42 protein-coding genes (1 of these 42 only partly in view) are annotated in these 41,606 nt (G+C 62.2%); 28 read left to right on the forward strand and 14 right to left on the reverse strand.

Annotated features, from left to right (window positions below; translation table 11 throughout):
• Both secA2 and AB0P14_RS12965 read left to right on the forward strand, forming a co-directional pair.
• On the forward strand, positions 1-900 hold the 3' end of the coding sequence (gene secA2 / locus AB0P14_RS12960; protein WP_363842771.1) for an accessory Sec system translocase SecA2. Its footprint begins 1,446 nt before the window's first position; only the last 900 of its 2,346 coding nucleotides appear in the window; its start codon lies off the left edge, out of view; the stop codon is at positions 898-900.
• Positions 901-987: 87 nt separating this feature from the next.
• The gene (locus AB0P14_RS12965; protein WP_363842774.1) at positions 988-1,554 is read left to right on the forward strand and encodes a dihydrofolate reductase family protein; all 567 of its coding nucleotides are present in this window, start codon (positions 988-990) and stop codon (positions 1,552-1,554) included.
• On the opposite strand, the gene AB0P14_RS12970 is transcribed toward AB0P14_RS12965, so the two are convergent.
• Together AB0P14_RS12970 and AB0P14_RS12975 are read right to left on the reverse strand one after the other, a co-directional pair.
• Positions 1,551-2,159, reverse strand: a complete 609-nt coding sequence (locus AB0P14_RS12970; protein WP_363842777.1) for a hypothetical protein — start codon at positions 2,157-2,159, stop codon at positions 1,551-1,553. The genes AB0P14_RS12965 and AB0P14_RS12970 overlap by 4 nt on opposite strands.
• A 139-nt stretch (positions 2,160-2,298) precedes the next feature.
• Positions 2,299-3,057 (reverse strand): M50 family metallopeptidase, encoded by a 759-nt coding sequence (locus tag AB0P14_RS12975; RefSeq protein WP_363842780.1) that lies wholly within the window; start codon positions 3,055-3,057, stop codon positions 2,299-2,301.
• A 167-nt stretch (positions 3,058-3,224) separates the two neighbouring features.
• On the opposite strand from AB0P14_RS12975, the gene AB0P14_RS12980 reads away from it, so the two are divergent.
• The 3 genes from AB0P14_RS12980 to AB0P14_RS12990 are packed head-to-tail and all read left to right on the forward strand — an operon-like array spanning position 3,225 to position 4,150.
• Positions 3,225-3,515, forward strand: coding sequence for a hypothetical protein (locus AB0P14_RS12980; RefSeq protein ID WP_363842783.1), 291 nt, complete (start codon positions 3,225-3,227; stop codon positions 3,513-3,515).
• A gap of 10 nt (positions 3,516-3,525) precedes the next feature.
• On the forward strand, positions 3,526-3,822 hold the full coding sequence (locus AB0P14_RS12985) for a GDSL-type esterase/lipase family protein (protein WP_363842786.1): 297 nt from the start codon (positions 3,526-3,528) through the stop codon (positions 3,820-3,822).
• On the forward strand, positions 3,773-4,150 hold the full coding sequence (locus AB0P14_RS12990; protein ID WP_363842789.1) for a GDSL-type esterase/lipase family protein: 378 nt from the start codon (positions 3,773-3,775) through the stop codon (positions 4,148-4,150). The genes AB0P14_RS12985 and AB0P14_RS12990 overlap by 50 nt, the downstream gene beginning before the upstream one ends.
• Here AB0P14_RS12990 and AB0P14_RS12995 read toward each other — a convergent pair.
• The 3 genes from AB0P14_RS12995 to AB0P14_RS13005 all read right to left on the reverse strand — a co-directional run bounded on the left by AB0P14_RS12995 (position 4,121) and on the right by AB0P14_RS13005 (position 6,734).
• Entirely contained in the window at positions 4,121-5,029 is a 909-nt protein-coding gene (locus AB0P14_RS12995; RefSeq protein WP_363842792.1) for an RIO1 family regulatory kinase/ATPase, read from the reverse strand. The two genes, AB0P14_RS12990 and AB0P14_RS12995, sit on opposite strands and share 30 nt — an antisense overlap.
• Positions 5,030-5,205: 176 nt before the next feature.
• Positions 5,206-5,928 (reverse strand): hypothetical protein, encoded by a 723-nt coding sequence (locus AB0P14_RS13000; RefSeq protein WP_363842795.1) that lies wholly within the window; start codon positions 5,926-5,928, stop codon positions 5,206-5,208.
• Positions 5,929-5,954: 26 nt separating this feature from the next.
• Complete coding sequence (locus tag AB0P14_RS13005) at positions 5,955-6,734, reverse strand: IclR family transcriptional regulator (RefSeq protein ID WP_363842798.1); 780 nt, start codon at positions 6,732-6,734, stop codon at positions 5,955-5,957.
• Between the two features lie 194 nt (positions 6,735-6,928).
• Between AB0P14_RS13005 and AB0P14_RS13010 the strand changes: the two genes are divergently transcribed.
• From AB0P14_RS13010 to AB0P14_RS13035, 6 genes are all read left to right on the forward strand, one after another.
• Complete coding sequence (locus AB0P14_RS13010) at positions 6,929-7,651, forward strand: CoA transferase subunit A (protein WP_363842801.1); 723 nt, start codon at positions 6,929-6,931, stop codon at positions 7,649-7,651.
• Positions 7,652-7,746: 95 nt separating this feature from the next.
• Complete coding sequence (locus AB0P14_RS13015; RefSeq protein WP_363842804.1) at positions 7,747-8,460, forward strand: CoA transferase subunit B; 714 nt, start codon at positions 7,747-7,749, stop codon at positions 8,458-8,460.
• A complete protein-coding gene (locus tag AB0P14_RS13020; RefSeq protein ID WP_363842807.1) occupies positions 8,457-9,641 on the forward strand; it encodes an acetyl-CoA acetyltransferase in 1,185 nt (394 codons plus the stop codon). Before AB0P14_RS13015 ends, AB0P14_RS13020 begins: the two co-directional genes overlap by 4 nt.
• 293 nt (positions 9,642-9,934) lie before the next feature.
• Positions 9,935-12,052, forward strand: coding sequence for a phosphate acetyltransferase (pta, locus tag AB0P14_RS13025; protein ID WP_363842808.1), 2,118 nt, complete (start codon positions 9,935-9,937; stop codon positions 12,050-12,052).
• On the forward strand, positions 12,052-13,191 hold the full coding sequence (locus AB0P14_RS13030) for an acetate kinase (protein ID WP_363842811.1): 1,140 nt from the start codon (positions 12,052-12,054) through the stop codon (positions 13,189-13,191). The genes pta and AB0P14_RS13030 overlap by 1 nt, the downstream gene beginning before the upstream one ends.
• A gap of 9 nt (positions 13,192-13,200) precedes the next feature.
• Positions 13,201-13,764: a GNAT family N-acetyltransferase gene (locus AB0P14_RS13035; protein ID WP_363842814.1), complete on the forward strand. Its 564-nt coding sequence runs from the start codon at positions 13,201-13,203 to the stop codon at positions 13,762-13,764.
• 122 nt (positions 13,765-13,886) lie between these two features.
• Here AB0P14_RS13035 and AB0P14_RS13040 read toward each other — a convergent pair whose 3' ends face one another.
• The 3 genes from AB0P14_RS13040 to AB0P14_RS13050 form a co-directional block, all read right to left on the reverse strand.
• Complete coding sequence (locus AB0P14_RS13040) at positions 13,887-16,109, reverse strand: S9 family peptidase (protein ID WP_363842817.1); 2,223 nt, start codon at positions 16,107-16,109, stop codon at positions 13,887-13,889.
• 287 nt (positions 16,110-16,396) lie between these two features.
• Positions 16,397-17,140 carry a hypothetical protein gene (locus AB0P14_RS13045; protein WP_363842820.1) on the reverse strand — a complete coding sequence of 248 codons (744 nt, stop codon included), beginning with the start codon at positions 17,138-17,140 and terminating at the stop codon, positions 16,397-16,399.
• Positions 17,137-17,484 (reverse strand): PadR family transcriptional regulator, encoded by a 348-nt coding sequence (locus AB0P14_RS13050; protein ID WP_363842823.1) that lies wholly within the window; start codon positions 17,482-17,484, stop codon positions 17,137-17,139. The genes AB0P14_RS13045 and AB0P14_RS13050 overlap by 4 nt, the downstream gene beginning before the upstream one ends.
• A 151-nt stretch (positions 17,485-17,635) precedes the next feature.
• Between AB0P14_RS13050 and AB0P14_RS13055 the strand changes: the two genes are divergently transcribed.
• The 3 genes from AB0P14_RS13055 to paaZ are packed head-to-tail and all read left to right on the forward strand — an operon-like array spanning position 17,636 to position 21,653.
• Positions 17,636-18,436, forward strand: a complete 801-nt coding sequence (locus tag AB0P14_RS13055; RefSeq protein ID WP_363842826.1) for an enoyl-CoA hydratase/isomerase family protein — start codon at positions 17,636-17,638, stop codon at positions 18,434-18,436.
• On the forward strand, positions 18,433-19,458 hold the full coding sequence (locus AB0P14_RS13060) for a 3-hydroxyacyl-CoA dehydrogenase family protein (protein WP_363842829.1): 1,026 nt from the start codon (positions 18,433-18,435) through the stop codon (positions 19,456-19,458). Before AB0P14_RS13055 ends, AB0P14_RS13060 begins: the two co-directional genes overlap by 4 nt.
• 29 nt (positions 19,459-19,487) lie before the next feature.
• Positions 19,488-21,653 (forward strand): phenylacetic acid degradation bifunctional protein PaaZ, encoded by a 2,166-nt coding sequence (gene paaZ / locus AB0P14_RS13065; protein ID WP_363842831.1) that lies wholly within the window; start codon positions 19,488-19,490, stop codon positions 21,651-21,653.
• Between the two features lie 17 nt (positions 21,654-21,670).
• On the opposite strand, the gene AB0P14_RS13070 is transcribed toward paaZ, so the two are convergent.
• Positions 21,671-22,291: a TetR/AcrR family transcriptional regulator gene (locus AB0P14_RS13070; protein ID WP_363842834.1), complete on the reverse strand. Its 621-nt coding sequence runs from the start codon at positions 22,289-22,291 to the stop codon at positions 21,671-21,673.
• Positions 22,292-22,403: 112 nt separating this feature from the next.
• On the opposite strand from AB0P14_RS13070, the gene paaA reads away from it, so the two are divergent.
• From paaA to AB0P14_RS13100, 6 genes are read left to right on the forward strand one after another with little or no spacing between them, the layout of a single operon-like run.
• The gene (paaA, locus tag AB0P14_RS13075) at positions 22,404-23,450 is read left to right on the forward strand and encodes a 1,2-phenylacetyl-CoA epoxidase subunit PaaA (protein WP_363842836.1); all 1,047 of its coding nucleotides are present in this window, start codon (positions 22,404-22,406) and stop codon (positions 23,448-23,450) included.
• Between the two features lie 2 nt (positions 23,451-23,452).
• Positions 23,453-23,812, forward strand: coding sequence for a 1,2-phenylacetyl-CoA epoxidase subunit PaaB (gene paaB, locus AB0P14_RS13080; protein WP_363842839.1), 360 nt, complete (start codon positions 23,453-23,455; stop codon positions 23,810-23,812).
• A complete protein-coding gene (gene paaC / locus AB0P14_RS13085) occupies positions 23,809-24,708 on the forward strand; it encodes a 1,2-phenylacetyl-CoA epoxidase subunit PaaC (RefSeq protein WP_363842842.1) in 900 nt (299 codons plus the stop codon). Before paaB ends, paaC begins: the two co-directional genes overlap by 4 nt.
• Before the next feature lie 5 nt (positions 24,709-24,713).
• Positions 24,714-25,310 carry a 1,2-phenylacetyl-CoA epoxidase subunit PaaD gene (gene paaD / locus AB0P14_RS13090; protein WP_363842845.1) on the forward strand — a complete coding sequence of 199 codons (597 nt, stop codon included), beginning with the start codon at positions 24,714-24,716 and terminating at the stop codon, positions 25,308-25,310.
• Entirely contained in the window at positions 25,310-26,563 is a 1,254-nt protein-coding gene (gene paaE / locus AB0P14_RS13095; RefSeq protein ID WP_363842848.1) for a 1,2-phenylacetyl-CoA epoxidase subunit PaaE, read from the forward strand. Before paaD ends, paaE begins: the two co-directional genes overlap by 1 nt.
• A gap of 29 nt (positions 26,564-26,592) precedes the next feature.
• Positions 26,593-27,375 (forward strand): enoyl-CoA hydratase-related protein, encoded by a 783-nt coding sequence (locus tag AB0P14_RS13100; protein ID WP_363842851.1) that lies wholly within the window; start codon positions 26,593-26,595, stop codon positions 27,373-27,375.
• 6 nt (positions 27,376-27,381) lie between these two features.
• On the opposite strand, the gene AB0P14_RS13105 is transcribed toward AB0P14_RS13100, so the two are convergent.
• Both AB0P14_RS13105 and AB0P14_RS13110 read right to left on the reverse strand, forming a co-directional pair.
• A complete protein-coding gene (locus tag AB0P14_RS13105) occupies positions 27,382-28,215 on the reverse strand; it encodes an SDR family oxidoreductase (protein WP_363842853.1) in 834 nt (277 codons plus the stop codon).
• Entirely contained in the window at positions 28,212-29,927 is a 1,716-nt protein-coding gene (locus AB0P14_RS13110) for an FAD-binding oxidoreductase (RefSeq protein WP_363842856.1), read from the reverse strand. The genes AB0P14_RS13105 and AB0P14_RS13110 overlap by 4 nt, the downstream gene beginning before the upstream one ends.
• Positions 29,928-29,944: 17 nt before the next feature.
• Here AB0P14_RS13110 and AB0P14_RS13115 point away from each other — a divergent pair, with 17 nt between their 5' ends.
• Both AB0P14_RS13115 and AB0P14_RS13120 read left to right on the forward strand, forming a co-directional pair.
• Complete coding sequence (locus AB0P14_RS13115) at positions 29,945-30,553, forward strand: TetR/AcrR family transcriptional regulator (protein ID WP_363842859.1); 609 nt, start codon at positions 29,945-29,947, stop codon at positions 30,551-30,553.
• Positions 30,550-32,166, forward strand: a complete 1,617-nt coding sequence (locus tag AB0P14_RS13120; protein WP_363842862.1) for a glycerol-3-phosphate dehydrogenase/oxidase — start codon at positions 30,550-30,552, stop codon at positions 32,164-32,166. Before AB0P14_RS13115 ends, AB0P14_RS13120 begins: the two co-directional genes overlap by 4 nt.
• 92 nt (positions 32,167-32,258) lie before the next feature.
• Here AB0P14_RS13120 and AB0P14_RS13125 read toward each other — a convergent pair whose 3' ends face one another.
• Both AB0P14_RS13125 and AB0P14_RS13130 read right to left on the reverse strand, forming a co-directional pair.
• Entirely contained in the window at positions 32,259-32,846 is a 588-nt protein-coding gene (locus AB0P14_RS13125) for a hypothetical protein (protein ID WP_363842865.1), read from the reverse strand.
• Between the two features lie 60 nt (positions 32,847-32,906).
• Positions 32,907-33,419 (reverse strand): Lrp/AsnC family transcriptional regulator, encoded by a 513-nt coding sequence (locus AB0P14_RS13130; protein WP_363842868.1) that lies wholly within the window; start codon positions 33,417-33,419, stop codon positions 32,907-32,909.
• A gap of 269 nt (positions 33,420-33,688) precedes the next feature.
• Here AB0P14_RS13130 and AB0P14_RS13135 point away from each other — a divergent pair, with 269 nt between their 5' ends.
• The 5 genes from AB0P14_RS13135 to AB0P14_RS13155 all read left to right on the forward strand — a co-directional run bounded on the left by AB0P14_RS13135 (position 33,689) and on the right by AB0P14_RS13155 (position 39,471).
• Positions 33,689-34,885 carry a thiamine pyrophosphate-dependent dehydrogenase E1 component subunit alpha gene (locus tag AB0P14_RS13135; protein ID WP_363842929.1) on the forward strand — a complete coding sequence of 399 codons (1,197 nt, stop codon included), beginning with the start codon at positions 33,689-33,691 and terminating at the stop codon, positions 34,883-34,885.
• Positions 34,882-35,952 carry a transketolase C-terminal domain-containing protein gene (locus AB0P14_RS13140; RefSeq protein WP_363842871.1) on the forward strand — a complete coding sequence of 357 codons (1,071 nt, stop codon included), beginning with the start codon at positions 34,882-34,884 and terminating at the stop codon, positions 35,950-35,952. The genes AB0P14_RS13135 and AB0P14_RS13140 overlap by 4 nt, the downstream gene beginning before the upstream one ends.
• Positions 35,949-37,349 carry a dihydrolipoamide acetyltransferase family protein gene (locus tag AB0P14_RS13145; RefSeq protein ID WP_363842874.1) on the forward strand — a complete coding sequence of 467 codons (1,401 nt, stop codon included), beginning with the start codon at positions 35,949-35,951 and terminating at the stop codon, positions 37,347-37,349. Before AB0P14_RS13140 ends, AB0P14_RS13145 begins: the two co-directional genes overlap by 4 nt.
• Before the next feature lie 54 nt (positions 37,350-37,403).
• Positions 37,404-38,147, forward strand: coding sequence for an MBL fold metallo-hydrolase (locus tag AB0P14_RS13150; RefSeq protein WP_363842877.1), 744 nt, complete (start codon positions 37,404-37,406; stop codon positions 38,145-38,147).
• Between the two features lie 127 nt (positions 38,148-38,274).
• Positions 38,275-39,471, forward strand: coding sequence for an MFS transporter (locus tag AB0P14_RS13155; protein ID WP_363842880.1), 1,197 nt, complete (start codon positions 38,275-38,277; stop codon positions 39,469-39,471).
• Positions 39,472-39,521: 50 nt separating this feature from the next.
• Here the strand turns inward: AB0P14_RS13155 and AB0P14_RS13160 are convergent, their stop codons facing one another.
• Positions 39,522-40,412 carry a phosphatase PAP2 family protein gene (locus AB0P14_RS13160; protein ID WP_363842883.1) on the reverse strand — a complete coding sequence of 297 codons (891 nt, stop codon included), beginning with the start codon at positions 40,410-40,412 and terminating at the stop codon, positions 39,522-39,524.
• A 59-nt stretch (positions 40,413-40,471) separates the two neighbouring features.
• On the opposite strand from AB0P14_RS13160, the gene AB0P14_RS13165 reads away from it, so the two are divergent.
• Positions 40,472-41,446 (forward strand): o-succinylbenzoate synthase, encoded by a 975-nt coding sequence (locus AB0P14_RS13165; RefSeq protein WP_363842885.1) that lies wholly within the window; start codon positions 40,472-40,474, stop codon positions 41,444-41,446.
• The last annotated feature ends 160 nt before the right edge of the window (positions 41,447-41,606 follow it).

The raw sequence follows: 41,606 nt of genomic DNA on the forward strand, positions 1-41,606 counted from the left end.
ACCGTTTCGACGCAGATGGCTGGCCGTGGCACCGACATTCTTTTGGGTGGGACCCCGGCAGATCCCACCGCGCACGCCGAAGTGGCCGCCCTGGGTGGGCTGCTGGTCATCATCGTGGGCCGCTTTTATTCGCCTCGACTGGACGCGCAGCTGCGGGGCCGGGCCGGGCGGCAGGGTGATCCCGGAGCCAGCCTCATTTTCTCCAGCATGGAGGACCCTGCCTCCAACGGGCAGGAAGCACATGGTCTGGAACTCACCGACTCGGTGGCCCATGAAGCGGACGACGCCGGACTGGTCACCAGGGCGGGTGTGTCCTCGCTCTTGGACAAGGCGCAGCGGCTCGCCGAGGCCGAACGCTTCACCACGCAGCAGAACTCGTGGAAGTACAACGAGCTAATCGCCTACCAGCGAAACGTGGTGCTGGCCGACCGCCAGACGTTCCTCCATGAGAGGGATGCGGCGCTGTACGCGTTGGCGGAACGTGCCGACGGAGAAGTCGGCGACCGTTTGGAACACTTGCGCAGTGCCCTTGGTGAAGAAGAACTGGCCCGCGTATGCCGTGCCGTGATGCTCTTTGAACTTGACGCACTTTGGAGTGACCACCTGGCCCAGCTTTCGGAGCAGCGGGCCGCAATCCACTTGCGCGCGCTAGGCCGGCAAAACCCGTTGGATGAATTCCGGAGGGAGACCATCAGGACCTTTGAAGGCTTCCTCGAAGACGCCCGCACCAATGCACTGGAAACCGTGGAGTCCTTAGAAGTCGTTGACGGGCATATTGATCTTGACGCTGCAGGCATCCGCAGCGGATCCACCACATGGACTTACGTTGTTGATGAAAACCCGTTCGGAAACCAAACGGACCAAATCGTGAAATGGCTCCTGAAAAAGATGGGCAAATAGCTTTCCAGCTCCGCCCAATGCGCGAATACTGGTGAACAACCGGACCAGATTGAACACCGGGCCAGATTCTGCAGGGAGACGCGCACCATGGGCAAGCTCATTTACGCAGCCATCACGTCGCTGGACGGCTACATCGAGGACAAGGATGGCGGCTTTGGGTGGGCTATGCCGGACGATGAAGTCCACAGCTGCATCAACAATCTGCAAGAGGACATTGGCACGTTCCTGTTGGGGCGCCGCATGTACCAGACACTGCAAGTCTGGGAAGAGTTCTACGGGAAAACAGATCTCATCAAGGTGATGCGGGACTACGCCACCTTGTGGCACGGCACGGACAAGGTGGTGTTCTCCAAAACCCTGGAGGAGGTGTCAACATCACGGACCAGGATCGAACGCGTTTTTGATCCCGAGACCATCCGCCGCATGAAGGCCGACGCCGATCATGACCTCTCCGTGGGAGGGGCCGAACTGGGCGGCCAAGCATTGCGCGCCGGATTGGTGGATGAAATTCACCTCTTCATCTCACCCGTGCTGGTCGGGGGAGGGAAACCAGCACTTCCCGAGATCAAGGAAACCCGGCTGGAACTGCTGGGACAGCAACGCTTTGGCAACGGCGTCGTACATCTCCACTACGCAGTGAAGACCACCGTCTAGCTTCCGGCCAAGGGGGCGCACTCGGGTAATGCAGCGGGGTCTTTGGTGATGGTGAACGAGCCGAGGAAGTTTGACCAGCTCTCCTCGCTCGGGTTGTTGGCTGACAAAGTGTAGAAGCGCGGGCCGTTGATCACAACGGCCGACATGACATGGAGCGTGTCTGAGCCCTCGGTTAGGGTGAAATCGGTCTGCAAGCCAGGGCTCCCGGCAACGGTGAAGGGTGTCTGTGAATTCACCGTGGGAGAGAAGCCAGTTGACTTTGCGGCGCCCTGGATAGCGCCAGCGGCGGAGGCCTGCAAACGGGCGTCGAGGTCCTTGCCTACGGGTGTGCACTGGGCCAACGTGGTGGACAATCCGAAGCCGGAGTCCAGTTCCCCCGCGCTGAAAGTGGTGACGGTCAGATCTTGCCCGCCGGAGTTGAGGGCCTGGTCCTGGCGCTCCGGTACTGCCGGAAACTTGACCGAAAACCCGAACTCGTCCGCCACAAAGAGGGGCGATGCGGACGTCAGCGGAACGGTGTTTGAATCCTCAGAAGCAAAGAAATTATCGGCCACCAGCCATCCCATTGAGAGGGTCACGATTGCGGCGATGGCAGCGATGACCATCGGCCTTTTCGAACGCTTTGTAGACTTTTCCGGATGCTCAATCATGTACTTCCCCAAGTGCGTTTGTAGGTGTCCCCACCAGCGGTTTTGCGCGGCAGGGCCACCTCGCACTGAGCAAGAGTATCAGCACGATTGAGCGCTATATGGCCAGTATTCCCCACACGAAGTAGGCCGAGCAGGCTGCCGAGCCGCCAATGACGAGGGCAAAGCCGGTGAGCCAGAGGAAGGACGGCACGCCGGTCGCCTGGGCGAGTAGGTACGCGTCGGAGCTGGTGAGCTGGTTGCGGCGGCGGGTATGCACGGCTGCGACCTTGAAAAAGTCGCGCACCGAGCCGACTCCCAACGCGATTCCTAAGGCCAAGATCGCCCAGCTGACAGTCTGCGCATCGGCGAACATGACAAGGGTTTGGGCGATGGCCGCGCTCAGTAGGGCAACGATGATCCCGGTAAAATTCCGCAAGAATATCAGGGCGAGCAGAAGGATCAGCGCACCGATGGAGGCCGCCGCACCGGCCCAGCCTGCCGACACTGACCACACAAGCGACAGCCCTACAACGGCAGGTGCCGGATAGCCCCAAAAACCAGACCAGGTAGCGCTAAAACCGCGGCGGCCACTGCTGACCAGCTGGCCGGAATGATCTAGTCCGATCTTCAGTCCATGCACCACTCGCCCGGTCATGAGAGCAGCAAAGGCGTGGCCAAGTTCGTGCACAAAGGTTACGTACAAGCCGAACCAGCGCCACGTGACTCGCGGAATGCTCAGCACGATGGCAACTGCCAGGATGCCCAAAAGGATGCCAGCGGGAACGCTGAGTGGCTCGGTCCGAGTAAAGCCAGCTAGGACTGCGCTCCACCACGTGGTGGCTGCGTTTCCGAGCTGTTGCGCTGCATTATCCATTCCTGAAGGCTAGAGCATGTTGCTGGGGGTTGTTGACGAAACTGCCTAGGTGCCGGCGGCGGAACAGACTACGGAATGCTTCGAAACTGCAGCTAATGCGATGAATCACGAGCTTTTATCGCATCAGCTGCGATTTGGAATTAGACCAGCGAGGATAAGCTTTCAGCGTGACTGATACCCCACAAGCACTTCATCGTTTTGAGCTAACCCTTCGCAAGCCGTGGCTGGGGTTCTTTCCCAAGCCCACCGTGGTGATTGATGGCGTGGCCCAACCTACGCAGTGGGGCACGCGCAACTGGAAAATCCGGGGTGAGGTTGAGGTCAGCGTTTTCCTGCACAACAGGTTCTGGACGTTTGGCCGGGCCAAGTTCACCGTTGAGTCGGGTGCCACCGCGCCGCTGATCTACTCGGCCCCGTGGCTTCCTTTCCTTCCGGGCCGGATCGAAGCATCCGCGTGAGCGCCTCCACATGAGTCCGGCCGAGCAGCAGATCTGTTTTGTTGGGGATTCCTTCGTGGCTGGGATTGGTGATGAAACGGCCTTGGGTTGGACTGGCTGGTTGGCAACTCGGCAGGCTACCGCGGGGCACCCGGTCACCGCCTACAATTTGGGCATTCGCGGCAATACCTCCGCTCAAATCCTTGACAGGATCGGCGCGGAAATTGACCAGCGACGGTCCCCTCTGCGCCCCACCCGTGTGGTCCTCTCCATGGGGGGTGAACGACACCACCTACGTGGATGGGGTACCCCGGATTCTGCCGGCTGATTCCTGCGCCAATCTAGAGCGCATCTTAGAAACAATCTCCGGAGATTCCGTCTTGGTAGTGGGGCCGCCAGCCGTATCTGAGGATGCGCAGAACGCCAGGATCGCCGAACTCTCCAACCGTTTCCTGGCGCTATGCCGTGCACGGGGCGTTCCCTACGTGGAAGTCTTCTCCGTGCTGGAACGCCACCCCGTATGGCGGCAACAGGTCCTTGAAGGCGACGGCGCACATCCGCGGTCCCAGGGATACCAAGCTATGTATGAGCTAGTGGCACCAGCCTGGGACCGCTGGATGGGTCTCTCACCAAGCGGTGGCGAGAAGTTCGCTTAGGAGGTGTCCGTCGTCGACCTCCAAACCGCGGGAGGTAAACCAGGCGCACATGTTCCGGCAGTCCCTAGCCAAAAGCTCTGCAGCTTGGAAGTTACCAGCCAAATCCACCAGTTGCGGCAGGTCAATGATGACCAGACGGTCTCCGGCGGCCAGCACGTTATAGGGCGAGAGGTCCCCGTGTGCGAAGCCCATCCGAGCGAAGCTGCTCATGGCCTCAACGAGCTGATCCCAATAACCCTGTAACTGTTCAGGGCTCGGATGGGTGGCTTGCAGCCGCGGGGCCGCAACGCCCGGGTTCTCGGGGTCAGCAATGAATTCCATCAGAATTTCATTGCCGCAAATTTGCACCGGATAGGGCACGGCGATGCCATTCTCGTATGCCATGCGCAGATACGTCCATTCAGCGTTGGCCCAGCTGGTGGCCTCCACTTCCCGGCCGTAGCTGCTGCCCTTCGCAAGGGCACGGGCATCGCGTGAACGGCGCACCGAACGGCCCTCGGTGTAGGCGGTTGATCTGTGAAACAGCCGCTGATCGGCGGACCTGTAGCGTTTGGCGGCCAACAGTGCACTGCGGGAATCGGTGGCCCGCTCAATTAAGAACACGTCCGCTTCCTTGCCGGTTTTCAGCACGCCAAGTTCAGTGTCAATAGCGGCAGCATCCTCGATGACCAATTCAGGATAGGGCGTGGGACCACGCATGAGTTTTTCCAGATCTGGCCACGTGGACCAGCGCTGATTCTCGCCCAGAGAATCGTCAAGGACGTTCCAGTCGGCGGGGCGCAGCTGTGCCCCAAAGTAATTGGTCTCAGGGCGGGGAAGGTGATGCTTGGAAGACTTACGGGTTTTTTCGAATGGCTGTTGCTCAGCAGAATACTTCATGGGTGAATCGACTCCTGGGGAGGGCAAAGCGAATGTTGTGGGCGCGAGGTGCTGCGGAAACAATCATTGGGTCCTCCTTCGGGTCGGTTCAGGCATGGCGAAAAGACACTTCATATCACCACGGGTGTGTGGGAAGTGTCAACGATTGATTTCGTGGTGCATGCCCAGCGAGGCGACTATTTTGGGGCGGTAGCATTGTTGGTGCTGCTGGCGAGAGTGCCCCAGCGCTGCCAACCGGCAATCGCCAAGCCGGCTTGCACTACGTACAGGAAGATCAATACCGAGCCCTGCGCCGTCATCACGGTGCTGTAAATGGCAACTATCGCGGCGACGACGAACAATAGCCATGCCCATCGAGACCGATTCGCCAAGCCCACAAGTGCAGCTGGGGCCAGCCCGGCAAGGAACCCATTGAGTAACACGGTGAGCCACGGGACACTGCTGAGCGGGGCGTGTATGCCAGTAAAAATTGCGGCAACCACCACTAATGAAGCCAGCGAATACACAATAGCAACGGCCGCCGGCCCTACAACGTCCGGCCCACGGAAAGGTCGTGGCAGCACGGTGCGTGTCAAGGGGGCAGCCAACGGTAGCTTCCGGAATAAAAATAGGGCGTATACAGCGGCGCCGCCGGCAACTGCCAGGGTCAGGGCGGCCCCGGCCGCGAACAGCAGCAATGTCAGAGGCGAATCCAACATTAGGGGCGGGAACTTAAGCGCTGAGGCGAGTACGGGCAAGAGCATGGCAGCTACGGCCAGCATCCAGCCAACATCATTGCGCCGACTAATCAGTACCAACGCTGCACAGAGCAGGAGCGCGCCCAGAACCGTGGCGGCAGTCGCGGCCATGTCGAGAGGACCATTCATTCGCCCGAAGAGCAGTTCGCCAATTTCATACATGCCGCCAACTCTAACGGGCGGTGCGCCTAGCTCATGCCGTTTTGTAGTCTTCCGGTGATCTGGTGCGCCTCTTCCAAGAGGAGCCGGCCGAGGAACTCTTGGCGTTCTTCACGAAAGCGCGGCTCAATTCCCGTTAGTGACAGCGCCCAGGCAGGCTTGCCGTGCGTGTCGAAGACAGCGGCGCCCATGCCCCAGCTGCCTTCCAGCACGAGTCCGGGATTCACCGAATAGCCCACCGCGTTAGTTTGGGCTAACTTTTCCCGGACCAGAGCAGGGCTTTGCGTGCTGGCAAATGCTCCGGCGTGCTCATCCCAGCGGGCCAGGAGCTGTTCTTGCTCAGCGACGGGGAGGAAGGACATGATCGCGATGCCGGCCGATGCAATGCCGAGGGGGAAACGCACACCTTCGTGGAGTACGAACGAGCGGATGGGGAAGGCGCCTTCCTCTCGCATGAGGCACACGGTCTCGGCGCCGCGGCGGACGGAGAAGAAGGCACTCTCACCCGTCTCTTCGGCTAAGCGGCGCAGACTGGGCCGGGCAATGTCCTCCACGGGGAATCGGGCCGCCGCAACGGAGCCCAAGAGTAACGCTTCCGGTCCCAGCACCCAGTTACCGGTGGCGCTGTCGTGGTCCAAGAGCCCCTCGGCAGCGAGGGAGGTCAACAGGCGGTGAACAGTAGGGCGGGTCAGCCCAGATTCTTTGACCACTTCCATGAGGGGTGATCCTTCCGGCTTCCTGCTGACAATTCGCAGCAGCGCCGCGATCCGGCCCACCACCTGCGCACCCTGAATTGGTTGTTGATTCATCGAATGGCCTCTACCGTCAGCTTATTGTCCATATTGTGGATACTTGAAAGGATATCATCCACACTGTAAATACGCACGAATTCATGGAAATGTAACGCCTTGACAGCCCAATGTGAAGCTCTCTAGGCTCGGGGTAATAGCAAGCAGTCCATAACGTGGACGATGCTTGGAATGAGCTCAACGAGGAGATTCAGATGACCAAGATTCATAGCAGCGCCGCCCAAGCGCTGGCCGGGGTGATGCACGACGGCATGACGTTGGCTGTGGGCGGTTTTGGCCTGAGCGGGATCCCTGCAGATCTGATTGAGGCCGTCCGGGATTCCGGTGTTACGGGACTGACGGTGGTTTCTAACAACATGGGCGTGGATGGCAAGGGCCTGGGTGTATTGCTTGAGGCCGGTCAGGTGACTAAGGTCATTGCTTCTTATGTTGGTGAAAACAAGCTCTTCGCCGAGCAGTATTTGGCGGGAAAGTTGGACGTCGAGTTCACGCCTCAAGGCACTCTGGCCGAGCGTCTGCGCGCTGGCGGTTCCGGGATCCCTGCGTTCTACACCAAAACAGGCGTGGGTACCTTGGTTGCCGAGGGCAAGGTACATGCAGAATTCGACGGCGAACTCTACGTTCAGGAGCGGGCCATCATCGCCGATGTCTCCCTAGTCCACGCCCACACAGCCGATACTGATGGCAATCTGATTTACCGGTACACCGCAAGGAACTTCAACCCCGTCATTGCTACGGCGGGGCGGATGACGATTGCTGAAGCTGAAGTCATTGTGGAGCCCGGTTCGCTGGACGCGAATAATGTCGTCACCCCGGGCGTCTACGTCCAGCGCCTAGTTCAGGCCACCGCCCGGGTGAAGGACATTGAACAGCGCACCGTCCGGCCCCGAAACGAAGCCGTTACTGTCCCCGCCTGACCGTCTCTACTTAACCCGCTCCTCTGGCACCGACCTCTGCCTCAAACTGCCCTCCCCGAAAAACTTCCCTCCCCAAAACTTAAGGAGCCTGCATCATGGCTTGGACCCGTAACGACATGGCCGCCATCGCGGCCGAAGAACTCAACGACGGCGACTACGTCAACTTAGGGATTGGTATCCCCACCTTGGTCGCCAACAACCTGCCCGACGGCGTCCGCGTCACACTCCAGAGTGAGAACGGCATCCTGGGCATGGGCCCCTTCCCTTACGAGGGAGAGGAAGACGCAGATTTGATCAACGCGGGCAAGCAAACAGTGACCCTGCTTCCCGGGGCCAGCATCTTCGACTCCGCCACCTCCTTCGGCATGATCCGCGGCGGCCACGTGAAGGTCGCCATCCTCGGCGCCATGGAAGTTTCCGCAACGGGCGACCTCGCCAACTGGACCATCCCCGGCAAAATGGTCAAGGGCATGGGCGGCGCCATGGACCTCGTCGCCGGCACCCCGCGCGTCGTCGTCCTGACCGATCACACCGCCAAGGACGGCACCCCGAAAATCGTCAACGAATGCTCCCTTCCACTGACCGGGCGCCGCGTGGTCAACCGCATCATCACCAACCTGGCCGTCTTTGACATTGAAACCAACGACGCCGGCAACTCGGCTGATGGGGGCACCCCCTCCTTAGTCCTTACTCGCCTTGCGCCCGGAGTCACGGTGGAAGATATCCAAGCCGCTACTGAACCCACATTTACTACCCGGCTCGATGCCGCCAGTGCCGGCACCTCAAACCTTGAAGGAGCCACGGCATGAGCCTGCGCGAACAATTTGGCAAAGACATCCTGCTGACTGGCTGGGGTCACAGCAAGTTCGGAAAGCTGACTGAGGAGACGCTGGAGTCCCTCATCGTTCAGGTCGCCACGGACGCCATCAACAATTCCGGCCTTGAGCCCGGACAGATCGATGAAATCTACCTGGGCCAGTTCAACTCCGGCATGATGCCACTGGCCTTCCCCTCATCGCTGGCCTTGCAGGTCTCCGAGGACCTTGCCGGGGTGCCGGCAACGCGCGTTGAAAACGCCTGCGCCTCTGGATCGGCCGCGATGCAGCAGGGAGCTAAAGCATTGTTGGCTGGTACCGCTAAAACGGTGTTGGTCATTGGGGCAGAGAAGATGACGCACGCTGGTGCCGATGTAGTCGGTGCAGCGTTGCTCGGTGCCGACTATGACATGGCCGGCAAGCCGTCCACGACTGGCTTCACGGGACTCTTTGCCGAGGTCGCCAAGCACTACGAGAATCGCTACGGATCTGTGGGTGATGTGCTCGGTTCCATCGCCGCAAAGAACCACCGCAACGGCGTGGACAACCCCTACGCTCAGCTGCGTAAGGACCTCGGTGAGGAATTCTGCCGCACCGTTTCTGACAAAAACCCGATGGTTGCCGACCCCCTGCGCCGCACCGACTGTTCCCCCGTGTCCGACGGTGCTGCCGCCGTCATCCTCTCGCTTTCCCCCACGGGAGGAGTCACTGCTCCGGTCCGGCTTGCAGGCTTCGGCCAGGCCAACGATTTCCTGCCCACCGATCGCCGTGATCCCACAGCCTTCGCCGGTGTTCGGACCTCCTTTGAGCGTGCTTTTGCCATGGCGGGTGTTGGCCTGGAGGATCTGGATTTCGCCGAGGTCCATGACTGTTTCACCATCGCGGAACTACTCATGTACGAGACCATGGGCCTCGCTGAACCCGGTCAGGGACGCCGCGCCATTGAGGAGGGCTGGGTCTACAAGGACGGCAAACTCCCCATCAACGTCTCCGGCGGACTCAAGGCCAAGGGCCACCCCGTCGGCGCAACAGGTGTATCCCAGCACGTCATTGCCGCCATGCAACTCACTGGCACGGCCGGTGTCATGCAACTGTCCAACCCGCGGCGGGCCGCCGTGCAAAACATGGGTGGCGTAGGCATCGCCAACTACGTCAGCATCCTCGAAGCCATCTAGCTTCCAAACTTTGAGAATTTGCTAAGGGGCATCGCCTGTCCATTCAATGTCCCAGGACCTGCCAAATGGGCAGCTCTTTCTCGAAAACACCTCAGAACGTGAGGCAGTGTCCGAAGGGCGGCGAGCAGTTCAGGACTGGGCAGAGATCTCCGTGGGCATCAGCAATCAGGCCCCACGCCGGGGTGAGCCTGTGACTTCTTAGCGAATGACACGTGATTCACGCCGCCATTTGCTCCGGAACTGGCCGCGACATGCTTGGATTGAGGTATCCGTGCGAAAGGCGAAAAATGACCATGTCCAGTGGAGTTTATGTCAGTGCAACTACCCCCGGTTCGGGTAAAACGTTGGTGTCCTTGGGACTGGCCGACGCCCTGCACCGGCGCGCGGATCGGATTGGCTTCTTCCGGCCCATCACCTCTGCTGCGGATCCGGAAAAAGATCCCACGGTGGCCATGTTGCGCCGCATGTACAACATGGACGAGCAGGTGTGCCGTGCCGGTATGACCAGCGCCGAGGCGCGCATGCTCATGGCGGCCGGACGGCGTGAAGAAATTGATGCCCGCGCCGTGGAGATCTTCAGTGAAATCTCCAAACACGCCGATGTCATCATTGTTGAAGGCACCGATCTCACCGGCCAGGACGCGGCCGTGGAATTTGATCTCAATGCCCGTCTGGCCAACAATCTGGGGCTGCCCATGCTGGCCGTTGTCGGCGCCCGCGGACTGAGCCCACAGGAGATCGCCGACGCCGTCGATGTCGCCCGCAAGGAGCTGGCCTCGGAGAACTGCTCGCTGCTGGCCATGATGGTCAATCGTGCCGATCCGAAGGATATGGACGCCATCACCGCGGCTATCCGACCCGGCCACAGCCACCGCCCGGTCTATGTGCTTCCCGAAATCGCGGAGATTTCCCGGCCCACGGTGGGGGAGGTCGCCGCCGCCTTGAAGCTGCGTCAGATGGCTGGTAGTTCTGAGCTGGAGCGCGATGTCCACGCCATCAAGGTCGCCGCCATGACCGTGGGCAACTTCCTGAGCCAGCTCGAGGCCCACGATCTGGTGATCGTTCCCGGTGACCGCGCCGATGTCATGGTGGCCACGCTGGCCTCCGCGTTCTCGCCTGAATTCCCGGTCCCCAGCGGCATGGTCCTGACCGGGGGCCTCGCCCCGGATCCGCATGTGCTCCCCTTCCTGGCGCATGCTCCCTTCCCTGTTTTTGCGTACGACGCCGACACCTTCAGTGCCGCTCAAGCGATCAGTGAGGTGCGCAGCGAGATCCATACGGGGCAGCGGCGGAAGATTGCTGCTGCCATGGGTGGCTGGGCCCGCAACGTGGATGAGGCGGAGCTGTTGGAACGGCTCACGCTGCCCCGCCCAGCCACCATGACCCCGTTGCGGTTCCTGCATGAGTTGATTGAGCGGGCCCGCAGCGAACGCAAACACATTGTGCTGCCCGAGGGGAGCGACTCCCGGGTGCTGGCGGCAGCTGAGATCCTGCACCGCCGCGATGTGTGTGAGCTGACAGTTCTTGGTTCGGTAGCCGCCGTCGAGGAACTGGCCGCATCCCACGGCATCGATTTGAGCGGTATCAGCATTGTTGATCCGGCTTCCTCTGAACTGCGGGAGTCCTTTGCTGTGGAGTACCAGCGGCTGCGCGCTCACAAGGGCATTGACCTGGCAAAGGCCCGCGAGATCATGCTGGACGGTTCCTACTTTGGCACCATGATGGTTCAGCTGGGTCATGTGGACGGTATGGTCTCCGGAGCTGCCCACACCACGGCCAACACCATCCGCCCGGCCTTGGAATTTGTGAAGACCCGGCCCGGCGTGAACATTGTGTCCTCGGTGTTCTTGATGCTGCTGGCGGACAGGGTGCTGGTGTACGGCGACTGCGCTGTTAACCCGGAGCCCAACGAGGAGCAACTGGCCGATATTGCGATTGCCTCCGCCGAAACGGCTGCCCAATTTGGGGTGGAGCCGCGCATCGCTATGCTGTCTTACTCCACAGGTGGTTCCGGTTCCGGTGAAGCTGTGGACGAGGTTCGCCGTGCCACTGAACTGGCCCGAGCCGCCCGTCCTGATTTGGCCATCGAAGGTCCCATTCAGTACGACGCCGCCGTGGACGCCTCCATTGCCGCTTCCAAATTGCCGGCCTCGGCCGTGGCAGGGCAGGCCACGGTATTCATCTTCCCCGACCTCAATACCGGCAACAACACCTATAAAGCGGTGCAGCAGTCTTCAGGTGCTGTTGCCGTGGGGCCTGTTTTGCAGGGATTGAACAAGCCCATCAATGATCTCTCCCGCGGCTGCACCGTGGAAGACATTGTGAACACCGTGGCCATCACCGCGATCCAGGCCCAGGTTTCGGCAAGCTCAACCACCGGGGCATCAACCACTGACTCCAAGGATTCCTAATGCGCGTGCTCGTCATCAACTCCGGCTCATCCTCGTTGAAGTACCAGGTGCGCGACACCGACACTAATGAGGTTGCCGCCAACGGGCTCATTGATCGCATTGGTGAGGGGGCTGGCGGACCGGCCGATCATGGTGAGGCCATGAATCAGGTGGCGGCCGCGCTGGACAGCGAGTTGGCGCAGAAGCCGCTGGACGCCGTCGGACATCGAGTGGTCCATGGCGGGGAACGATTCAGCGAGCCGGTCCTGATCAACAATGAAATCACGCGCGCCATCGAGCGGCTCAACCCCCTCGCCCCGCTACACAATCCGGCCAATGTGCTGGGCATCCGGGCCATCACGGCCAAATGGCCCACCATGCCGCAGGTGGCAGTTTTCGATACCGCATTCCACCGCACCCTGCCCGAACACGCCTGGCGTTACGCTGTGCCGGATGAGCTGTACCGCCAGTACGGGATCCGCCGCTACGGCTTCCATGGCACTTCGCACCAGTTCGTGACTGGACGGGCGGCGGAACTGCTGGAGATCCCGGTGGAGAACTTCAACGCCGTGGTGGCGCACTTGGGCAACGGCGTGTCCCTGACAGCCATCCAGGGTGGCGCCAGCATTGACACGTCCATGGGATTCACGCCGTTGGAGGGCCTGGTCATGGGCACCCGCAGCGGAGACGTTGATCCGTCCATCCTGGTCTTCTTGCAGCGCCAGGGCCTTTCCGCGGACGATATCGACACCATGTTGAACAAGGAATCCGGGCTCAAGGCGCTCGCCGGCAACAACGATATGCGCGCCATTGTTGAGGCCGCTGCCGCCGGGGATGCCCGTGCCCGCGTGGCCCTGGACATCACCTCTTACCGGCTGGCCAAGTACATTGGCGGCTACCATGTGGCGGTGGGCGGGGCGCAGGCCCTGGTGTTCACGGCCGGCATTGGTGAGAACTCTGCCGATTTCCGGGCTCTAGTTGCCTCACGTTTGGGCGCGCTGGGTGTGAAGCTCGACGACGCCGCGAACCTAGTGCGCTCAGGTGACCCCCGGGTGATCAGTGCCCCGGATTCATTAATTCCGGTGCTGGTGGTTCCCACGGATGAAGAGCAGGCGATCGCCGAGGCGAGCGCCGCCGTCGTGCTTAGATCGCTGAGTTAGGCTCGTTCCATGGTTGAAATTCCCTACCCACTGGCCACCGAGCGGTTGCTTCTGCGGCGCTTTACCACCGCGGATCTCGACGCCTATTACGAGTACCAGCGGCTGCCGGAAACGGCGCGGTACCTGTACGGGGACGCTCGCAGCTATGCCCAGTGCATGGCGCGAATTGCCCGCTATGTTGAGGAACCTTTTGACGAGCCGGGCCATTGGGCCACGTTCGCCGTCGAGCTTCACGGCCAGCCGGGCCTCATTGGTGAGATGGCGTTGAAATGGAACGAGGGTGGTAAGCCAGAGGGGCCGCAGCCGCAGCGTTTCGGCGAAATTGGTTGGACCATGGCGCCAGCTGCCCAAGGGAAGGGCTATGCCACCGAGGCTGCACGTGCGGTGCTGGAGTTGGCCCTGGATCAGCTGGATTTCTACCGGGTGGAAGCCCGGCTCGATGCCAGGAACGCGGCGTCGGCCGGTATTTGCGAACGGTTGGGCATGCAGCGCGAGGGCGTGCTGCGCAACAACATGTATCTGAAGGGCGAATGGACCTCAGAAGCCGTCTACGCCGTGGTGCGCAGCGCCTAAACCTTGGGGGCCCCACTGTTTCCGCTACCGTCCCCCACAAATGCGCCCCGTAGACCGGGAGCATTTATGGGGGACGGGCGCGGATTTCGATCGCTGAAACCGGGCGTCGAGCCTGTCGAGATTTAGCGCAGCTCGGTGGCACCAATCGCATCAGCCAGGAACGCGTAATCCCAGGCGCGGGTCTTCCAGCCTTCGTAGCGGCCGGACGCGCCGCCGTGGCCGCCGTCCATCTCGATCTTCATGACAATCGGTTCGGTGCCGGTGGATACTGCGCGCAGTTCCTGCACCCACTTGGCCGGTTCCACGTAGAGCACGCGGGTGTCATTGAAACTGGTGACGGCGGCGATCTTCGGGTAAGCCACGGCCCTCACATTCTCGTAAGGCGTGTACTCCTTCATGTATTTGTACACGGCCGGATCGGTGATGGGGTTGCCCCACTCTTCCCATTCCAGAGCTGAGAGCGGCAACTCCGGATCCAAAATGGTGGTCAGGGCGTCCACAAAAGGCACCTGCGCCACAATGGCCGCATACTTTTCCGGGGCCAGATTCGCCACGGCCCCCATCAGCAACCCGCCAGCCGAACCGCCCAGGGCCGCAATGCGTGCCGGATTCACCCAGCCGGAACCAGCCAGCCAGTCAGTGGCGGCCACGAAGTCGGTGAACGTGTTCTTCTTGTTCAGCTTCTTGCCGTCGTCGTACCAGGGCCGGCCCATCTCGCCGCCGCCGCGCACATGCGCAATCACAAAGACCACGCCGCGATCCAGCAGTGAGAGCCGCGGCACGCCAAAGCCCGGATCCATGCTCATTTCGTAGGAGCCGTAGCCATAAATCACTCCGGCGTTGGCGGAATCGCGCGGCAGATCCGCTCGGCGCAGCACCGAGAGCGGAACCAGAGTTCCGTCCGCGGCCGTGGCCCACTCACGCGTGGCAACGTAATCCTCGGAGCGGTAGCCGCCCAGTACGGGGGTTTCCTTGCGTAACAGCAGCTCGCCGCCAGCATCGCCTACCGGCAGCACGTAATCGTAAACGCGTGGCGGCGTGAAATCTGAGGTGTACACCAAGCGGATGACGGGGGATTCGTACTCGCTGCCGCCCATGGAGGCCGTGTACAGCTCCTCATCAAAGGCAGGCTCGACGGCGGCCGCCTGCGCCGCGGTCCCCAAGCCTTCCAGCTCGGTCACCTGAACACTTTCGATGGTGTTCTTGCGCAGCGAAACCACCATATGGGTGGCCGTGACGGAGGCGCCGTTGATGCGTACAGCAGGATCGTGTGGGACAACAGTTTCCCAGACTTGCTGATCCACGGGCTTACTGAACTCCGCAGCGTCAACCAGGGAAATCATGGAGTTGACGGCGTCACGGTCATGGGTGAGCAGGACCTTTTCGACTCCATCGAGAAGGAAGGGTTCGGCGTCGTACAAGATCTCGGCACTGCGGGGGATGAGCACCTGCAAGCCCTTTTCCGGGGCGGCGAAGTCCAGGAGACGGGTCTCGCTGAACTCGGAGCAGCCAATGCTGATCATGAGGTGGCGGCGGTCAGCGGAGAGATCGAAGCCGGTCCACATGGCCACGTCATCCTCTTGGTAGAGGACTTGATCGCTCTCTACAGGGGTGCCGAGGACGTGGGTTTTGACTTGGTGGGGGCGCCAGGAATCGTCGGCCAGCATGTAGAAGAGCGTGCTGCCGTCGGGGGAGAATGTCAGGCCGTAGAAGGCGTTCTCGATGATGTCGGGTAGGAGTTGGCCGGTGCGCAGATCCTTGATGCGGATGGTGAAAAGTTCATCTCCGGCGTTGTCCACGGCGTAGGCGTAGAGGTTGCCGTCGTGGGTGACGGCGGCGCCGCCAATCGAGAAGAACGGCTGGCCTTCAGCTTCGACGTTGCCATCGAGGATGATTTGCTCGCCGGGGACGTCAACGCCTGGCTCAACGAGCGGGGGAGTCCAATCGTCGAGCGTCCCATTGCTTTCGGCGCGGACGCGGCACTGGATGCCGTAGGCCTGGCCCTCGACCATGCGTCCGTAGTACCACCAGCCGTCCTTGCGGCTGGGGACCGAGAGGTCGGTTTCCTGCGTGCGGTTTTTGATCTCGTTGAAGATATCCGTACGGAGCTGTTCCTGCCCGGCTGTGACGGCATCCGTGTAGGCCTGCTCGGCGTTCAGATGCGCCACAACCTCCGGGTTTTCCTTCTCGCGCAGCCACTCGTAGTTATCCACAAAAGTGTCCCCGTGGTGGGTGCGCTCCACGGGGACCTTCTTGGCAACCGGGGGAGCTGCGGGAGCGGCGGGGGTGTTTGCCGGGAGAGATTCGGAAACGTTCGTGGGTGCTGCGGCATCGGAAGTCGTCATGAATCCACTGTAGCGAGGAGGTTTGCGGGAGCGCAGGCGGAGGCGGGCAGCTATGCCAAGAGCGGAGCGCAGGAGGCCACCAGCATTTCGGCCCCGGTCCGCTCGGGCCCATAGACCGCTCCGACCCCCTCGAATGTACAGATAATGTACGCTTCAGACCGTTTTGGGGTGTTTTGCCGTACGTTATCTGCGCACTCGGCGAGGGGTGGCGAGGGATTGCGAGGGATTGCGCCGGACGGCGAGGGACGGCGCGGTGCTGTCACCCACCGGAGCGCCCGCCGGCCCGCTTAGGCGCGCAACGCCGTCGTCAATCCCCAAAGAGCAAGTGCGGCCAAGGGGAACATCCACTGCACCACTACGTCTCCGGTCCTTGAGAGGGCAGTCTTGCGTCGCGAGGTTGCGGGGTCCTCCAGCGGATCGCGGAGCCGTTCATCCGGGCCGGTGAGGGCGCTGATTGTTCCGATTACGGAGACCACCAACAGCAGCACAATGCTCGCCACAAGGAGGGGAGTCGGGTTCAGTGAAAGCCATGCTTCCTCGCCCGGTTTTGGTGCAAGAAATGCGGCAAGAAGCGCGCTGGCCATGCCAACGGAGATGGCGAGAAATAGCGGCCAGAGATTTTTGATGCCTTGCAGCAGATACAGCGGAAGTGCTGCCACGAGCGCAAAAGGAACCATCATCAGCAGTAGTTGCGGGAGATTTAGATCCAACCTTCCACCAGTGGCCCACGGCCCGATCGTGGAGTTGAAAACGATGAATCCGACAATGCCAAAAGCAGCCCGAACAATGGCCTTTCGGGTCTCGCCGGCGGGGGCTGTAGGTAGGTCAAGGGTGTTCGCATACTCTTGTGCGGAGCCAAACTCATCAAGCGGCGCCTGGCCCGAATCGGCAACAAATTCCTGCACCGATGCCAACGTGTCTCCAATCGCGGCTCCCGTGACATTACGCAATCGCAACTCAACGGTCAGCTCATCGAGCCATTTCTGCGTTGCCTTGCTGGTGGCAGATCGGATGCGGCTGTCAGTGTTCATGATGGATCCCCTGTGAATAAGTTGTTGGTGACGGCGGCGAACGCTTGCCAGTGCAGACGCTGCCGTGCCAGTTCTGCGCGGCCTGCCTCGGTGAGTGAGAAGTATTTGCGGCCTGGGCCTGCGGTGCCGGCTTGCCAGTCGGTGCTCACCCAACCAGCGGTCTCGAAGCGGGTCAGCAAAGGGTAGAGCGTGCCGCCCTTGATCTGGCCCAATCCGGCGTCGGCCAGCGTACTGGTGATGGCGTATCCGTAGGATCTCCCGCTATCCAGTACCCGAAGCACGCTCAATCCCAGCACGGCGCGCAGCCAATCGCTGGGCCATGAGGTGGTTTCTTCCGTTGTCATAACTAGATTGTCTGATTAACTAGTCAGGCTGTCAATCATGTGTCGGTACGGATTTATCGGAGGTCATTGACCGTTTCTTCGTTCCATGGAATATTTATAGAACGATCGGTCGGTAATGTGCCGACCGTGTCCCGCGGTTGGAGGCTAGTTGATGGACGACGCCGGACACCTCCCCGCGCTCACTTCCTTCGCCACGCTTCTGGTCACCCAGGATCTAGACCGGGCCCGGGTCACGGTGCAGCTGAATCGGCCCGACGTCCGCAACGCCATTGACGCCCAAATGGTGGCAGACCTCCACAAAGTGTGTGAGCGTCTGGAGGGTCATCCGCAGGTGCTCATCCTGACAGGAGCCCCGGGCGATGAAGCCGCCGGGACCAAGGGTTTCTTTGCCTCCGGAGCTGACATTGGGGAGTTGATCCAGAGGCGGCGAGAAGACGCGCTGGCTGGTATCAACTCCACCCTCTTTGAACGGATTGCGCAGCTTCCCATGCCCGTCATTGCCGCCCTGGACGGATACGCGTTGGGCGGCGGCGCAGAGTTGGCCTACGCCGCGGACTTCCGTATCGGCACCCGGGCCTTGCGCGTGGGACAGCCGGAAACGCAGTTAGGCATCCTCGCAGCGGCAGGGGCCAGCTGGCGGCTCAAGGAATTGGTGGGCGAACCAGTCGCGAAGCAGATGCTCCTGGCCGGCTACATCCTGACCGGCGAGGGCGCCCTCGCCGTGGGATTGATCAGCGAACTCGTGGAACCGGCGGAGCTGATGGCCGCCGCCCACGCACTCGCCGACAGGATCTGCGCGCAGGACCCGCTCGCCGTTCAGGCCACAAAACGGGTGTTCCACGCACCGCGCGACGCCCACCCCGCCATCGATAACCAAGCGCAGGCGGAACTTTTTGAGTCGCCCGCCAAATTCGCTCGTATGCAGGCATTTCTGGATCGGAGAAGGGCATGAGAAATCCGGCGGCCCCGACCTCTGCTCTTCCGCAATACGTGGGGGTTTTAGGTGGCGGACGGATGGGCTCCGGCATCGCCCACGCGTTCCTCATGGCCGGGTGCAATGTGAGAGTCGTGGAGTCCGACGCCGGTGCTGCCGCCGCCGCCCGCTCCCGGGTGGAACGCGCGGTGGAAAAGTCCCTAGCGCGGTCCGGGGCACGAATGCTGGCAGCTGACGGCGAGCAGGCCGCCGCGCTGAACCCCACCGCCCGGAACCCAGCCACCCTGAACCCCGCCACCCTGAACCCCTCCACCCTGAACCCCGCCGCCCTGGATAAGACCCCTCCCGACGTGGGCGCCTTAGCTGGCCCCGGCATCATGGAGCGGTTCGCCGTGTTCACGGACGTTGCCAACTTCGCCAACTGCGCACTCGTGGTCGAAGCCGTTCCGGAGGATCGTGATCTCAAGGTCGCAGCACTGCGCCGGACCGAACCATACCTCGCGCCGACGGCCGTGCTGGCGTCCAACTCCTCGGCTTTGTCGCTGACGGACTTGGCCGCACAGCTAGTACGTCCAGCGCAGTTCCTGGGCCTGCACTTCTTCAATCCGGTCCCGTCTTCCGCGCTCGTGGAGATCGTCCGGGGCCAGCTCACCCCGGATGCCTTGGTGACCACGGCGCAAGGATGGGTCGCGGCGTTGGGCAAGACCGCCGTCGTGGTTGCCGATTCACCCGGGTTCGCCTCCTCTCGGCTTGGTGTTGCTCTGGCGTTGGAAGCCATGCGAATGCTTCAGGATGAGGTGGCCTCGGCGGAAGACATCGACGCCGCCATGGTTCTGGGCTACCGGCACCAAACCGGCCCGCTGCGCACCACGGATTTGGTGGGTCTGGATGTTCGGCTGGACATCGCCGAGCACCTAGCCGCCACCCTCGGGCCACGTTTTGCCGCCCCGGATATCCTGCGAGAGAAAGTGGCCCGCGGTGAACTGGGCCGCAAAACCGGCCGCGGATTCTTCGACTGGGACGCAGATTCCCCAGCCTGATCAGCTCCACTTATGGAAAGGATGGCACCATGAACGCCGCCAGGACCGCAGATTTTATCCCCAGCTATGTTCAGGATGCGTGGTGGACGCCGGAGGAGGATGACGGCGGACCCCTCTCCGTGCGATCTGCGGCGCCTGTTGCGGTGCGCCAGTTGCGTGACGCCAGCACGGGTGAGGTGACTGCGCGGGTCAGCGCCGACGGCCCGGAGCTGAGTGCCGCCGTCGATCATGGGCGAACAGTGGGACAGGCGGAGCTTGGACGCCTGACTATCCACGAACGTGCCCTGAAGCTGCGCGATCTGGCCACTTATCTGAACGGCCACAGGGAGGAGCTGTACGCACTCTCCGCGCAAACCGGCGCCACGAAGATCGACTCCATGGTGGACATTGACGGAGGCATTGGGGTGCTGTTCACGTTTTCCTCCAAGGGCCGGCGCGAACTGCCCAACACCAACGTCATTGTGGAGGGGCCCGTGGAGGTGCTCAGCAAAGACGGGTCGTTCATGGGCGAGCACATTTTTACCCGGATTCCGGGCGTAGCCGTGCAGATCAATGCCTTTAACTTTCCCGTCTGGGGAATGCTGGAAAAATTTGCCCCGGCCTTCATTGCCGGTGTGCCCAGCATCGTCAAACCCGCCACCCCCACCATGGTGCTCGCCGAGGCTGCAGCCCGGCTCATGATCGAATCCGGCATTTTGCCTGCTGGCGCACTGCAACTGGTCTCCGGATCCGGAAGGGGACTGTTGGGGCTCCTGGACTACCGCGACATGGTGTCCTTCACAGGCTCGGCCAGCACCGCGCAGCAACTGAGAACGCAGTTGGGCGAGGGGGTGCGATTCATGGCGGAGACTGACTCGCTCAACGCCGCCATTTTGGGCCCCGATGCTGTCCCGGGCACGCCCGAGTTTGACGCCTTCATTAAATCTGTCGTGACGGAAATGACCGTCAAGGCGGGGCAAAAGTGCACTGCAGTGCGCCGTGCCATCGTTCCGGAAGGACTCAAATCCGCCGTCATTGACGCCATTGGAGCCCGGCTCGGCGAGCGGGTGGTGATCGGTGATCCACGCGCCGAGGGCGTCACCATGGGTGCGCTCGCCTCCCTGGAACAGCTGGATTCGGTCCGCGCAGCTGTCGAAACGATGGTGGCCGAAGGCGGCTCGCTGGCCATCGGATCGCTCGACGCGCCGGCGGTGAGGCGCGCAGATGGGTCCGTGGGCGCCGTCGAACATGGTGCGTTTATGTCTCCGGTGCTGCTGGACTGGGCTGACTCTGAGGCGCCCGCCGCCCACACTCTGGAGGCTTTTGGGCCGGTGTGCGGCGTGCTTGGCTATTTAGCGGACGACGGCGGTTCCGCCAATGCGGTGCGGCTCGCCGCGCTGGGGGCCGGGTCCCTTGTGGCCACAGTCTGCACGAATGACCCCAACTTTGCCCGGCAGGTGGTCTCGGGGATTGCCGCTCACCACGGCCGAGTTCTAGTACTCAATCGGGAGGATGCGCGAAGCTCAACGGGGCATGGTGCACCGGTGCCGCATCTTATCCACGGTGGGCCGGGGCGGGCCGGAGGTGGTGAGGAGCTCGGCGGTGTGCGGGCTATCAAGCATCATATGCAGCGAACTGCCGTTCAGGGTTCGCCGAATATGCTCACGGCCGTGACTGGAGTGTGGCACGCAGGGGCGGATCGAGTGATCGCCGGAGATCCTGAATTTGGTGGTGAGGCGGATGCTGTCCACCCATTCCGGAAATCGCTTGCGGAATTACGCGCTGGGGATGCGTTCGCGTCCGGGCTGCGGCTCGTCACGCTCGAAGACATTACGGCGTTCGCGCAGAGCACCGGGGACAACTTCTATGCTCACACGGATGCGGTTGCCGCAGCTCGCAATCCTTTCTTTCCCGGCATAGTTGCCCACGGCTATCTCTTGGTTTCCTGGGCGGCGGGGCTGTTTGTGGAGCCTGCGCCGGGACCGGTTTTGGCCAACTACGGCTTGGAGAATCTGAGGTTTCTCACGCCTGTCGCGGCCGGCGATTCACTGCGCGTGATGCTGACAGCCAAGGCCATCACGCCACGCGTCACTGATGAATATGGTGAAGTGTGCTGGGACGCGGTGCTGCACAATCAACGCGGTGACATTGTGGCGAGCTACGATGTGCTCACGCTCGTGGAGAAGGTGGAGACGCTCTATCTAAGTAGTCCCTGATCTAAGTAGTCCCTGATCTAAGCAGTCCCTGACCCGAGTAGTCCCTGAAACGACAGGACCAGGACGTCGTCGGCCAGCTTCTTTGCCGAGAGGTGACCGCCTGGTTTGTACCACTCCACAATCGAGTTGATGGTGCCAAAGAGTAGCCGTGTAATGGTTCCGGCGGCGATGTCAGTTCGCAGGGTGCCCGCCTGTTGCGCCTCTGTCACGAGGGCTGTGATGGTGCGGTCAAAGGCGCGGCGACGATTCATCGCCTCACGTTCCATCTCAGTGTTTCCGCGCAACCGCAGCAGCAAGGTGACAAAGGGCAAACGGTCCACGAGCACACCAACCATGCCTCTCAGCACAAATTCCAGCCGCTCGTTGGGAGCGCCTGAGCGGGCACCATCCAGTAACAAGACTCCTTCTAAACCACCCAGGGCTTCTTCAAGTGCCAGACGCAGCAGCTCCTCTTTCGAGGGAACATGGTGGTAAATGGCAGATTTTGAGATCCCCAACGCCTGCGCCAACAGACCCATGGACGCCGCCTCATAGCCGTGTTTGTTGAAAACTTCCACGGAAGTGCGTAGCACCGAGGCTTGGTCGTGCCCCGGGCGGCCGCGCTTTGTGGCAGTGGATGGTGCTGCGGTGGTGGACATGTGTGCTGCCCCTTCCCTGGTGGATTCATTGACGACGATTTCACAGCATTATATCCTGAACGAACGGTCGGTAATTAAAGTGGACCGTAAGTGGCCTGTCAAAGGAGACGCCATGACGAGAGAACTAAGCGAGCCCCAACGGATGAACTCCGGGCAGAACGGCAGAGTCGAAAGCCGCTCGGCCGTCGGCACCGCCGACCATGCTGCAGCCGAAGATACAGCAGCCGGCGAGGCAAACTTTGCTGCGGTCATCGCGAGGGATTCACGGATTGAGCCCACAGACTGGATGCCCGGAGACTATCGGCATGCACTGATTCGGCAAATGTCCCAGCACGCCCATTCCGAGATTATTGGGATGCAGCCGGAGGCCAATTGGATCACGCGCGCCCCTAGTCTGAAGCGCAAAGCCATCCTGATGGCCAAGGTCCAGGATGAGGCCGGGCATGGGCTCTACCTGTATTCGGCCACGGAAACGCTGGGTATTGACCGGGACACCATGATGGCGCAGCTCATTGAGGGCAAGGCCCGGTACTCTTCAATTTTCAACTATCCGGCGGTGAGCTGGGCAGACATGGGGGCCATTGGCTGGATGGTGGATGGGGCCGCTATTACCAATCAGGTGCCGCTGTGCCGAGCCTCTTATGGGCCGTATGCGAGGGCCATGGTGCGCATTTGCAAGGAGGAATCGTTCCATCAGCGGCAGGGTTTTGAAATCCTCTTGGAGCTCTCCCACGGCACGCCGGGTCAAAAGGCCATGGCACAGGACGCGGTCAACCGTTGGTACGCGCCGTCGCTGATGATGTTCGGGCCGCCCGACGGCGATTCGCCCAATTCCAGCCAGTCGATGGCATGGAACATCAAGCGTTTCGGCAACGATGAGCTCCGGTCCCGTTTCGTGGGCATGCTCGTCGAGCAAGCAGGAGTGCTTGGGCTGCAGCTGCCTGATCCTTTGGTGCGGCTCAATCCCGACACAGGGAAGTGGGAGCACAGGCCCCTTGATTGGGTCGAGTTCAAGGAGGTTCTGGCCGGACAAGGGCCCTGCAATGCCCAACGAATGGAGCGTCGCCGCGCCGCGCACGACGACGGAGCCTGGGTTCGCGAGGCCGCCGCAGCCTACGCTGCCAAACAAGCCGTGCATGCGGGGAAGGTGGCGGCCTAGCTATGAACTCTGCCGAATCGTCCGCTGAAAACGTGTCTGCTGAAAGTACCGCGCCTGCTCCCACGGTTCCCAACCCGGCCGCCCCGGGCTGGTCTTTATGGGAGGTGTTCGTGCGCTCAAATCGCGGGCTGAGCCACGTCCATGCAGGGTCACTGCATGCGCCGGATGCCACCATGGCACTGCGCAATGCCCGCGACCTCTACACACGGCGCAATGAAGGGGTTTCCCTTTGGGTGGTTCCCTCCGATGCCATCGCGGCGTCCGACCCCGACGCTAAAGGGTCCTTCTTTGAATCTCCGCAGGGCAAGGACTATCGCCACGCCACGTATTACACCAAGAGCGAAGGGGTGAAACACCTATGACCCCATCCGCCGGCTCCCAGCCTTCGCCAGCTCAACACCGCAATCCCACTCCTTATTCGCAGGGTGATAGTTCCGCGTCGGCCACCAGGATCACCCCAGGAAATGCCTTGCGCCCCGAAGATATTGCTAGGGCGGCCGCCGACGGAACCTCCATCCCCAGCGCCGAGGTGGCCAACTATGCGCTGTGTCTGGGCGACGATGCGCTGATCTTGGCTCAGCGTCTGGGCCACTGGATTTCCCGAGGTCCTGAACTGGAAGAAGACGTGGCGCTGGGCAACATCGCTCTGGACCAGCTGGGGCATGCCCGTTCATTCCTTAGTTATGCGGGGGCAGCCTGGGGGAAAACCGAGGATGATCTGGCGTATTTCCGCCGCGAGTCTGAATTCCGCTCGGCGCACCTTTTCGAGCAGCCCAACGGTGACTTCGCCGTCACGATCGCCCGCCAATTCATCGCCGCCAACTATCAATTTCTGCTGTACGGCGCACTGACTCGCTCGAGCGACCCCACACTGGCCGCGATCGCGGCAAAAGCCGTGAAGGAAGTGGACTACCACCTGGACCACAGCACCCAATGGGTTCTGCGACTGGCCGGCGGAACAGCAGAATCACGGCGACGGATGGAAGCGGGGCTGGCCATCATGTGGCCGTTTGTTGGCGAGTTGTTCTGCGACTGGCCGCTCATAGCGGAAGCCGGGGACGCCGCCGTCGTACCTTCTCGTTTGAAGGCTGATTTTGAGCGGGCCACCGCGGCGACTCTGGCGGAAGCCGGGCTCAACGTGGCGGCGCTGCCCATGGCCACCGGCGGCGGCCGGCAGGGGCGGCATTCGGAACATTTGGGCTATCTGCTGGCCGAAATGCAGGTCTTGGCGCGCGAATATCCTGGGGCGAGCTGGTGAGCGGCATGAGCGAAATGAAAGCATCCACTCAACACCGGACCGGCAGCGTCGCGCCCCTGACCGAGCGAGCATGGGAGGTTGCCGCGGCGGTGCTCGATCCGGAACTGCCGGTACTGACCATTGCCGATCTGGGCATCCTGCGAGAGGTCCGCGTGCTCCCAACCCCGCGCCCAAGGAATAACGGGGACACCGGAGGCACCGTACGCGTCACCATCACCCCCACTTATTCCGGCTGCCCGGCGATGGACACCATTCGGGCCGATCTGCGCAGCGCCTTTGCCCGCAGCACTTTTGCGCCCACCTGTGCCGGAGATGGCCCGTGGGATGTTGAAATCGTGACCGTGCTGGCGCCGGCCTGGACCACCGATTGGATCAGCGAACCGGGCCGGGACAAGCTCGTTGCATTTGGCATCGCGCCGCCCACCGGCAGTTCGCCGGCCGGTGGGCACAGTGGCCCGGTCCGGCTGGCCCTGCAGGTTAAATGCCCGCACTGCCAATCGCTGAATACCCGGGAACTGAGCCGATTCGGATCAACATCGTGCAAGGCCCTGTATGTTTGCGGCGACTGCCGGGAACCCTTCGACTATTTCAAGGTGCTCTGATGAGGGCCCCGGTCTCTGCGACTGCCCGCCGCCGGGCAGCGTTCCACCAGCTGACGGTGTCACATGTGCGGCAATTGACGCACGACGCCGTTGAGGTAACCTTCGCCGTGCCCGCGCAGCTGGCCGGGTTCTACGATTATCTGCCGGGACAGTACGTGGCGCTGCGGGCCCGGATGCCCGATGCTGCGGGCGTGCTGCGGGAGCTACGGCGCAGTTACTCCCTGTGTGCCTTGCCCATCCAGTTCCCGGATGGCAGTTCCGAGCTGAAAATCGCCATCAAACGCGACCTCGGCGGCGAGTTCTCCACCTGGGCTACCTCAGAATTGGGGCCCGGCGGGGTTCTGGACGTCATGAGTCCCAGCGGCGCGTTCGTATCCCGGCATTCCGCAACCGCTTCCGGTCCCGCACAGAACGTGCTCACGAGCATGAATCACCCGCAGCAGCTGGCTGGAAGAAACGGACATTTTGTGGCTATTGCCGCAGGCTCGGGCATCACCCCGGTGATGGCGCTGGCCGCGTCGTTGCTGGCTGGCAGCTCAGGCGCCGGCTCCGGCAGCCCAAGCGCCCCAGATGGCTCAGCTGCGCCTGAAACCTCCCTGGATCTTCTCTACGTGAACAAGGGCACCATGGACATCATGTTTCTGGAGGAATTGGCTGATTTGAAGGATCGCTACCCGCGCCGTCTGGCCGTCCATCATGTGCTGTCCCGCGAAGAGCGCATTGCCCCGCTGCTCAGTGGTCGCCTCGATGCCAGCAAGCTGGTTGCTCTTTTCGACAAGGCTATCCATGCCGAGGACGTTGTTGAATGGTTCCTCTGTGGTCCCTTCGAGCTAGTTCAGTTGTGCCGCGACGTGCTGGAACAACGCGGCGTCCCCCGTGAGAACATCCGTTTCGAGCTGTTCACCACTGGCCGCCCGGACCGTCCGGCAGGCCAGCATGGGCGCCCAGTCAGAATCGAAGAATCCCGGGAAAACCGCACAATAACGTTCACCCTCGACGGCCGCACCACCGAAGTTCTCAGCCCTATCCACGCCCGCGAATCCATCCTCAACGCGGCCTTGCGGCTGCGCCCCGACGTCCCGTTCGCCTGCGCCGGCGGCGTCTGCGGCACCTGCCGGACCAAGCTGATTTCCGGAGAAGTCACCATGGACGAAAACTACGCACTGGAACCGGAGGAACTCGCCGCCGGCTACATCCTGAGCTGCCAATCGCACCCCACCACGGATGAGGTCACCGTCGATTACGACGCCTGACCCCGCCCCGAGCCCGCCAAGGAGCCACCATGATCGAGCTAACCATCGCCGATTCCGTCGCCGAGATTATCCTGAACGCACCCTACAAACTCAATGCTCTGGATGAGGCTGCCCTGGTGGAGCTCAGCGAAAAGTACGACGCCGCTGCTGCCGCCGTCGCCGCGGGCACCGTCCGGGCGCTGCTCATTCGCGGAGAGGGACGGGCATTCTGCGCCGGCCGCGACATTGCGGGGGTTGACGGCGCCAACGACGATGCCCGCCGTTACTTGGAGGATTTGTTGGCTCCGTTGTTGCAGAAGATGGCAGCGTTTCCGGCCCCCACTTTTGCGGCGGCACAAGGTGCTTGCCTCGGTGTGGGGCTGGGACTGTTGATCGCCACAGATGTGGTCTATGTGGCTGAAAATGCCAAGTTTGGCTCGCCCTTCGGCAACCTCGGAGCCACGTTGGATTCCGGCGGGCACTGGTTATTCACCGAAATGCTGGGATCGCACCGCACCCTGGACCTGATCTACACCTCTGAACTCATCAGCGGTGCGGACGCCGTGGCGGCCGGTTTGTTCAGCCGGGCCAAACCGGCCGCGGAACTGCTGGACTTCACACGGGCCGCGGCAGCGAAAGCTGCCGCCGGGCCCACGCAAGCCTTCAACGCCAGCACAACCCTCGTTGCACAGATACGTGAGAAGCGGCTGGGACTGTGGGACGCCGTCGTACTTGAAAACGAGGCACAAATTGCCCTGTCTGCAACGGCCGATTACGCAGAAGGATTCGCTGCGTTCACGGCCAAACGGAAGCCCGACTTTACGGGCAGCTAGGCCCCGTTACTTCCGGCCGGTGAAGTGTTCCATGGACTTGTAGACGCCAAAAACGCGCCCGGCCACCACATCCCAAGCCGCGATGGGCAGGATTCCGCGCAGGGCGGTGCTCAGTTTCACCGTCCACGGCATCATGAGCATCGGCGTGCCTTCCTTCATGGCCCGCCACACGCGTTCGGTGACGGCGGCTGGTTCCATCAGCGGGGTCATGAGCGGGCCGCGAGCCCCTTCAAACATGCCCGTCTTGATATACGAGGGGCAGAACGTGGTCACCTTAATGTGGTGGTGGCCAGCCTGCTTCAACTCCAGCCGCAGGGAGTCGCTCCAGCCGATCGCCGCCCATTTCGAGGACGAATAAACACTCATCCGTGGATTGGCGAGCAGCCCGGCGGCCGAGGCCACGTTGACGATCCGCGATGTCCGGCCGCCGTCGATCATGGCCGGCAGGAACTCGCGGGTAATGTGCATCAACGCCAGCGCGTTGATGGCCATGGTGGCGGCAATGTCGCTGCGCTGATCGTGTTCCCAAAAGTACTTGCCACGCACAATCCCGGCATTGTTGATGAGGATGTCCGGGGTGCCGACCTCTGCACGGACCTTTTCGGCAGCGGCCTCGATGTCTTCGAGCTTGCTGACATCCACCACGTAGCTGTGGATCACCGATCCCTTACCGCTCAGCTCGGCAACAGCCGCCGCCAGAAGTTCGGCGTTGATATCCCACAGGATGACATGCGCGGCATGGTCTTGCACGGCAAGATGCGCGTACATTTTGCCCATTCCCATGGCGGCCCCGGTGATCAGGACGGTGGCATTGGACAGGGACTCGATGGTGGCGTTCATGGGCGCTCCTTAGTGTCAGCAAGAGTGGTGGGATGAGTAGTGGGGACCGACGGTTGCTTCGGGATGAGCTTGCCCGGGTTCATGATGCCCTCGGGATCTAGTGCGTTCTTGATGGACGTCAGGATCGTGATGCCGAGGTCACCGATTTCGGCGTTCAGGTAGGGGGCATGATCGACTCCCACGGCGTGGTGGTGGGTGATGGTGGCGCCGGCCGCGACGATGGCACGGGAGGCGGCGTCCTTGACCCGGGCGTTTTGGGCAAGCCCGTCCTTTTCCAGTCCCGAGAGGAACGTGAAGTACAAAGACGCGCCGTCGGGGTAGACGTGCGAGATGTGTGTTTGCACGAACGCTGCCGCGCCATGTTCCCCAAGTGCATCGAGGATCGACTGGCGAACAGTGCGGTACGTTTCCTCCAAGCGGCTCCATGTAGCGGCCGTTTCAAGGGTCTCCACGTAGACACCCCGAGTCAGTAATTCATCGCGCAGGTAGGGGCCGCTGAACCGTCCGTGCTCCCAGGATTTTCCGGGCAGGGACCCCAGTGGGACACCACCTGCCCTGCGCAGGATCCGGGCACTGCGCCTCCGCCGGGCCCGGATCTGAGGGGCCGGCCCTTCCCAGACGAAGAGGGCAAGGGTCGGAGTTTTTTGACCGCGGACCGAGAGGTAGCGGGATAGGGCTCCGGTCTTCCATCCGCCCAGCTTGAAGGTCGACGCCGTTTCATCCGTGTCGCTCAAACGGCACACATGCGGCATATCGCCGCGGACGCCGTGATGCCTGAGCTGGCGCAGGGCCTCCGTCCCTGCCGCAAATGACGGGAAGGACCATGCCCCGTATACCTTCTCTGCCGGGGCCGGGGACACCTTGAGTGTTGCGCTGGTGATGACTCCGAGCGTGCCTTCACTGCCAACCACGACGTCCAGCAGCTTGGGCCCTGCAGCTGTGCCGGGCGCGAGGGATCCGGCATCGAAGGGTCCCATGGGGGTTTCGAGGTGTGCAGACTTGACCAGTTCGTCAGAGCGGCCGTAACCGGTGGAGGACTGGCCGGAGGATCGCGTAGCGACATAGCCGCCCAACGTTGCCTCTTGGTGGCTTTGCGGGAAATGTCCCAGTGTCAGCCCATGCGGGGCAAGTGCGGCTTCGATGGCCGGGCCCCTGATGCCAGCTTCGAAGCTTGCCGTGCGGGACAGTGGGTCAAGGTGAAGTAGCCGGTTCATGCGCCGCATGTCAAGGGTGATGATGCCATCAAAGCCTCCGCGCAACGGCTCCACCCCGCCGACCACCGACGTGCCGCCACCGAAAGTCACCACTGCCAGTTTTCGTTCCACACACACAGCCAGGATTTCCCGTACCTCCTCGGCGGTGCCGGGAAAAATGACTGCGTCGGGTGCGTCCAAGGCATCCCCGGCACGTCGGCGCAGCAGATCAGGGGTGCTCTTTCCGCCGGCGTGGAGAATCCGTTCAGTTGCATCAATCGCGACGTGTTCGGCGCCGGTGATGGCGCGGAGTTCGGCCAGCACGGTTTCGCGCAGGGACGCTGGGCCCACGCGCACCTCGGCTAAATCAACGGGTGGGTGGACGGGTGCGACGCTGGCCAGTCCAAGGGTGCTGCGCAGAAATTCTAGCGCGCCGGGACCCAGCGGCTTTGCGCGGGCAGGGTCTCCCCAGCCGTACCAAACTGACGGGGAAATTTCTTCTGTGAGATGTGTCACCATGAGATACAGTGTGACACATGACGTCACAACGTACCATCCTGCAAGCTGACGAAAAGCTGCTCACCGCCATCCGGGACTCCGTGGTGCTCCACGGTGTCAGGCGTACCACGGCCAATGACATTGCCGAACGAGCCGGCATTTCCCGTATGACGTTTTATCGCCGCATGGGGTCAGTTGAGAATGCCGTGCTGGCGGCTCTGACCCAGGAGTTCCGCTCCTACACCGGCACCGTGCTGAGCGAAACACCGACTGGCACTACACGGGAGCAGCTGGTGCACTTCGCCGTGGAGAGCGTGCGCGTATTTGCCACCTCGGAACTGCTGGGGTCCATCGCCGAACGCGACCCTGAATTCCTGATCCCCTATGTGACCGACAGATTCGGGGCCAGCCAGCAGCTCATCCTTGAGCAGCTGCAGGCGCTGCTGGATACCGGTTCCGCCGACGGCAGCGTTGAGTCTGCGCCAGGAACTGCAACTACTCTGCTGCTCGCCGTGCAGGGTGTGGCGCTGTCCTCACGGGTGCTGCTGAAAATGGGCACCTTCGATGACTCCCTGACTGAGCTGAAGAAAATGCTTGAACGCTATCTCACGCCGCAACACGCTGCCGCTGGTGAGGAAAAGGCATGACCATGGAAAACCCAGCCAAACAAGCAGCCAAACGAGTGGCCAAGCAAGCTCCGCAGAACCCCGCGTGGATCAGTGACCTCACCCGCCAGCGATCTCTGGAGTATTTGGCAGAACACACAGTGGATGTTGCTGTGGTGGGAGGTGGCATCACCGGGGTGGGGGTTGCCTTGGATGCCGTGAGCCGGGGCCTGAGCGTTGCGCTGATTGAGAGTGGTGATCTGGCCTCCGGAACCAGCGGATACAGTTCCAAGCTCATCCACGGAGGCCTGCGCTATCTCGCAAAAATGGACTTCTCTGTCGCATGGGAGTCTGCTGTTGAGCGGCGCTGGCTCATGAGCAAGATTGCCCCGCATCTGGTGCATCCACTCGCCTTCGTTATCCCCGATGCCCGCACGGCACCCGCATGGGAAGGCCTAGCGGCCGGTGCTGGCGTGGTCATTTATGACGTGCTGCGCAGGTTCTCAGGACTGGGCAGCGCTGTGCTGCCGCGCCCGCAGCTGTTGTCCCGTCAGGCAGTCGGTGCCATGGTGCCGGGTTTGAATGAGGAGGCGTTGCGCCGTGGCTATTTGTATTGGGACGGGCAGGTGGTGGACGATGCCCGGCTGGTGATCGGCATCGCCCGGACCGCCGCCGGGCTGGGCGCGCACATTCTGCGTGATGTGAAGGCCACGGCACTGACGGCGGAGACTGTTGACGCGCTCGATGCCAGGACCGGAGCGCCGGTGTCCATCCGGGCCCGGGTAGTTGTGAATGCCACGGGTGTTTGGACCACCGATTTCGAACCGCAGCTAAGCGTTACACCCAGCCGCGGCACGCACCTGGTGGTTCGGGCCGAACGGCTGGGCAATCCTCACGCCGCGCACACAGTCGCCGTGCCGGGACACTTTGGCCGCTACGTTTTTGTGCTGCCGCAACCAGACGGTGTTGTTTACATTGGGCTCACCGACGAGGAGGACCAAACGGCGGACGGGCACCATCCCGAAGTTCCAGAGCACGACGTCGACTTCCTCCTTGACATTGTCAACACCACCTTGGCGCTACCCCTGACGCGCGATGACGTAGTTGGTTCATTTGCGGGACTTCGGCCGCTCGTGCGAGTTGCGCACGCAGGGGATGAAACCGCCGATATTTCCAGGCGGCACCTGGTCCGGGACGTTCCTGGCCAGCCCATCACAGTGGTGGGCGGGAAGATGACCACCTACCGGCGCATGGCTCAAGACGCGGTCGACGCCGTGACTGCTCGCCTTGGGGTGAGTGCACCCTGCCGGACCAAGACCTTGCCGCTGGTGGGGTCCGCGTCTGCGAAGGTGCTCAGCAAGATTGACGCCCCGGCCCGGCTGGTGGCGAAATACGGCACCGAAGCCACCGCCGTACAGGCGCTTGGACTGAAAAACCCGCAGCTTGCTGAGCCCCTGTTCGAGGGGGCGGCAGTCACCGGCGCGGAATTGCTGTTCGCGGTACTGGCGGAAGGGGCAAGTAGCGTCGAAGATCTACTGGAGCGACGAACCCGGCTGGCCTTCGTTTCTGCGGACGCACAGCGGGCCTTGGGGCCGGCAGCGGATATTTTAGTGCTCGCAGCGTCTATGACTGCTGCCGAAGGAACGAGTAAGTGAGCGCCGTTTCCGGTGGCAACGTTGCCCACTCTGTTAGAAGTCCTGCCCAGGGCCGTGAAGTTCCTTGTCCCGGCCGATTCACAAGCGCTAGCCTAAGCCGGAATCTGCCCCGCTGTTGTGCGCGAAGTTGCCGCTGGACGGCGGCGGGCTACGAAGGGCCACGCAATGGTCACCGCACCGAGCACTACAAGGAGCAAAGCTTCGCCAGGAAAATCGAAGACGCGCAGGACAATCGCGGCGGCCAGGTAGGGCAGGGCCGCCCACTTCAACGGCGTGTGCTTCAGGCGGCTGCCCCAGGCAAAGAGCAGAAGTGCAAAGAACAGGCTCAGTTCAAAACGTGCTGACCATTCGACGAAGAAGAAGATGCCGCCCACGATCACCAAGACTCCAGCCGCCGAGATGGTCTGGCGGCGGGCTTCCGCTCCGTCCGTGCCTGTTTTCTTGCTGAAGGAGAGTGGCAGCCAGATCAGGGCCGCGCAAATGGCCGGAAGCAGCGGTGTCAGAAAGAACACGGGAGCGCTGATGATGGCGGGCTCCCCAGCACCGAGAAGCAGCATTAGCGCCGAAAGCAGCGCGCCGAGACCGGCAGCGATGAAGACTAGCCCGCTAACAGCCGGAGCTTCCTGTCCTGCAACGGCGGATTCGGCGGCTTCGGCCCGGAGTGTGTGGTGATTCTTCATGCCTCCATCGTCTCAGCTTTGGGGCAGTGAGAATTCACGGCGGTCACCGGGTGGTGGAGATCACCGGGCGTCAAGGTCCTCGAAAATGAGGTGTGTCTGGGTGTCGAGTACGCCGGGCATGGATTGCAACTGGTCAAAGACCACCCGGCGCAGGCCCTGATTGTCGTGCGCCCGCACCAGCAGAATGACATCAAAATCACCGCCGACCAAGGCAATGTGCTCCACCTGGGGGATTGCCCGCAGTTGCTCGCGCAACTCCCGCCACGCATGCTGGCTGACCTTCAACGTCACGTAGGCGCTGGATTTCAGCCCGGCCTTCACTGGATCGATGACTGCCGTGAACCTGCTCAGGACGCCGGAGGACGTCAGGCGCCCAATGCGGGCATAGGCGTGGGCGCGTGAAATGTGAACATTCTGGGCCACCGCACTGACTGATATGCGCCCGTCACGCGTGAGCTCGGCAATGATCAAGCGGTCGATCTCATCCAGTGGCACCGCGTCATTCGGATCGACAAGGCCGCCAGCACCATCAAGGCCGGCAGAACTATCAGCCCCTGAACTCTCGGAATGCATGGCCCTCCTTCTTAAGGAACTTGTGACGAGTTTGGTGGGGCTGGCAGACGAGCTGAGAGCCACTGCCGCCCATGCCACGGTTATGTCTTCCAGAGTAAGGAATCTGTGCGCAAGAATCCAGAGTTTTGCACATTGCTGGCGACAAACAGTCTCAAATTCCATACTTGAACTACCGGAACATCTTATTTAACTGTGCTGATTATTTGTTTGAGCTCAGATTCATTGTGATCGGCTGTGAGGAGTGTTCAATGACGAACCACCCAGAATTTATGGACCACCCGGGCAATGCCGCCTTGCTGACCGGCCAGCATGGTGAATACCTGCTGCCCTCGCATGATCCAGTACAACTAGTCACCTCTGAAGGCGCCTTGCGCGGTCGCGACGTGGGGCGCAACGCTGGGAACTTTAAAGATAGTTATCCCATGCCTGATGCGGCAACGCTGCGCCGAGGCTATGCGGGAATGGTCCTCGGGCGGCGGATTAATGAGCAGGCCGGTGCGTTGGTGCGGCAGGGACGCATGGCCGTGTATCCGTCGTCGCTGGGGCAGGAAGCCTGTCAGGTGGCGGCGTGGATGGTTCTGGACCGCAGCGACTGGCTGTTTGCAAGCTACCGGGACACGGTCGCCATCATGGGGCGTGGCGTGAGCGCCAACGAAGCCTTCGAATCACTGCGAGGCGACTGGCACAGCGGCTTTGACCCCTACGAATACAACACGGCGCTGCCCACCACACCTCTGGCCACGCAATTGCTGCATGCCGTGGGCGTGGCGCATGCGGCTAAGTTGCGCGGCGAGGACACCGTGGTGCTGGCCATGTGCGGCGATGGCGCCACCAGCGAGGGCGACTTCCACGAGGCCCTGAACTTCGCCGCCGTCTTCCACGTCCCTGCCGTGTTCCTCATCCAGAACAACCAGTACGCCATTTCGGTCCCGCTCATCCATCAAAACGTTGCCCCGTCGCTGGCCCACAAGGCGATTGGCTACGGTATGCCCGGCGAGCGCGTGGACGGCAATGACCTGGCTGCCCTGCTGACCGTGCTGGGTGCCGCGGTGGATAGGGCGCGAAAAGGTGGCGGGCCGGCTCTCATCGAGGCGCACACCTACCGGATGGAAGCCCACACCAATGCCGATGATTCCACCCGCTACCGCACCGCCGAGGAGGTGGCGCAGTGGGTGCCTAAGGATCCCTTGAAGCGCCTGCACAAGTACCTCTCCGATGCCGGAGAGTTGAGTTCGGAGCAAGCGGAGGCTTTCACTGTGGCTGCGGATGGTGTGGCGAAAGCGCTGCGGGATGGGCTCAATGCGCCCAGCTCACCCGATCCGCTGGACATCTTCCGCTTTGTCTATAGCGAGCCAACGCCGCAACTGCGCAAGCAGAGCCGTCAACTTGCAGCGGAATTGGCGGCCGCGACGGTTGCTTCTGCCACTACCTCTGCTGGTGGATATGGATCGGCGGCGAGGTCGTGACGGCCGCCCCAGCGCTCGCAGCACCGGAAATTACAGGGCGTCAGGAGCTGACCTTTGCCAAAGCCCTGAACCTGGCCATGGCCGACGCCATGGCAGCGGATGCCTCCGTGCTGGTTTTCGGTGAAGATGTGGGCACCTTAGGAGGGGTATTCCGTATTACTGACGGGCTGCAGAAGCGCTTCGGTGAGGAACGCTGCTTTGACACGCCGCTGGCCGAATCAGGGATCGTAGGGATGGCCACCGGCATGGCCATCAATGGCATGAGACCTGTGGTGGAGATGCAGTTTGATGCCTTCGCCTACCCAGCCTTTGAGCAGATCGCCAGCCATGTGGCCAAGATGGGCAACCGCACCAGGGGACGGATTCGCCTACCATTGGTCATCCGCATCCCCTACGCAGGTGGGATCGGGGGAGTGGAGCACCACTGCGATTCTTCCGAAGGCTACTACGTCCAGACTCCGGGGCTGACTGTCCTGACGCCGTCGAGCATTGCCGATGCGTACATCTTGCTGCGCGATGCCATTGCCTCCCCGGACCCCGTGGTGTTCATGGAACCGAAGAAACTGTATTTTTCCAAGGGCACCGTGGACGTGGATGAATTGCGGGCTCGCTATGCCTCGCCCGCCGGGACGGGCGGTGCGGATGCTGGCCCGTCAACCATTGGGCAGGCAGCCGTGATCCGTGCCGGTACTGATGCCACGCTCATTGCCTACGGACCGTCGGTGGCGCCTGCGCTCGCTGCGGCGGAAACTGCCGCCGCGGAGGGCCGGTCACTGCAGGTTATTGATGTCCGGTCCCTGGTCCCGTACGACGAGGCGACCATAGATGCCGCTGTCCGCTCCACTGGTCGCGCCGTTGTCATTGCGGAAGCTCCGGGTTTCGCATCGATGGCAGCAGAAATTGCGGCTGGAATTCAGGAACGCTGTTTCCATTCGTTGGCGGCACCGGTGCTGCGAGTGACAGGCTTCGATGTCCCCTACCCGGCACCGAAACTGGAACACTACTACCTTCCCGGCGTTGACCGGATCCTCGATGCCGTGGACCGGCTGCAATGGGAGCAATCATGAGCGTGCAGACAACTGAGCAAGTATTCCTCCTTCCTGACCTCGGCGAGGGACTCGTTGAAGTAGAGCTGGTGACCTGGCTGGTGGCAGTCGGCGACAAGGTGGAGGTTGACCAGCCCATCGCCGAAGTTGAAACCGCCAAGTCAGTGGTGGAGGTGCCCTCACCCTTTGAAGGAACGGTCACAACCTTGCACGGGGCACAAGGCGACGTTCTAGAGGTGGGCAAACCGTTGATCACCATTGCCGCGCCGGAATCAGAGGGAGAGCCCGAGGCAGAACCCGGGCAGGGAGAACCCGAGGGAGCACCTGAAGCCGGATCTGAAGCATCTGCACCTGAGCTCCTCAGTGAGTCCACCTCCGCTGAAACTCAGCAGGCAAAGCCGGAAGGTTCGGGCAACGTGCTGATTGGCTACGGCACCTCCGATGTGTTTGGTGTGGGTCGCCGCCGGCCATCCCTGGCCGCCACCGCCCGGAGTGCACCGCTGGTCATTTCTCCGGTAGTACGGAAACTGGCCAACGACAACGGAATCGCGCTCGCGGACATCCACGGTTCGGGCGAGGATGGTCTCATCGTTCGCGCGGATGTGGTGGCTGCGATTGGATCGCCAGCCCCCGGTGGGACCCCGCCGCAAAGTGGGGTGAGAGCACCGCGTGAGGTGAGGGAGATCGCGGCGGAGGTGTCCGGCGTCGTCCATCAACGCACCGGATTGAGCGTGACAGCACGGGTTCCGCTGAGCGGCATGAAAAAAGCAGCCGCAGCCTCATTGGTGCGCAGCCGGCGGGAAATTCCGGAGGCCACGGTCTGGGTGGATGTGGACGCGACGGCCCTGCTGGAACTACGTGCCGGACTGGGCGAAAGCGCGCCCGGTGTATTGGCCTTTGTGTCCCGATTTGTTGCGGCGGGGCTGGCCAATTTTCCGGAATTGAACATGTCGCTGGAAAATCACGACGGCGTCGATGAGCTCGTCACTTTTGCGGGCATTAACTTAGGTTTTGCGGTGCAGACTCAGCGGGGGTTGATGGTGCCGGTGTTGCGGAATTCGCAGGGTCGCACGGCGCGGGAGCTGGATGCCGCGATTGCTGAGTTGGCGGCGCAGGCCCGGGCAGGACGGGCAGGCCCCACGGAGTTGTCCGGCGGGACCTTCACCATCAACAACTACGGCGTGCTCGGCGTGGACGGATCGGCCGTCATCATCAACCATCCCGAGGCCGCGATGCTGGGTTTGGGGCGCATCATTGACAAGCCGTGGGTGGTTGATGGCGAATTGCGGGTCCGCAAGATGACCGAGCTGACGTTGGCTTTTGACCACCGCGTCTGCGACGGCGCCGTCGCCGCGGGGTTCCTGCGATTCGTTGCCGATGCCATGGAAAACCCGGCGGGTGTGCTGGCCGATCTATGACCGGGCAGGCCGTAATCTGGCGGACTCTAACTGGGGAGAGGCTAGGGTCGGAGCATGACACATCAGCGGGCGAATCCGTGGCATGAGAAGTGGCGGCACCTTGGCGGCGGAAGCTACGTGATGGCCAGCGATGCCGCTCGGGCGCTGGTGAACATCGGTCTCGTGGTGGGTACCGAGCGGGCTCTTCTCATCGACACCGGCTGCGGACCGCGCCATGCCACCGAAATCCTTGCCGCGGTGCGCACGCTGACTGCGCTGCCCCTCGTCGTGGCCAACACTCACGCCCATTGGGACCATTTCTTCGGCAACGCCATATTCCGTGACGAAGGCTTCACGCACGACGCCGGCACCCAGTTTTGGGCACACGCCGCCGCCGCTCGGGGCATGGCTGGGACGGGGGAGTCCCAGCGGGCAGAGGTGGCTGGGCCGGAACCTGAGATGGCTGCCGGGATCGGGCCCGGGACAGAGATTGTGCTGCCCACGCATGTGCTTGAGCAGGAACCAGTTGCGCTTGATCTGGGCGGAATCAGCGTGAAGTTGTTCTGTCTGGGGCGTGGTCATACCGACGGGGATCTCATGGTGGGTGCCCCAGGCGTGCTCTTTGCCGGCGACGTGCTGGAAGAAGGTGCCGCACCGCAATTTGAGGGTTCATTCCCGAACCAGTGGGCTGGGGTGCTGCGGACGCTTGGCGGCATGGGTGAACAGTATCCGGTCATGGTGCCGGGCCACGGTCAGCCTGTGACTGCAGCCTTCGCCGCAGAGCTGGCCGACACCGTGGAATTGGGCCCGGCCATTTAGGCGTGGCCTGTTAGGTGCGGCCCGTTGGATCCGGTCAGCCAGGCTACGCCATGTAAGCCATTGCCGCCTAGCGCCGCAGTGAGACGGTGTTCCAGGGTGCCAGCAGCGCAGGGCTAAAGTGGTGACAGTGAAAAGTTCCGTGCCTCCCGGAGATTTCAGCCTTTGGTCCATTGCAGTTCCGGCCTTCGGGCCGTCGCTGCTCTTTGGTATTGGCGAGGGCGCCATCCTGCCCATCATTCCGCTCAGTGCCCGTGACATGGGGTCTTCGCTGGCAGGTGCAGCGTTGGTGGTGGCGTTGATTGGTATTGGTTCGCTGGCCAGTAACATTCCGGCGTCCCTGCTCACCGCCAGATTTGGCGAGCGGAGAGGCATGGTCGGGGCGGCATTGCTCAGCATAGTTGCGCTGCTGCTGTGTGTTTCCGCAACCAGTTTGTGGCTCTTTGCTGTGGGCGTTTTGCTGATCGGGGCAGCCTCGGCCGTCTTCAACTTGGCCAGACAAAGTTACCTCACAGAGGCCGTGCCCCCGTTGATGCGTGCCCGGGCCATGTCCACGCTGGGCGGGGTGGGGCGGATCGGGCTCTTTGCTGGGCCGTTCATTGGCGCCCTGGCGATTCACCTGGTGGGGTTGGCCGGAGCATACTGGGTGGCCGTTGTCGCCGTCGCGGCAGCCGGGACACTGGCTTGGTGGCTGCCGGATCTGGTCAGTGATCGATACGAAAAGATCGCAGGACCAGCCCCGACGCTGGGCTCCTTGGTGGCAGCGCATCGGCGGCTGTTGTTGACTGTGGGGGTAGGGATCCTGTTAGTCAGTGCGGTGCGTTCAGCCCGGCAAGTGGTGGTGCCGTTGTGGGCCGACAACCTAGGGCTGAGCCCTGCCGCGACCTCTCTCATCTACGGGCTGTCCGGTGCCATCGACATGTTGGTTTTTTATCCGGCCGGCAAGGTCATGGATAAGAAGGGACGCATCTGGGTCGCTATCCCTTCCATGACGCTTATGGGTGTTGCTCTCTTGTTGATGCCACTGACCACCGGAGCTGTAGCACTTTTGATGGTGGCGTTGTTGATTGGATTTGGCAACGGCATCGGATCGGGACTCATCATGACCCTCGGCGCCGATTACGCACCGCGGCAGGGACGGGCCCAATTCCTTGGCTTGTGGCGCTTCATGTCCGATCTTGGCGGGTCTAGTGGGCCGGCAATTCTAGCTGGGCTGACGGCGGCCCTCACGTTGTCGTTCGGGATCGCCGCAACAGGCGTACTTGGACTCGCCGCCGCTGCCGTCCTAGGATATTTCGTTCCCCGCAACAAGCCGATTCAGCGCTAAGAACCCCAGACCTAAGAACCCCAGCGCCAAGACGAGCAGCGCGCAGAACATTAGCTCCGGCGTCGTACGGGCAAGGTCAGCAAGAGCGTTCCGGCAACGGTCAAACCATAGCCGCCCACCACAATCTGGCCCACCCCGGCAAGGAAGAATTTGGTGGTGCTAGTGGCCTCGGGCGCTGATAATTGCCACAGCAGCAAGGCCACAGCGAGTCCGGAAACAAGTGCCAAAACGGCGGTCGTCAGAACCCAACCGCGGCCCGACGCCCAGTGCATATCCGAGCCCAGCCACACATTCCACCGGGGCCCGGTCCGCAGAATAGCCAACGCCGCCAACGACGTCCAGAACGCCACAATGAAGAACGCGGCCAGAACGTCGGCGGGGCGGTGCCACTGGTTGATCAGGGTGGAGATGCCAGCCAAAATGGCGTAGCTGCCACCCACAAAAGCCGCTGCTGGCCGCCACCTCGGGGAGACCACCAGGAACACGGCGGCGGCGGCGCTGGCAGCTATCGTGCTGTGACCCGACGGCAGAGAATTCAGAGCCAGGGTGGGGACACCCAGATCCGGGCGGTCGGGCAGGCCAGCCTTGATCAGTTGCGTGGATAAATTAGCCGCAACCATCGCGGCCAAGGCGATCCCCGCAGCCTTCCAGCGGCGCCTCGCAAGCGTGACAAAAAGGACCACCACGGCGGCCACCACCACGGAAGTGACAGGCAAATAGTCCAACACTTGGGCTGCCTGGGTGCCGATTCGAGCCTGCGCCACGGCGGCCTCCACCAAGGCGGACTCATCAATAAGTTGGCCCGTGGTGGTGTTCACGAAGAAGCGGTAGCTCAGGATGAAGCCGGTCAAGCTAATGATCGCCGCAAACACAAAAGGCCACGCGGGGACAGGGCCGGGGGCGGCACCACCGGTGCGGTGCTGGGCAGTGTGGGTTTTCATTGACTCTAGGTTCCCACAGATTCATGGGAGCTCGCTGACCACCGCGGTACAGTGAAAACATGTACTCCGTGCCGCCATTTGACGAAATTCTTGCCACCGCCCATGTCGTCGCCCTGCCCATGAACGTGAAATTCCGGGGCGTTTCGCTGCGCGAAGTGATGGTCTTTTGTGGCCCTGCCGGGTGGGCTGAGTTTTCCCCCTTTGTGGAGTACGACGACGTCGAGTCGGCCAGGTGGTTGGCCTCGGCTTTGGAGGCTGGCTGGGTTGGGCACCCCGAGGCGGTGCGTGACTGGGTGCCGGTCAATGCCACCGTTCCTGCCGTATCCGCTGACCAGGTGCCCTCCGTGCTGGGCGCTTTTGACGCGGTTCATACGGTGAAGATCAAGGTAGCCGAGGCCGGACAGTCGCTCGGTGAGGACGTTGCCCGGGTGAGCGCCGTTAGGCATGCGCTGCCAGATGCCAAGATCCGTATCGACGCCAATGGTGGGTGGGATGTGGAGCAGGCCGTGCAAGCGTTGCGCGCACTCTCCGTGTTCGGGCTCGAATACGCCGAACAGCCGGTGGCCACCATTGCCGAGATGGCCGCCGTGCGACATGCGCTAAACGGCTCGGTACTGATCGCCGCGGACGAAAGCGTCCGCAAAGCCACCGACCCGCTCGCCGTGGCCCGAGCCGGGGCAGCCGATCTGTTGATCATCAAGGCGGCACCCTTGGGCGGCGTGCGCCGGGCGTTAGACATTGTGGCCGAAGCGGGGCTGCCCGCCGTGGTGAGCTCGGCCCTGGATTCCTCAGTGGGCATCAGCACCGGATTGGCGCTCGCCGCAGCGCTGCCAGAACTTCCTTACGCTTGCGGTTTGGGCACGGTATCGCTCATGGCGGGCGATATTGCCGTGCCAAGCCTGGTGGCCGTGGACGGGGGTATGCGTCCGCGCGAGGTAGTGGCCAATCCCGAACTGCTGGAACGCTTTGCCGCTCCCGCCGAGCGCCGCGATTGGTGGTTGGAGCGACTGCGCCGCTGCCACGCCCTGCTATAGCCGCTGGTACGTCGTGGTTCGGAACGCGACCCAGCCCCTCCTAGCTTCGGAACGCGAGTCGGCGGATATGGCCCAGTCCGACTGCGGTGCGCAATCTCCATTGTTTGTTTCTCAAGAGTTTTCCTTAGCGGCGGGATATTCGTTGGGCACAAGGCATGAC

Source organism: Specibacter sp. NPDC078709 (assembly GCF_040686795.1).
Lineage (GTDB): Bacteria > Actinomycetota > Actinomycetes > Actinomycetales > Micrococcaceae > Specibacter.

Coding starts and splice junctions, on each gene's coding strand:
- AB0P14_RS12965 (WP_363842774.1), top strand. CDS start 988: ATGGGCAAGCTCATTTACGCAGCCATCACGTCGCTGGACGGCTACATC.
- AB0P14_RS12970 (WP_363842777.1), bottom strand. CDS start 2,159: ATGGTCATCGCTGCCATCGCCGCAATCGTGACCCTCTCAATGGGATGG.
- AB0P14_RS12975 (WP_363842780.1), bottom strand. CDS start 3,057: ATGGATAATGCAGCGCAACAGCTCGGAAACGCAGCCACCACGTGGTGG.
- AB0P14_RS12985 (WP_363842786.1), top strand. CDS start 3,526: ATGAGTCCGGCCGAGCAGCAGATCTGTTTTGTTGGGGATTCCTTCGTG.
- AB0P14_RS12995 (WP_363842792.1), bottom strand. CDS start 5,029: ATGAAGTATTCTGCTGAGCAACAGCCATTCGAAAAAACCCGTAAGTCT.
- AB0P14_RS13000 (WP_363842795.1), bottom strand. CDS start 5,928: ATGTATGAAATTGGCGAACTGCTCTTCGGGCGAATGAATGGTCCTCTC.
- AB0P14_RS13005 (WP_363842798.1), bottom strand. CDS start 6,734: ATGAATCAACAACCAATTCAGGGTGCGCAGGTGGTGGGCCGGATCGCG.
- AB0P14_RS13010 (WP_363842801.1), top strand. CDS start 6,929: ATGACCAAGATTCATAGCAGCGCCGCCCAAGCGCTGGCCGGGGTGATG.
- AB0P14_RS13015 (WP_363842804.1), top strand. CDS start 7,747: ATGGCTTGGACCCGTAACGACATGGCCGCCATCGCGGCCGAAGAACTC.
- AB0P14_RS13020 (WP_363842807.1), top strand. CDS start 8,457: ATGAGCCTGCGCGAACAATTTGGCAAAGACATCCTGCTGACTGGCTGG.
- pta (WP_363842808.1), top strand. CDS start 9,935: ATGTCCAGTGGAGTTTATGTCAGTGCAACTACCCCCGGTTCGGGTAAA.
- AB0P14_RS13030 (WP_363842811.1), top strand. CDS start 12,052: ATGCGCGTGCTCGTCATCAACTCCGGCTCATCCTCGTTGAAGTACCAG.
- AB0P14_RS13035 (WP_363842814.1), top strand. CDS start 13,201: ATGGTTGAAATTCCCTACCCACTGGCCACCGAGCGGTTGCTTCTGCGG.
- AB0P14_RS13040 (WP_363842817.1), bottom strand. CDS start 16,109: ATGACGACTTCCGATGCCGCAGCACCCACGAACGTTTCCGAATCTCTC.
- AB0P14_RS13045 (WP_363842820.1), bottom strand. CDS start 17,140: ATGAACACTGACAGCCGCATCCGATCTGCCACCAGCAAGGCAACGCAG.
- AB0P14_RS13050 (WP_363842823.1), bottom strand. CDS start 17,484: ATGACAACGGAAGAAACCACCTCATGGCCCAGCGATTGGCTGCGCGCC.
- AB0P14_RS13055 (WP_363842826.1), top strand. CDS start 17,636: ATGGACGACGCCGGACACCTCCCCGCGCTCACTTCCTTCGCCACGCTT.
- AB0P14_RS13060 (WP_363842829.1), top strand. CDS start 18,433: ATGAGAAATCCGGCGGCCCCGACCTCTGCTCTTCCGCAATACGTGGGG.
- paaZ (WP_363842831.1), top strand. CDS start 19,488: ATGAACGCCGCCAGGACCGCAGATTTTATCCCCAGCTATGTTCAGGAT.
- AB0P14_RS13070 (WP_363842834.1), bottom strand. CDS start 22,291: ATGTCCACCACCGCAGCACCATCCACTGCCACAAAGCGCGGCCGCCCG.
- paaA (WP_363842836.1), top strand. CDS start 22,404: ATGACGAGAGAACTAAGCGAGCCCCAACGGATGAACTCCGGGCAGAAC.
- paaB (WP_363842839.1), top strand. CDS start 23,453: ATGAACTCTGCCGAATCGTCCGCTGAAAACGTGTCTGCTGAAAGTACC.
- paaC (WP_363842842.1), top strand. CDS start 23,809: ATGACCCCATCCGCCGGCTCCCAGCCTTCGCCAGCTCAACACCGCAAT.
- paaD (WP_363842845.1), top strand. CDS start 24,714: ATGAGCGAAATGAAAGCATCCACTCAACACCGGACCGGCAGCGTCGCG.
- paaE (WP_363842848.1), top strand. CDS start 25,310: ATGAGGGCCCCGGTCTCTGCGACTGCCCGCCGCCGGGCAGCGTTCCAC.
- AB0P14_RS13100 (WP_363842851.1), top strand. CDS start 26,593: ATGATCGAGCTAACCATCGCCGATTCCGTCGCCGAGATTATCCTGAAC.
- AB0P14_RS13105 (WP_363842853.1), bottom strand. CDS start 28,215: ATGAACGCCACCATCGAGTCCCTGTCCAATGCCACCGTCCTGATCACC.
- AB0P14_RS13110 (WP_363842856.1), bottom strand. CDS start 29,927: ATGGTGACACATCTCACAGAAGAAATTTCCCCGTCAGTTTGGTACGGC.
- AB0P14_RS13115 (WP_363842859.1), top strand. CDS start 29,945: ATGACGTCACAACGTACCATCCTGCAAGCTGACGAAAAGCTGCTCACC.
- AB0P14_RS13120 (WP_363842862.1), top strand. CDS start 30,550: ATGACCATGGAAAACCCAGCCAAACAAGCAGCCAAACGAGTGGCCAAG.
- AB0P14_RS13125 (WP_363842865.1), bottom strand. CDS start 32,846: ATGAAGAATCACCACACACTCCGGGCCGAAGCCGCCGAATCCGCCGTT.
- AB0P14_RS13130 (WP_363842868.1), bottom strand. CDS start 33,419: ATGCATTCCGAGAGTTCAGGGGCTGATAGTTCTGCCGGCCTTGATGGT.
- AB0P14_RS13135 (WP_363842929.1), top strand. CDS start 33,689: ATGGACCACCCGGGCAATGCCGCCTTGCTGACCGGCCAGCATGGTGAA.
- AB0P14_RS13145 (WP_363842874.1), top strand. CDS start 35,949: ATGAGCGTGCAGACAACTGAGCAAGTATTCCTCCTTCCTGACCTCGGC.
- AB0P14_RS13150 (WP_363842877.1), top strand. CDS start 37,404: ATGACACATCAGCGGGCGAATCCGTGGCATGAGAAGTGGCGGCACCTT.
- AB0P14_RS13160 (WP_363842883.1), bottom strand. CDS start 40,412: ATGAAAACCCACACTGCCCAGCACCGCACCGGTGGTGCCGCCCCCGGC.
- AB0P14_RS13165 (WP_363842885.1), top strand. CDS start 40,472: ATGTACTCCGTGCCGCCATTTGACGAAATTCTTGCCACCGCCCATGTC.